The sequence below is a fragment of the Methylobacterium sp. Leaf91 genome, assembly GCF_001422815.1.
Taxonomy (GTDB): Bacteria; Pseudomonadota; Alphaproteobacteria; order Rhizobiales; family Beijerinckiaceae; genus Methylobacterium.
This window is the reverse complement of the sequence record NZ_LMMP01000050.1, coordinates 171,770-223,132: the sequence shown is the minus strand read 5'-3', so window position 1 is coordinate 223,132 and position 51,363 is coordinate 171,770. Positions and strand designations below refer to the sequence as shown.

Genomic DNA, 51,363 nt, shown 5'->3' with positions numbered 1-51,363 from the left:
CGCGATCCGCCCGTCCTGCCGAAAGCGCTCGTGCCAACGGATCGCGCTGGCTGCCCCGACCCCGAAGCGTTTGGCAGCCTGACGCCGCGATGCACCTGCKTCAATCGCGGCGACCACACGCTCGCGCAGATCGACCGACAGGGCTGACGGCATGGCAATCCTCCCTCATAAGCCCGTCCAGTGAATCACACGCCAGCCAGATCGCCTACCCCAAGCGATTCAACCCGCCAGGGCACGGCTCTAGCCAAGGACGGGATTGACGCGGTCCCCGAATGAGGTCTCCTCACCCCAAACCCCGCCGTTGCGATTGCAGACCGGAAGCCAGCCATGACAGACCTCAAGACCCTGCGCGACGTCTCCGGCCTGAGCCCGGTGCCGGCCCGGCTTCGATCCTCCGCCCTGGTGATGATCGATCTGCAGAACACCTATCGCGAAGGCATCATGCGCCTGGAAGAGGTGGAGCCCGCCATCCGCGCGGCACGCGAACTCCTCGATCGCGCACGGGAGGCCGGCATCCCGATCTTTCACATCCAGCACGATGCCGGGCCCGGCTCGCCTTACGATATCTCCGCCCCGATCGGCAGGATCAGTGACGAGGTCTCGCCACGAGACGGCGAGAGGGTCATCGTCAAGAACTATCCTAATTCCTTCGTCGGTACGGATCTGCAGAAGCACCTCGAAGCGACGGGTATGAAATCGGTTCTGCTCGCCGGTTTCATGACGCATATGTGCATCAACTCCACGGCGCGCGGCGCTTTCAACCTGGGATTCAGCCCGACGGTCGTGGCTTCCACCACCGCGACCCGCGCCTTGCCCGGCCCCGACGGTCAGGTGGTGCCCGCGAATTCGCTTCAGGCCGCGAGCCTCGCGACCCTCGGGGATCTCTTCGCCGTGATCGCGCCTCGGGTCAGCGATATCGCGGAATGACACGCGTGAGTGACACTCAATGGACCTCGGGAACGTGTGCGGCGCAGCATCGTTCGGGTTCTGAAGCAGGAGCGCGAACCATGAAAATCGATACCGTCGCGGATCTCATCGTCGAAACCCTCCAGCAGGTGGGGGTACGACGGATCTACGGTGTCGTCGGCGACAGCCTCAACGCCATGACCGAGTCGATCCGGGCGAGGGGCGTCATCGACTGGGTGCATATGCGCCACGAAGAGGTCGGCGCCTTCGCGGCCGGCGCGGAAAGTCAGATCACCGGTGAGTTGGCGGTCTGTGCGGGCTCCTGCGGGCCAGGCCATGTCCATCTCATCAACGGCCTGTTCGATTGCCATCGAACCCGGACTCCCGTCCTGGCCATCGCCGCACATATCCCCTCGGCAGAGATCGGATCCGGCTACTTCCAGGAGACAGACCCGAAGGCCTTGTTCGCCCAGTGCAGCCACTATTGCGAGCTCGTCTCCGATCCGTCCCAGCTCCCGTTCGTCCTGGAGAATGCCATCCGTGCCGCGGTGGGCCAGCGTGGTGTCGCCGTGGTGATCATTCCCGGCGACGTCGCGTTGAAGGATGCGCCGGCCCGCGCCATTGCCCCCAATGCCGGCCTCCTGCCGGCGAAGCCGACGATCCGTCCCGCCGAAGCAGAGCTCAACGCGCTGGCCGAACTCCTCGACGGTTCGTCGAAGATCACGCTGCTCTGCGGTCGCGGATGCGCCGGCGCCCATGCCGAATTGCTGCAGTTCGCCGAAGCCCTCAAGAGCCCGATCGTCCATGCCCTCGGTGGCAAGGAATTCGTGGAATACGACAATCCCTACGATGTCGGAATGACCGGCCTCATCGGGTTCTCTTCCGGCTATGCGGCGATGCGAGACTGCGACACGCTGCTGATGTTGGGCACCGACTTTCCCTACAAGCAATTCTATCCCGCGAATGCCAAGGTGGCGCAGGTCGATCTACGGTCGAACCAGCTCGGCCGGCGGACGAAGCTCGATCTCGGTCTCGTCGGCGACGTACGGGATACGATCACGGCGCTCCTGCCGAAGCTCGGCGTCAAGTCCGACCGCACCTGGCTCGATGCCAGCCTGAAACACTACGCCAAGGCGCGCGAGGACCTCGACGATCTCGCCACCGGCGCGCCGACCAAGGGCTGGTTCGGCCTGAAATCGGCCAAGGCCCCGATCCATCCGCAATATCTGACCAAGCTCGTAAGCGAAGCGGCGGCGGATGACACGATCTTCACGGCCGATGTCGGTACGCCGACGATCTGGGCGGCGCGCTACCTGAAGATGAACGGCAAGCGCCGGCTTCTCGGATCGTGGGTGCACGGCTCCATGGCGAACGCCATGGCGCAGGGCATCGGCGCACAGGCGGCCTCTCCCGGCCGGCAGGTCGTTTCCTTGTCGGGCGATGGCGGTTTCTCGATGCTGATGGGCGATCTCCTGACACTGCGGCAGGAGAAGCTGCCGTTGAAGATCGTGATTTACAACAACGGCTCCCTCGGCTTCGTCGAAATGGAGATGAAGGCCGCAGGCTATCTCGAAACCGGCGTCGCGCTCGAGAACCCCGATTTCGCCGCGATGGCCCGGGCGGTCGGGCTCCACGCGGTGCGGGTAGAAGACCCGGCCGAACTGGAGGGCGCGATCCGGAACGTGCTCGCCCATGACGGTCCGGCCGTACTCGACGTGGTGGTCAACCGCCAGGAACTCTCGATCCCACCGAAGATCGACGGACAGCAGGTGAAGGGCTTCAGCCTTTACGTGCTGCGTGCGGTGATGAGCGGCCGCGGGGATTCGGTTCTCGATCTCGCCAAGACGAACATCATCCGGTAGCTGAAGCACTGCTTCGAAGGTATCCAGACCGAGCCGTGATGCGGCCTCCAGGCTCAACGGTGGCCGCATCCTCGGACAAAAGATCGGTTTGGCAGCGGGCCGGGAAGCGCAAGCCGGCCTTAGCAACAGGATCCTTGCAGCTGCGGCGGGCGTAATCCTTGCACGGTCTTCCGAAACGGAGGAAGGAGCTTCCATGCGCTACATGCTCGGCTGCAGTCTGTCTTATAACATACTGTCGGACACGACGTTTATCTTCAATATCGAGGTCGCTCGACTGAAGAGCCTTGAGATTCTCAGCGAGACGCTGATTCTCAAGCCCGACCTGAAGCGGGAAATCTACATCTCGCCCGATCTGCAAAACCGCTATCTTGGGGTGAACGTCCCCGCCGGCCAGTTCTCGCTGGAATACAACGCCGAGGTCGAGCTCACCGTCCATCGGGCCGATCCGGCCACGATCAACGAAACGCCGATCTCGCAGCTTCCCCTCGACATCCTGCCGTTCCTGCTGCCCAGCCGCTTCGTCTCGTCCGACCGGCTGACGCCCTTCGCGCAGGCGGAGTTCGGGGCGATGCCCAAGGGGCACCAGCGCGTCAATGCGATCTGCAACTGGATTCACGATCATCTCACCTACCAGCCCGGCACCAGCGACGGCGAGACGACCGCCGATGAGAGCCTGCTCAAGCGCGCCGGCGTGTGCCGCGATTTCGCGCATATCGGGACGGCCTTCTGCCGAGCCCTGGGCATCCCCGCCCGTTTCGTGAGCTGCTACGCCCACGGGCTCGTGCCGAGCGATTTCCACGCTGTGTTCGAGGCCTATCTCGACGGCCGCTGGTGGCTGTTCGACGCCACCCGTCAGGCCGATCTCGACGGTCTCGTCCGCATCGGCGTCGGCCGGGATGCGGCCGAGATCGCCTTCTCGACGCCCTACGGCAACATGCAGCCGGTCAACCAGCAAATCCGTATCGCGCGCTCCGACGGCCTCGGCAGCCCGCCCCAGCGCACGGTCGACGCGATCTCGACGGAATTGCCCGCGCCGCATGCGGGAGCGGCCTGAAAGCGCATCCTCACAATTGTCCCCGGCACTTGAATAGAGCAGCGGATCACAGGGTGACGGCATCCTGTGATCCCGGTCCGGTTCATCTGGAAAGAGACACACGCGACATTCAGCTGGGATGTCATGTGGGGTCGACATTGAGCCGGCACATCCCGCCGGACGTTAAGCCTTGCCCCCTTCTATGCCTGATCCTGAATTGAGGGGGATCACCCTCGCTTTTTTTCAGTCGAACGCGGGTTCGGCCGGCTATAGATCGGTTTTTCCCATGCGCACGACGGTAGGGAACGAGGCACGATGGCAGCCCCTCTTCAGACGCGCGGATCCACATCCGCGGCCTACCGCGCTGCGTTTCGCGCGGTCACTTCCCTGTGGCGCGAGACGGGGCTCGTCGCCCTCGCCCTGATCGTTCAGTCGCTCCTCACCGCCCGTATGAGCGGTTCGAAAAACTCAAGCGGATCACTAACGGCCGCTCTCATCGAGATCGCCGTCACCATTCTCCTCGTCCCTTACACGATGGCGATCTATCGTCATGTCCTCGGTTTGCGGCCGGAGAGCGCCCAGACCCTGCTGAACGAGGCGATGCGGCGGAAGGATCTCATCGCCTATCACCTCGGATGGTTTCTCATCGGCATCCTGTGGGTGCGGGTGGCGATCCTTCCCATGGCTGCGCTCGGTCTCCTGATGATTCCCGCTTTCGTCCTCACCATTTGGCTGACGAGCCGCCTCTTCACCGTCGGGCCCACCCTCGCGATCGAGGGGTTGGAGGTCACGCCGCAGGCCGCGTTTCGGGCCACGGCCGGTCAGGTCTGGACCATCTTCTACATCGGCTTTCGCGTGGCCCTACCGCTCGTAGCGCTCGCGCTCCTTCTAGGCATTCTGGTCTTCGCCTCCAGCGATCAGCCAGCGGGTAGGGCAGGGACGCCGCCCTCGATCCTCACGGAAATTCTGATTCTCCCGTTCTCCCTGTTCGGCGTCGTCCTTCGCGCCGTCCTCGAGGCGCAGATCTTTCGGGAGCTCGGTCTTTTCAGCTCAAGGCGAGAGGTGGAATAACGATTCTGCCGGGTGGCTCGATTTTCGCGACGACGATGCAGGAGCGTTAAACAATGACCTATCGCCACATCGTCGGCCCCAAGACCCATGTCTTCGCCGATCTCGCGGCCCTGATGGCCAAGGCGACGCCGCTGAGATCCGGCGACCGGCTCGCCGGCATCGCTGCGGAATCGGCGGAGGAGGGGATGGCCGCCCGCTGGTGCCTGTCCGAGGTGCCGCTGTCGGAGATCCTGGCCAAACCCCTCATTCCCTACGAGGAGGACGACGTCACTCGCCTCATCCTCGATACGCACGATGCGGTGGCCTTCAGGGAGATCGCCCATCTCACCGTCGGCGATTTCCGCGAGTTCCTGATCAAGGCGTCCTCCGAGACGCTGACCCGGATCTCGCCCGGCATCACGCCGGAGATCGCTGCCGCCGTCTCGAAGATCATGCGTCATCAGGACCTGATCCTGGTGGCGCGCAAATGCCGGGTGGTGACGAAGTTCCGCAACACAATCGGATTGCCCGGCCGGCTCTCCGTCCGTCTCCAGCCCAATCACCCCACCGACGATGCCGCCGGCATCACCGCCGCCATCGTCGACGGGCTGTCCTATGGCTGCGGCGATGCGGTGATCGGCCTCAATCCGGCCTCCGATTCCGTCTCCACCCTGAGCGGCTTGCTCCACCTCTTCGACGACCTGATCCAGCGCCTCGCGATCCCCACGCAGGGCTGCATCCTCACCCATGTCACCACCACGCTGGAGGCGATGAACCGGGGCCTGCCGGTGGACCTCGTGTTCCAGTCGATCGCAGGCACGCAGAAGGCCAATGCCAGTTTCGGCGTCACCCTGCCGATCCTGAAAGAGGCGCACGAGGCGGCCCTTGCCCTGAAGCGCGGCACGGTGGGCGACAATTGCATGTATTTCGAGACCGGGCAGGGCTCGGCGCTCTCGGCCAATGCCCATCACGGCATCGACCAGCAGACCCTGGAGGCACGGGCCTACGCCGTCGCGCGTCCGTTCCGGCCGCTCCTCGTCAACACCGTGGTGGGCTTCATCGGGCCGGAATATCTCTATGACGGCCGGGAGATCATCCGGGCCGGATTGGAGGACCATTTCTGCGGCAAGCTCATGGGCCTGCCGCTCGGCTGCGACGTTTGCTACACCAACCATGCCGAAGCCGACCAGAACGACATGGACACGCTCCTGACCTTGCTGGGAGCGGCCGGCTGCACCTTCGTCATGGGCATTCCCGGTGCCGACGACGTGATGCTCAACTACCAATCCACCTCGTTCCACGATTCACTCTACGTGCGCGAGGTGCTCGGCCTGAAACGCGCGCCGGAATTCGAGGCGTGGCTCGAACAGATCGGCCTGACCGATGCGGAGGGCGCACTCCTGCCCGAGGGACCGAGCGCCCGCCTCATCGCGGCGGCTCCCGGCCTATCCGCCCAGAAGGGGATTGCCGCATGAGCGCCGAGGACACCTCCGAAGATCCCTGGGCCAGATTGAGCCGCCTGACGCCGGCGCGGATCGGCCTCGGGCGCGCCGGAACCGGCATGCCCACCATCGAGGTGCTGCGCTTCGGGCTCGCCCATGCCCAGGCGCGGGATGCCGTCCACACGCCGATGGATGCCGCTGAGGTCGCCTCCGGGATCGAGGCACTCGGCTATCCCACCCTGACCCTCGCCTCGGCGGCGCCGGATCGCGCCACCTATCTGCGTCGCCCCGACCTCGGCCGCACCCTGGGCGAGGAGAGCACGAAGACCCTCGCTGAGCGGCCCACCGAGCCAGCGGACCTCGCCATCGTCGTGGCGGACGGCCTGTCAGCCAGGGCAGTGCACGAGGGTGCGGCCGGTTTCCTCGCCGCCTTCAAGCCGCATATCGACAGGGCCGGGTGGACGCTGGCTCCCATCGTAGTGGCGACGCAGGGGCGCGTCGCCCTCGGCGACGGGATCGGCGCGGCGCTGAAGGCTCGCGCCGTCGCCGTCCTCATCGGCGAGCGGCCGGGCCTGTCCTCGCCCGACAGTCTCGGGATCTATCTGACTCTGGACCCGCGCGTCGGTCGTTCGGATGCCGAGCGCAACTGCATCTCGAACGTCCGCCCCGCCGGGCTCTCGCATGAGCTCGCGGCGTTCAAACTCGACTGGCTTCTGCGCGAGGCGTTCGTGCGCGGAATCACCGGCGTGAACCTCAAGGATGGCAGCGGGCCGGACCTGGAGTCGCCGCCGCGTCAGCAGGCGATCGGGGACGGAAGCGACACCGCATCCGTCGCCTGACGGAGCATTGTTCGAGGTCGACGGTAGTTGAGCCGAGAAGTGTGGAGCCCTGTGACTGGAATGGGCACACCTCCGTCAGACGCGCTTTCAGTCGACCGAATGGAAAAACCTTTCGCTAAAGCACCATTCTGAGCACATCTCGTGGGCGCGGCCGATGGCGATTGGCTTATACATGCCGGGGTGAGGCAAAGAGTAGTTGTCCTCCCTCTCTTACTTCGCGCATAGCCGCGCCTCGACGCTGCGCCGGCTGCGATAGCTATTCGCGAGGGTCGAACGGATCAGCGTGCTCTCACCGGACATTGCTGCTTGCACCCGGTCCCGGGAAGAAGCGTGGCTGTGGCGGGGTCGCAACACCGCGAAAGCATCCCGACTTCGCCTTGGGAGACGCCCTCATTCGCCGCGATCCCGCCATAAACCGGGACCACCTCAACATCCGCGGTAAACGACAGTTTCCCCAACGCTTTACCGCTGAATTCCGAGACTGCGCTTCACGGTGTCGAACGACGCTTCGCCGGCGTCGCCTGTCATCGCGTTGAGAAACGACAGCCGGGCTTCACCTGTAGCGGCTGAGACGGGGCCGAGAGAGACGATGGACGTGCGTACCACAGACAAGTCGAAGCTTCCGAGCCGTCACGTCACGGAAGGTCCCGAGCGGGCTCCGCACCGGTCGTATCTCTACGCGATGGGTCTCACCAAGGAACAGATTCACCAGCCGCTGGTCGGCGTAGCCTCGTGCTGGAACGAAGCGGCGCCTTGCAACATCTCGCTGATGCGCCAGGCGCAGGCCGTGAAGAAGGGCGTCTCCGCCGCCAACGGCACGCCGCGCGAATTCTGCACCATCACGGTCACCGACGGCATCGCCATGGGCCATGCCGGCATGCGCGCCTCGCTGCCTTCGCGTGAGGTCATCGCCGACTCGGTCGAGCTGACCATGCGCGGCCATGCCTACGACGCCCTCGTGGGCCTTGCCGGCTGCGACAAGTCCCTGCCGGGCATGATGATGGCCATGGTGCGCCTCAACGTGCCGTCGATCTTCATCTATGGCGGCTCGATCCTGCCGGGCTCGTTCCGCGGCAAGCCCGTCACGGTGCAGGACCTGTTCGAGGCGGTGGGCAAGCACGCCGTCGGCGACATGAGCCTCGACGATCTCGACGAGTTGGAGCAGGTCGCCTGTCCCTCGGCCGGGGCTTGCGGCGCGCAGTTCACCGCCAACACCATGGCCACGGTCTCCGAGGCCATCGGCCTCGCGCTGCCCTATTCGGCCGGTGCTCCGGCCCCTTACGAGATCCGCGACAGATTCTGCATGACCGCGGGCGAGAAGGTGATGGAGCTCATCGCCAAGAACATCCGCCCGCGCGACATCGTCACCCGCAAGAGCCTGGAGAACGCCGCCGCTGCCGTGGCGGCCTCCGGCGGCTCCACCAACGCGGCCCTGCACCTGCCGGCGATCGCGCATGAATGCGGCATCAAGTTCGACCTGTTCGACGTCGCCGAGATCTTCAAGCGCACACCTTACATCGCCGACCTGAAGCCGGGCGGACGCTACGTCGCCAAGGACATGTTCGAGGTCGGCGGCATCCCGCTGCTGATCAAGACGCTCCTCGACCACGGCTTCATCCACGGCGACTGCATGACCGTGACCGGCCGCACCATCGCCGAGAACATGGAAAAGGTCGCTTGGAACCCGGATCAGGACGTCGTCCGGCCCGCCAACGCGCCCATCACCGTCACCGGCGGCGTCGTCGGCCTGCGCGGCAACCTCGCGCCGCAGGGCGCCATCGTGAAGGTCGCCGGCATGTCGGAGGACAAGCAGGTCTTCACCGGCCCGGCCCGCGTGTTCGACGGCGAAGAGGCCTGTTTCGAGGCGGTCCAGAAGCGCACCTACAAGGAGGGCGAGGTTCTCGTCATCCGCTACGAAGGCCCGAAGGGCGGCCCCGGCATGCGCGAGATGCTCTCGACCACCGCCGCGCTCTACGGCCAGGGCATGGGCGACAAGGTCGCCCTCATCACCGACGGACGCTTCTCCGGCGCGACGCGCGGTTTCTGCGTCGGCCATGTCGGCCCGGAAGCCGCCGTGGGCGGGCCGATCGGCCTGATCCGCGATGGCGACATGATCACCCTCGACGCGATCAAGGGCACGCTCGACGTGGCCGTGACCGACGAGGAATTCGCCAAGCGGCGGGCGGAATGGACACCGCGGACCAACACCGCGACCTCCGGCTATCTCTGGAAATACATGCAGACCGTCGGTCCCGCAGTGGACGGCGCCGTCACCCATCCCGGGGGCGCCGAGGAGATTCAAACCTATGCGGATGTCTAGGACTGACCTTCGCCGGCCCGTGCGGCCGGCAGGGGCCGATCCCGGTCGCGCCGCACGTCGGGTGAGGCGGATGGGAGCGGCCCTCGCGCTGCTCCTCGCCGGCGCCACCTCGGCTCTGGCGCTTGATCCCGCCGCGCGTACGCCCGTGCCTGCCACGGGCGGTTACCGCACGGCGCGCGAAGCCCTGCGCTCGGGCGTTCGCGACTACAATGCCGGCGACAAGGAAGGGGCCGCCCGCGCCCTCGAATACGCCGCGGGCCAGGGCCACGCCCTTGCCCTGTGGAAGCTCGGACGGATGTATGCCGAGGGCGACGGCGTGCCCCATGACGACCTGAAGGCTTTCGAGTTCTTCTCGCGCATCGCCGACGACAACACCGATGACGGGCCGGACACCCAGAATTCAGGCGTGGTCGCCAGCGCCTTCACGGCGCTCGGCACGTATTTCCTCGACGGGATCAAGGGCACCTACGTGCGCCCGAACCCGGAGCGGGCCTACGACATGTTCAACTACGCGGCGTCGTATTTCGGCGACCCGAACGCCCAGTACAATCTCGCGCGCCTCTACCTCGAGGGGACCGGCGTGGATGCCGACCCGCGTCAGGCCGCGCGCTGGTTCAATCTCGCGGCTGAGAAGGGCCATGCTCCGGCCCAGGCCCTGCTGGGCAACCTTCTGATGAACGGGCAGGGCGTTCCGGCACAGCGGGCCCGTGGCTTGATGTGGCTGTCGCTGGCCCGGGAATCGGCCCAAGGGCGCAAGGACGACTGGATCGTCACCCTGTCCGACAAGGCATGGGCCACCGCCTCGGAAGAAGAGAAGGCCCAGGCTCAGGCCCAGGCCCTCCAGGCTCAGTCGCAGGTCACCGGATCGTCCCGGCGCCGTCGCTAGATCTGCGCCCGACCACGTTGGGTCGGGGCACATCACCAGGCCTTTGTTTTGCCGCGCTCTTTTTCGCCGAACCGGCACCTACTTCGGCGGAGAGCGCTCTAGGCGATCCGGGAAGGGCGCAATGGCCGGCTCCCGGCAGGCTCATTTCGTCCGCGCCGCGATCGCCGTGACGAAGGACGGACGCGACAGCGTCGCGTCGATATAGGCGGCGAGCTTCGGCCAGCGGCCGGCATCGACCGGCTCCTTGGCGAGACGCAGGTTGTGGAAGGTCGTCGCCACCGAGATGTCGGCGATGCTGAACGCGTCACCTACAAGGTACGGGCCGTCGATCTGGCTCTCCAGGTAATCGTAGAGTTTCGGGAACTCGTCCGTCACCGCCTTCACCGCCACGGCCTCGTCGCCGGGCTTACCCATCAGGACAGGCTTCACGACACGCTCGGCGAAGGGCTTGATCAGCACCGCGAACAACTCGGTATCGCCGAACTTGTCGAACCAGACAGCGCGCGCCCGCTCCTTCGGCGCCTGCGGCCACAGGACAGGACTCGGATACTTGGCCTCGATATAGGCCGAGATCGCCGAAGAATCGGCCAGCCGAAAGCCGTCATCCTCGAAAGCCGGAATCTTACCGAGAGGGCTGCAGGCCTGGAACGCCTCGTCCGGCGCGTGGAAGAACACCGGAACGTGCTCGAACGTAATGTTCTTCTCGGCGAGGGTGACGAGAATCTTGCGGACGAAAGGCGAATAGCTCGTGCCGTAGAGAATCATGCGAAGGGAAGGCCTGTTGGATCGGGGAGGGTGAGGCGGGCCGCGATGGCCCGTGCCTCGGGTGACCTCAGATAGGGCCCAGATCCCGTTCGATCACCCCATGCACGGCATAGCCGCCGAAACGCTGCGCCACGCGTGCCCGCCGTCGGGAAAGGCGCGCCACATCGGCGAGGGCATCGGCCAGTCCCTGTCGCGGGGTGACGTGGAACCCCGCGAGCCATCGGTTGAGCAGCCATCTCGCCGGCCACGGCAGACCGCCCTGATCCCCGAAATCGACGATGTGCAGGGAGCCGTCCGGAGCGAGGTGACCGGCCGCCTCGGCGAGGACGGCGCGCCAGGGCGGGATCATCGACAGGGCGTAGGAGATCACGATCCGGTCGAAGACCGCCTCCCCGAACAGGGCGGCCGGATCGAAGGCCGTGGCATCGCCACGGGCGAGGCGAATGCGGTGGGCGAGGCCCGCGCGGGCGGTGGCGCGCCCCGCTGTCGCGAGCATCTCGGCCGAGACATCGAGGCCGAAGCATCGGGCGTCCGGATAGGTTCGCGCGATGCGCACGAGGTTGCGCCCGGTGCCGCACCCGATCTCCAGCACGCTGCCTCCGGCGGGAAGCCGGAGATCCGCGACCATGCCGTCTCGGCCGAGGAGGTAGAACTTCCGGCTCGCATCGTAGATGTGCCGCTGGTAGCGGTACATCCGGTCCATCAGCCGCGCCGCCTCGCTCATGAAGAGGCCAGACGGTAGAGGTGGAACGCCCCATAGATCGACGACCGGTCCTGCTCGCCGAGTCGACGGCTCTCCTCCTCGGCATAGTCCCAGGCGCCGAGGATGGAATCCGGGACCCGGCCGGGCAGCCGTCGCTCGTCCGCCGCCGTCCGGAAGATCACGCGGGCGCCAGGCCGAGCCGCGCGGGTGATCTGGGTCCACAGGTCGGTGAGGTCGGCATCCGTCATCCAATCCTGCGCGTCGAGAAGGATGACGGCATCGACGCTGGCGGCCGGGCTCTCCCGCAGGAATTCGGTCATCGATTGCTGGCGGAAGTCGAGGCGGCCGGCGCGCTCGCGTAGAGCCGCGTGGTTCCCGGCCTGGAGATAGGGCGGCAGCGATGCGTCGGGCGCGGTGTCGTAGGCCCGGCCGAAGGCCTGCCAGGCGAAATAGTTGGATCGGATCGGGAAGCCGCAGGCGAGCCGCTCCAGGCGATGGCGCAAGACGGCCGCCATCCCGCCGGGGCCATCGCCCGCCAGAGCCACGTATTGCGCGGGCGGGATGCCGAGGCCATAGAGCGAGGCCGGCTGGCGGATGAGCCAGCGGATGAAGGCCTTCTCGAAGAGCGGGGCCAGTTCCTTCTCGAAGATCGTCCGCTGTTCGGCGAGGTCCCGCGCCTTCAGAACGGCACTGAGATCGCAGCCGTAGCGGCGGGCCAGCCAATGGCCCGCGCCGATGAAACGCCCGAGCAGGCCGTAGCGGTAGAAGCCTCGCTCGAAGGCCGAGATGCGACGCCCGCCATCGAGGCGCCGCGTCTCCCAATAGGCCCGGGACGTGGCATCGAGATGCGGCCGGATGATCTCGTCATAGGCGGCCACGTTCTCGGGCCGGGCGGGGCGGCCGAAGAGGCCGAAGAACGCGGCATGGTCGGGCAGGTGCCGGAGGGCGGCGAGTTTCAGCCTCCCCAGGGCCACATGCGCGCCGTTGAGGTCGACGGCGCTGATCCGTGCCGGGTTGGCCGTGAGGTAGGAGAGCGCGTTGCAGCCCCCCGAGGCGATGGTGACGACGTGGTCCTCCGGCCGCAGCCGGAGCGCCGCCATGTCCACCACCGGGTCTTCCCAGATCTGCGGATAGACCAGCCCGCTGAAGGCCGCCGTGAACAGGCGTTCCGATACTCCCGCTTTCGAGAAGGCCCTGTTGCGATGGACGGCCTGAGTGAGACCCAGATTCGTCTCGCGGCGGATGGCCCGTGCTGCGCGCGTCATGAACGGTCTCACGTCGCTGGTTGGCGTGATCGATTCCAGGGCCGTTACGGCATGTGCATGACCGCCCGGTGACGGAGGATCGTCTCCGAACGGGTCCGATGAGAGATCATTCCTTCGTCCAAGCGGTTGCGCCCGGAACGTCACTAGCTCGGGCCTCGGATCAGCGCGGTCGAAGCTCGATCGTCACGGGCACGTGGTCGGAGGGCTTTTCCAGGCCACGCAGATGCTTCTGCACGGAAGCCGAGACCAGACGGTCGGCGGCCTGGGGCGAGAGCAGCAGGTGGTCGATGCGGATTCCCTGGTTCCGCTGCCAGCAGCCGGCCTGGTAATCCCAGAACGTGTAGAGGCCCGGCCGAGGGTCGCAGGCGCGCAGGGCCTCGCTGAATCCTTCGGCGAGGAGGGCGCGGAAGGCGGAACGAGTCTCGGGCAGGAACAGCGCGTCGTTCACCCAGGCGCTCGCATCCGCCGCGTCCTCGGGCTCGGGAATCACGTTGTAATCGCCCGCCAGCACCAGGGCCCGCTCGTCGGCGAGGTGCGCACGCGCATGGAGCCTCAACCGCTCCATGAAGCCGAGCTTGTAGGTGTATTTCGGTCCCGGCGTCGGATTGCCGTTGGGCAGGTAGATCGAGGCCACCCGGACGGGGGCCACGTCCTCTCCCGAGATCAGCGCCTCGATATAGCGGGATTGCTCGTCGGTCTCGTCGCCGGGCAGGCCACGGCGGATCTCGCTCATGGTGAGCGGCGCCCGCACCAGCAGGGCCACGCCGTTATATGCCTTCTGCCCCAGCGTCTCGACGGCGTAGCCCGCAGCCTCGATCTCGGCGCGGGGAAAGCCCTCGTCCTGGCATTTCAGCTCCTGCAGGCAGACCACGTCGGGCTTGGCCTCGTCGAGGAAGCCGACGAGATGGCCGACCCGCTGCTTGATCGAATTGACGTTCCAGGTGGCGATCCGCATGGGCTCTGAAATCCGGTCGGAGAGGGCCGCCCGTCATCGGGCCTTCGCGTCGGGCTGGCAAGGTATGCGCACACGAGGAAGATCGGATGTCCGACGGCTGGTTCGCACCGATCCGGGCCTATTGCGAGCGCGGGGATGCGGGCTTCTGGGCCGAGCCGCTGAACGCCGCCTCCAACGCGGCCTTCCTCGTCGCCGCGTTCCTGGCCTTTCGCCTCGCCGGCTCCGGCCCCAGACGCGACCGGGCGGCGACGGCGCTGGCCGGGCTCGTCGCCCTCGTCGGCATCGGGTCGTTCCTGTTCCACACCGTCGCCGTCCGCTGGGCGATGCTCGCCGACGTCATCCCCATCGCCCTCTTCATCTACGCCTATTTCTTCCTCGCCCTTCGACGGCTCCTCGGGCTCACCCTCGTTCCGGCGATCCTGGCGACCCTGGGCTTTGCCGGCTTCGCTGCCGGGCTGGAACCGGCCCTCGACGCGCTCACGGGCCAATCCGTCGACAGGCTGAGCAATGGCTCCATCGCCTACGCGCCCGCCATCTTGGCCCTGATTGGTGTCGCGACCGGCCTGCTGATGACCCAGACATGTTCGCTCGGCCCGGCCCGGCGTGGCGCCGGCCTGTCGCTCCTCGCCATCGCCGCTGTGTTCGCCCTCTCGCTCACTTTCCGGACCCTGGACGTCGCCCTCTGCCCGAGCCTGCCCACGGGCACCCACTTCCTCTGGCATTGTCTCAACGCCGCCGTCCTGTACGGCCTCATCGCCACGGCGTGGCGCTTCGAGTCGAAAGTGAACGATCGGCGTTCCACACCCTGAGGAGGACGGCTCCGTCGTTCTCCGATTTTCCCGCTCGACGCCGCGTCGCGAGGAGCCACAGGTTTTCTTGCACGCCACAGGGATTCGTTGCAGAAGAGCCGGCCGTTCGAAGGAGCGGCGTCACGCACAGGCTCGAACGACGGGTTGCCCGCGCTCGGCCGAGCGAAGTCAGATACGGATCGCGTCCATGTCACAGAGCCTCCGCCTCGGCGTCGCCGGTCTCGGCACCGTCGGCGCTTCCGTCGTCCGGATGGTGGCTCGCCGCGCCGAAGCCATCACCGCCGCCACGGGCCGCGCGGTGCGTGTCACCGCCGTCTCCTCCCGCGACAAGACCCGCGACCGCGGCCTCGATCTCTCCGGCGTGACCTGGTTCGACGATCCCGTCGCCTTGGCCTCCTCGGGCGAGGTCGATTGCGTGGTGGAGCTCATCGGCGGCTCAGAAGGCCCGGCCAAGGCGACGGTTGAGGCCGCCATCGCGGCCGGGAAGCACGTGGTCACAGCCAACAAGGCGCTGCTGGCCCATCATGGCGCGGCCCTGTCGAAAGCCGCCGAGGCGAAGGGCGTGACCCTGGCCTACGAGGCCTCCGTCGCCGGCGGCATCCCCGTCATCAAGGCCCTGCGCGAGGGGCTCACCGGCAATGCCGTGTCGCGCGTCTACGGAATCATGAACGGCACCTGCAACTACATCCTCACCCGGATGGAGCGGGAAGGCCTGACCTTCGAGGCCTGCCTCAAGGACGCGCAGGCTTTGGGCTATGCCGAGGCCGATCCGACCTTCGACGTCGAGGGGTTCGACACCGCCCATAAGCTCGCCATTCTCGTCAGCCTCGCTTTCTGTGTGGAGATCGACGCCGAGGGCGTCTCGGTGGAGGGCATCTCGGCGATCCAGCCCCTCGACCTGACCATGGCCGAGGAACTCGGCTACCGGATCAAGCTGCTCGGCGTCGCACAGGTGGCCGAGGGCGGTATCGAGCAGCGCGTCCACCCGACCATGGTGCCGAAATCCTCCGCCATCGCCCAGGTGATGGGTGTCACCAACGCCGTGACCATCGATGCGGATGCGGTGGGCGAGCTGACGCTGATCGGCCCCGGAGCGGGCGGCGAGGCGACCGCTTCCGCAGTGGTGGCGGACATCGCCGACATCGCGGCCGGCGTCGCGCGCCCAACCTTCGGACGCCCCGCCGCGAGCCTCGCGCCGTCTGAGCGGGTGGCGATGCAGCGGCACGAGGGCGGCTATTACATCCGTCTCACCGTGCATGACCGGCCCGGCGTCGCGGCGGGTGTCGCCACGCGGATGGCCGAGCGCGACATCTCTATCGAAAGCATCCTGCAGCGGCGCTCGGAGAGCGCCGCCACCAAGGACCCGCATGGCCGCTCCGGCCAGCCGGTGCCCCTGGTACTGATCACCTACGCGGCCACGGAAGGCACCATCCGCGCGGCGCTCGACGCCATCGCGGCGGATGGACTCCTTGCCGAAGCGCCGCAATTGATCAGGATCGAACGCGAATAAGAAGGCCGCCCATCGCGGCCCAGACACGACAAGGGACGGGACCAGGATGGCGGACGAAACGATTGGGCAGACGGGACATCCGGTCACCCGCACCCTGAGCCTCGAACTGGCGCGCGTGACCGAGCGCGCCGCCATCGCCGCTGCCCGGCTTCGCGGCCAGGGACGCGAGAAGGAGGCCGACCAGGCCGCCGTCGACGCCATGCGGCGCGAGCTCAACCTCCTGCCGATCAACGGCACGGTGGTCATCGGCGAAGGCGAGCGCGACGAGGCGCCGATGCTCTATATCGGCGAGCAACTCGGCACCGGGGCCGGGCCGAAGGTGGACATCGCCGTCGATCCGCTGGAGGGGACGACCCTCTGCGCCAAGGACATGCCCGGCGCCATCGCGGTGATGGCTCTGGCAGAACACGGGTCGCTGCTCGCCGCGCCCGACGTCTACATGCAGAAGATCGCCATCGGCCCCGGCTATCCCCAGGGCCTCGTCGATCTCGATGCCAGCCCGGCCGACAACATCGCGGCGCTCGCCCGGCACAAAGGCTGCGCCCCCTCCGAAATCACCGCCATCATCCTCGACAGGCCGCGCCATATGGGCCTGGTCGCCGCCGTGCGCGAGACCGGTGCCGGCATCCGCCTGATCTCGGACGGCGACATCGCGGGCATCATCCACACGACGAGCCCGGACGAGACTGGCGCCGACATCTATCTCGGCATCGGCGCGGCACCCGAGGGCGTCATCGCGGCTGGCGTCCTGCGCTGCATCGGCGGGCATATGCAGGGGCGTCTGATCCTCGACAGCCACGACAAGCGCGAGCGCGCGGCCCGGATGGGCATCAGCGATCCGAACCGCAAATACGAGCTCGCCGACATGGCGCGCGGCGACGTGATCGTGGCCGCGACCGGCGTCACCGACGGGGCGCTCCTGCAGGGCGTGCGGTTCAAGACCGGCATGATCGTGACGGAGACGGTGGTCTACCGGTCGTCCACCGGCACCGTCCGCCGCATCGTCGGCGAGCATCGCCGCCCCGAGCGGTTCGAAGCGTGACCGCCGTGCCGGGCCTCGCGATCCGCGCCGTCCGGCCCGACGAGCGCGAGGCCTGGGAGGGGTTGTGGTCGGGCTATCTCGACTTCTACCGCGCCTCGATCCCGCCGGAGACCCGCGACCTGACCTGGTCGCGGATCCACGATCCCCTCGTGCCCATCCATGCGTTGGTGGCCGAGGATGAGGGCGTCCTGGTGGGGCTCGTCCATTACATCTTCCACGCCTCGGCCTGGACGCGTGGACCGTACTGCTACCTGCAGGACCTGTTCACGGCGCCGTCCTCCCGGGGCAGGGGAGTCGCCCGTGCCCTGATCGAGCGGGTGATGGTCGAGGCCCGTCACGCCAGGGTCGACCGCGTCCACTGGCTGACGATGGAAGACAACGCACCGGCTCGCGCCTTGTACGATACGCTCGCCGACCGGTCGGGCTTCATCCAGTACCGGCGGATCTTGCCGCCGGGCTGAACGGAGGATGGGATGGTCGAAAGCCGGCATCAGGTCCCTCCCCGAACCATCAAATTAGGTAGGATGTGGGAGTTCCACCGGAAGGTGCTTAGCGCAATAATGAGTTGTGAGCGTTAGTCACGGTAGGAGCGGGGGAAAATGCCAAAGACGTCGGAGATCGCGAACGATTTGCATGGTGAAAAGCTTTACCAAGAACGCGCACGCAGAATTTTGCCGATTTTGGTGAGGCAAGCGGCCTCTAAGCGGCCTTTGTCCTACGAATTTCTTGCTGATGAATTGAATATGACAAACCCCAGGGTGCTGAATTACCCACTGGGGTGCGTGGGTAGAGCTCTGATCGAGTTGACCGAAGATTGGGGCACCAAGATACCGCATATTCAATCACTTGTAGTCAACAAGCAAACAGGTCTGCCAGGCCCTGGATTCGACGGCTTTTTAACCGATGAAGACTACAAATGGATAGACAAGACGGAACGAAAATCTGTTATTGAACAGTATAGAGTAAAGATATACGAATACCCGTACTGGGATGAAGTCCTATCGAGTTTGCGTCTCAAACCAGTAGCAAGCGGAATTACTGACCTGATTAATGAAGCGGCATACGGTAGAGGTCAAGGCGAGGGACAGGCACACAAGGCACTGAAGGAATTCGTACGCAACAATCCGGTCGTTATCGGACTTTCGCCCGATCATCCGAAGGGTCGGACAGAACATTCTATTCCATCCGGTGATAGGCTCGACATTCTGTTTGCCCACAAGGGGCGGGTATGCGTTGCGGAGGTAAAGCCAAGAAATGCGCCTCTCCTCGATATTACAAGGGGCTTGTTCCAGTGCGTCAAATACCGTGCAGTTTTAGAAGCAAATGCTGCCTTTGCAAATGTAAGGGCTGATGTGACGGTTTGTTTGGCCCTTGGGGGAAATTTTCCGGATAAGTTGATCCCTCTTCGAAACAGTCTCCAAGTCCATGTGTTTGAGAATCTTGCAGACCAAATACCATTGGGTGCTGATGATTATTGAGGCAATCGAGGCCTCATAACCGAAGGCCTTAGCAATTAGCAAGGGAGTCATTGCCTGTTTGGCCTTCAGAGGATAGTTGGCTCGCAAGCTAACCTATGACATGGGTCGCCGTCACATAACTCTGGACCACAACCCTACATCTATCGCTCGGTGAGCGCTGCCTTGATGCGGTCGAGGTCGAGGGCGCGCCGACCGGTCTGGATCTGCAGGCATTTGCCGCTGAGAGGGCCGATGATGGAACCGCCCGGATAGACGAGGGACGGCCATTCGCAAGCCTTGTCGCGGAACGCGATCCAGGCCCGCTGGGCGTCACGCAGGGAGAGGTTGGCGCCCTCGCTCATCGCCGCGCCCAAATCCTTGTAGGTGCGGTTGAGGAGCGTATCCCAGGCCGCGATCTCGCGGGCGTAGCACCCGTTCATGCCCATGGTGGACGAGCCCGAACCGTCCGGCGCATCCATGCAGGGCTGGGAGACACGCCCGATACAGGACAGGCGCGCGCCGTCGTCCTTGGCGGATCCGACGCAACGCTCGATCGTCGCCAAGTCGGACGAGGCCTGACGGCCCGTATCCGTCTGGGCGAGGGCGACTCCGCCCGACGACAGGGTGAGCATCGCCAAGGCGGCGATGCCGTTCGAGCATCCTCCGCGCATCGTGCGGGCTTCAGTTGAAGAGGGTGCCTACGCCGCCCTGCACACGTCCGAGACCCTGCTTGGCCACGGGATTGCCGGGCTCGAGCTGGGCGGCCCGCTGGTAGCTCTCCATGGCCTCCTTCTTGCGGTTCGACTTCTCGTAGGCGAGACCGCGATAGGCCCAGGAGGTGGCGTCCTTGTTGTTGACGTTGAGGGCCGCGTTGTAATCCTCGATCGCCTTGTCGAACTGGTTCGTGGCGATGAGGCTCTGGCCGCGCGCGGCGTAGGGCGCGGCGACGAAGGGATTGCGGTCGATGGCGGCGTCGAAATCGCCGATGGCCTGGGTGTTCTGGCCCTGGCGCTGACGGACGAGGCCGCGCGCATGGTAGGCCTCGGCCGATTCCGGCGTCAGGCGGATCGCCTGGTTGAGGTCGGAGGTGGCGCCGTCGAGATCGCCCTGGGCGCGCAGCACGTTGGCGCGGCCGATATAGGCCGGCCCGTAGCTCGGATCGGCGGAGATCGCCTTCGAGAAATCGGCCAATGCCGCGTCGTTGCGGCCGGTCTGGCGGTAGGCGAGGGCACGGTTGTTGTAGGCCGAGGCCGAATTCGGATCGATCTGGACGGCTTTCGAGAAGTCACCGATGGCGTCGTTGAACTGGCCCGAACGGGCATAGGCCGCGCCGCGTGTGACGTAGGCGCCGGCATCGTTGGGATTGCGCTGGATAACCTCGGTGAGGGAGGCGATGTTGACGTTGGTGGCACCGGTGGAATCGGTTTCGACCACGGCGAACTGGCGCGTCGCCGCTGCCCCGCCACCGCCATAGGTCTCGCACCCGGCCAAAGCCGCCGCCATCGCCACGGCCCCGATCAGACCCGCCTTCGCGCGCGGCACTACAAACGTCATTGCCCCTCTCCCCTCGGGATCGCCATGCCCCCAAGGCACGCTCCCGTCCGCTGCTGTCGCCCATCCCGCCGCCGGCGCGCTCCGTGAGGGGCTGCGCAACGCGGGGGCCGGCGAATTCCGGCACGATCCCGCATCGCGGTGAACACGCGCTTAAAAGAGCGCCGGTGCACCCGCTCAAGCGTCGCGATGTGGCGAAGGTATGGCTCGCGCCGGGGCAGGGCCTAGAACGCGATGAGCGGGATCGAGGCAGAGGGCCAGTGTTGCAGAAAAGGCGCAATTTTGCGCCTCACCCGCGGCGTCTACACAACCGGGATCACCCGCGTGACATGGCCCATCTTGCGGCCCGGCCGGGCGTCGCCCTTGCCGTAGAGGTGCAGATGCGCGCCGGGTTCGGCGAGGAGCGCCTGCCAGGCGTCGATATCGTCGCCGATCAGGTTCTGCATCTCGACGGAGGCCCCGGCGACGCGCGAGGCATCCCCCAGGGGCCAGCCGCAGACGGCGCGCACATGCTGGGCGAATTGCGACGTCACCGCGCCCTCGATGGTCCAATGTCCGGAATTGTGCACCCGCGGCGCGATCTCGTTGACGATCAGGTGCTCGCCCGCCTCGTCTCGCACCAGGAACATCTCGACGGCGAGGATCCCGACATAGTCCAAAGCCTCGGCGATCCTGCGGGCGATCTCCACCGCTTTCCGGGCGGTCTCCTCCGACAGGTTCGGTGCGGGCACGCGCGTGAGTGCCAGGATGTGGTCGCGGTGCTCGTTCTCGCACAGGTCGAAGGCGGCGAAGCTTCCATCGGGGGAACGGGCCGCCACCACCGAGACCTCGCGCTCGAAGGGCACGAACCCTTCGAGGATGAGCGGCGCGCCGCCGAACTCGGCGAAGATCGCGTTCCGGTCGCCCTCTTCGGCGGTACGGATGATGCGCTGGCCTTTGCCGTCATAGCCGAAGCGGCGGGTCTTCAGCACCGCCGGCAAGCCGATCGCCTCCAGGGCGCGGGCGAGGTCGTCCGGCGTGTCGATCTGCCGGAACGGCGCGGTGGCGATGCCGAGATCGTTGATGAAGCTCTTCTCGGACAACCTGTCCTGAGTCGTGGAGAGGGCGTCGGCGCTGGGGCGGAGGGGCGCGTGGCGCGCCAGCAGGTCGGCGGTCTCCCGCGGGATGTTTTCGAACTCGTAGGTCACGACGTCGACGCTCGCCGCGAAGCGGGCGAGGGCGTCGGAATCGTCATAGGCCGCGCAGGTCGTCTCGGCAGCGACATCGAAGGCCGGGCTCGTCGCATCGGGGGCGTAGACATGGACCTTCAGGCCGTAATTGGCGGCGGCCAGCGCGATCATGCGGCCGAGCTGGCCGCCGCCGACGATGCCGAGGGTGGAACCGGGCGTGAGGGACATGTCGGTCACGGAATCTGTGTCTCCGGCCTCTCGGCCACGGATGCGGTCTGCGCGGCTCGCCACGCATCGAGGCGCTCGGCGAGAGCGGTGTCGGTCAGGGCCAGGACGGCGGCGGCGAGGAGGGCCGCGTTGACGGCACCGGCCCGGCCGATGGCGAGGGTGCCCACGGGAATGCCGGCCGGCATCTGAACGATGGAGAGCAGACTGTCCTGACCGGACAGGGCCTTCGATTCCACCGGCACGCCGAAGACCGGCAGCGAGGTCATGGCGGCGGTCATGCCGGGGAGATGCGCGGCCCCGCCGGCGCCGGCGATCACGACCTTGTAGCCCGCCTGCTTCGCCCCCTTGGCGAAGGTGACGAGGCGGTCCGGCGTGCGATGGGCGGAGACGATGAACGCCTCGTGCGGCACGCGAAGGGCATCGAGGGTATCGGCGGCGTGCTGCATGGTCGCCCAGTCGGACTGGCTTCCCATGATGATCGCGACCGGGGGCGCTCCCGCCATCGTCGTCACTTCCTTCCCGAGACGATCGCGGCCGCCTGGTCATGCTTGGCCGGGTTCAGGCCATGTCTTCGTGGCGGCGCGATCCCGGGAAGCGATCCTGCACCCGGACCGTGCCGCATACGCGGGCGGGCGACCGCCCGCAAGACGGTGCCCGAGCCAATCCTGTGCTCAAGGCAAACCGGTTCCAGAGCGCTCTCCGCCGACGTGGATGCAGGCTCGGCGAAAAAGAGCGCGGCAGAACAGAAGGCCTGAAGATGTGCCCGACCCGACGTGGTCGGGCGCAGCTCTAGGCGATGATGTCGGGCGTGATCTGGTCTTCCAGATAGGAGATCCGGTCCCGCAGGCCGAGTTTACGCCGCTTCAGGCGTTGGATCTGCAACTGGTCGCCGGCGACGCTCAGTTCCAAGGCGTCGATGGCCCCGTCGAGGTCGCGGTGCTCCTGGCGGAGCCGCGCCAGCTCTTCGACGAACTCCGCCGTCCCGTCATCCTCGAACTCACCCGCCATCGCACCTGCAGCCCCGACACGCCCCTTGTTGAAACCATGCGGCACACACGCCCCTGCGGCAAGGCGGTGGCCGCAATTCGCTCTGGAAGATGCTTCTTCCATCGCAGCGGGCTTCGCCGGGCACGATTAACTAATGTTGGCCAACACCCGAATCCGGTTTCGACAGCCGGCTCATACTATGCCAATCTACCTGAGTCGGAACGAGACAGGAGAAACGACTCATGTCGCTGCAGACGCATTTGAGCCAACTCGCCCTCAAGCACGAAGCCCTCGAGCGGGAACTTCATTCCGCGATTCAAAGCCCGTCTGAGAACGATCTACGGATCGCAGAATTGAAGCGACGCAAACTTCACCTCAAGGACGAGATCAATCGGCTTCGTGCCGCGACCGACTCGGTGCATTAGAGCCCGTTCCAAGTCATTTCGTAATTTCCAGAACGACGCCGCCGCGCTCCACAGCGCGGCGGCTTTCGTTTGTGGTGATATCGGCCGTGTCGCCTTGGGCGCGGCTTGAGCTACAATCTCCGATCAAGCCGGCATCCTTCGACCGGCCATCCGGGGACGAACCGCCATGGACGCTGCCGCGACACCTCCCGAATCGGCTGAAGCACCGGACGCGTACGGCCCGGTCCATGCCGCCTCCCTCGCCGATCCCGAAGGTTTCTGGCTGAAGGCCGCCGATGCGCTCGACTGGGAGACCGCCCCCTCCCGCGCCTTCGACCCGGAGGCCGGTGCCTATGGACGCTGGTTTCCCGACGCGACGCTGAACGCCTGCCACAACGCCGTCGACCGCCATGTGGCGAAGGGACGGGGCGAGCAGGCGGCGATCCTGTACGATTCCCCCGTCACCGGAACGAAGCGGACGATCAGCTACGCGGCCCTGCGCGACGAAGTGGCGACCCTCGCCGGCATCCTCTCGCTGCTCGGCGTGGAGAAGGGCGACCGGGTCGTCATCTACATGCCGATGATTCCCGAAGCCGTGTTCGGGATGCTGGCCTGCGCACGTCTCGGCGCGGTCCATTCCGTGGTGTTCGGCGGTTTCGCCGCCAACGAACTCGCGATCCGCATCGCCGACGCCGCCCCGAAGGTGGTGCTGGCCGCCTCCTGCGGGATCGAACCGAGCCGGGTCGTGCCCTACAAGCCGCTGCTGGACGCGGCCATCGCGGCCTCGCCGCACAAGCCCGCGGCCTGTCTCATCCTGCAGCGTCCTCAGGCGGAGGCGGGATTGGTGGAGGGACGCGACCGCGACTGGGCCGAGACGGTCTCCCGCGCGAAGGCGGCCGGGATCAGCGCCGATTGCGTCCCCGTCGCGGCGACCGACCCGCTCTACATCCTCTATACCTCGGGCACGACGGGCAAACCCAAAGGCGTGGTGCGGGATACCGGCGGGTATTGCGTGGCGCTCTCCTGGTCGATGCCCAACCTCTACGATGTGAAGCCCGGCGAGGTGTATTTCTGCGCCTCCGATATCGGCTGGGTGGTGGGCCATTCCTACATCGTCTACGCGCCGCTGCTGCATGGCTGCACCACCGTCCTCTACGAAGGCAAGCCGGTGGGGACACCCGATGCGGGGGCGCTCTGGCGGGTCGCGGCGGAATACGGCGTCGCCTGCCTGTTCACGGCACCGACGGCCCTACGAGCGATCAAGAAGGACGACCCGCGCGCCGAACTCGTCGCCTCCTACGACCTGTCCGGCTTCCGCTCCCTGTTCCTCGCCGGCGAGCGGGCCGACCCGGATTCGGTCGCCTGGGCCGAGCGGGCCCTCGACCGGCCGGTGATCGACCATTGGTGGCAGACCGAGACCGGCTGGGCCATCGCCGGCAATCCGGTGGGGATCGGCATGCTGCCGGTGAAGCATGGCAGCGCCTGCGTGCCGATGCCGGGCTACGATCTCGCAGTCCTCGACGAGGCCGGCAAGCCGCTGCCGCCCGACACGATGGGCACGATCGCCCTGCGGCTCCCCCTGCCGCCCGGCTGCCTGCCGACCCTGTGGGGCTCGGACGATCGCTTCCGCCAGAGCTACCTCACCACCTATCCCGGCTGGTACGACACCTCGGATGCCGGGATCGTCGACGCGGACGGCTACGTCACCGTGCTCGGGCGCACCGACGACATCATCAACGTCGCCGGGCACCGGCTCTCCACCGGCGGGATGGAGGCGGTTCTGGCCGCCCATCCCGATGTCGCCGAATGTGCCGTCATCGGCATCCGCGACGCGCTGAAGGGCGAACAGCCCTGCGGCTTCGTGGTGCTGAAATCCGGCGTCTCCCGCGACGCCGCCGAGATCGAGCGCGAACTCGTCGCCTCCATCCGCGAGCGCATCGGCCCCGTGGCGGCGTTCAAGCTCGCGGTCACCGTGGCACGGCTACCCAAGACCCGCTCGGGCAAGATCCTGCGTGGCACCATGAAGAAAATCGCCGACGGCGAAGCCTGGACCACCCCACCCACCATCGACGACGCGGTCGTACTGGACGAGATCGGCGAGAGCTTGAAGGGGAGGGGGATCGGGAGCTGAGCGTTCCCTTGGCTGGACTGATGAAGCTTCAGCGGAACCCGTTCCGGCGCCAGTCGAAGAAGAAGCGCAGCGTCAGGCTCCCAGCGACGAGGGGAGCCGCTGAAGCTGCACGCCCTGCGCTGACAGCTTTTGGATTCACCCATCTGCTCGATGGCTGTTCCTCTCTCAAAGAGATGGTGACGTGAGGCGCGACGGGCTCCCTCTCCTGGAAGGCAGGGCGATCGCATATGCCAATTTGCTTGTCAGAAACCCGCTGCCCCCCCCCCGTCATCCCGGGTCCGCGTAGCGGAGCCCGGGATCCAGAAACACAAGTGGTGCAGGACTTTACACTGTCAGCGGCTCTAGATTCCGGGCTCGCCTGTGGCGACCCGGAATGACGGTGTGGTGTCATATGCGATCACCCTGCCTGGAAGGAGAGGGGACCCGAGCGGCCCGCGAGATGTGGGAGTATCGCAAACGGAGACGCTTTGGGCGTTCGGGAAACGCAGATGTGGCCCGTCCATCCCTGGCGCGGGGGAGACAGGTGCTCCATCTAGGCTGTCAGCCAAAACCGGAGCCCGCACATGACCGCACGCCTGTTCGAGCCTCTGTCTCTCGATGGCCTGACGCTGCCCAACCGCATCATCGTCGCCCCCATGTGCCAGTATTCGGCCCATGCGGGCCAAGCGGGCGATTGGCACCTGATGCATCTGGGGCAGCTCGCCATGTCGGGCGCGGGCCTGCTGACGCTGGAGGCCACCGCGATCTCGCCGGAGGCGCGGATCTCGCCCACCGATCTCGGCCTCTATTCGGACGAGACCGAACTGGCGCTGGGCCGGGTACTCGATGCGGTGCGGCTCCGTGCGCCGATCCCCATCGCGATCCAGATCAACCATGCCGGTCGCAAGGCCTCGAGCCGCGCCCCCTGGGACGGCGGCTCGCAGATCGAGCCGGAGATGCCGGACGGCTGGCGCACGGAGGCGCCGTCAGCCATCGCCCATGGTGAGGGCGAGGTGCCGCCCCACGCCCTCGACGCGGAGGGCCTGAAGCGCATCCGCGACGGGTTCGTGGAGACGGCGAAGCGCGCCCTGCGCATCGGGATCGACGGGTTCGAACTCCACGGCGCCCATGGCTACCTACTGCACCAGTTCCTCTCGCCGCTCTCCAACAGCCGTACGGATGCCTATGGCGGCAGCCTCGCGAACCGGATGCGCTTTCCGCTGGAATGTTTCGAGGCGGTGCGCGAGGTCGTGCCGGCGGGCAAGCCGGTCTGGATGCGGGTCTCGGCCACCGATTGGGTCGAGGGCGGCTGGACGCTCGACGAGACCGTGGAACTGGCCCATGCGCTGAAGCGGCGCGGTTCGGCGGCGATCCACGTCTCCACCGGCGGCCTCTCCACGCGCCAGGAGATCCCGCTCTCGCCCGGCTATCAGGTTCCCTTCGCCGAGCGGGTAAAGGCCGAGACCGGGCTCACCACCATCGCGGTCGGCCTCATCACCGAGGCGGCCCATGCGGAATCGATCCTGGCCGAGGGCAAGGCCGATGCGGTCTCGCTCGCCCGCGCCATGCTGTACGATCCGCGCTGGCCGTGGCATGCGGCGGCCGAGCTCGGCGCCCAGGTGAGTGCGCCCAAGCAGTACTGGCGCTGCCAGCCGCGCCAGTTCAAGACCCTGTTCCGCGATACCCAGTTCGGGCAACGCTGACCCGATTTCAGGCAAAGACCATGGACGACGACATCACGACGATCACGGTGCAGCGCGTCCGCTACGACGAGGAGAACGGCATCAGCCTGATCTCCGGCGCGGACGACGAAGAGGAGCCGGCCGGCTACTTCATCATCCAGATCGAGAAGGGCGACCCGGACGGGCCGCTCATCGAGATTTTCGGAGAGGATCTCACCCAGTCCGACGGGGTGACGGCCTTGGAGATCGGCGTACGCCACCTGCTCTTCAGCTTCGAGCCAACGAGCCTCATCGGCGCGGAGATGCCGATGGTGCGGATCGAATCGATGACGGAGATCGCCGAACTCGCCAAGGCGCGGCTCAGGGTCGCCTTCGGCAAGCGGACGCGGCTGGCCTGATCCGGCCGCCCTATTTCGCCACCGCCCCCACCAGCGGCCCCAGCGGCCGGCTGATGTCGGAGCGGTTGATGCCCGGCGCGTAGAGGCTGGACACGCTGCCGTCGAGGAACAGCGCGTTGGCGCAGCCGAGCGTGTCCTTGAACAGGCGGGCGAAGGAACCGAAGGTCACGGGGCGCTCCGAGATGGCGAAGATCGCCGTGCGGCCGTCGTCGCGGACGCCGACGCCGTTGCGGATCTTCTGGCTCGGCCCGTCGTTGGAGATCTTCGGGTGGATCTTGCCGTCGATCACCAGCATCGGTCCCGATTGGGTGGCGAAATCCGGCTTGATCTTCTGGCGCAGGTAGCGGGCCGTCTCGGCGACGCCAGCGCGCTCGCCCTTCACGTAGAAGATACCATTGGGCTTGAGGTGAAAGTTGCCCGGCCCGTTGGCGGTGGAGACGCCCTTCATCTCGCGGCCCTCCTCCACATAGAGGCCGACCGGCGCCTGGCCCTTGTCGTACATGCCGCCATTCATGGCGAAGCTGAGCTTCGGCCCGATCTTTTCGCCCAGCGTCGACAGCGACGAATAGGGCAGGCCGTCGGCGCCGAGCCAGAACACCCGGACCCGCTCGCGGCGCAGATCCACCGTACAGATCGTGAAGGTCTCGCCCTCGGACTGCACCGCCTTGCACGGAGAGGCTGTGGCGGGCGCGGCCCGCGCAGGTAGGGGAGCGAGTCCGGCCACGCCCCCAAGAAGCATGGCCCCGGCAAAGGCTCGGGCAACAGCACGGGCAAGGTTGGGTCGCGTTGACGTCATCGGTGAATCCCGGGGCGAACGAACCGTCCGTCGTCCCATGCGGACGGCGTGGCGCGGGGTGTCCTCGCCCGAAACCGGAGGCGTTTTCAAGGCGTGACGGTCGCCCGTCTCACCGAGCTGTGATCGGCACGGCCGGTGCGGGACAAAATGCGCCATGAACCCTTTGCGGAGCCGGGGCGTTCTGCAACCACTGGGGACAAGAACCTGTCTTTGGAGACAAGACGATGAAACGCATTGTTCTGGCAGCGACCGCGATGGTCGGCGCTCTGGCGATGATCCCGGCGACGGCGGAAGCCCGTGGCTGGGGCGGCCATGGTGGCGGATTCGGCCATGGTGGCGGGTTTGGCCATGGTGGCTTCGGACGCGGTGGATTCGCCCATGGCGGCTTCGGCCGCGGGGGCTTCGGTCACGGTGGCTTCGGCGGCTATCGCGGCGGCTTCCGGAGCGCAGGCTTCGGCTATCGCGGCGGCTGGGGTGGGCATCGCGGCTACGGCTGGCGCGGCGGTTACGGCCGTGGCTACGGCTACGGCCTCGGCGGTCTCGGCCTCGGTGTCGGCCTCGGCCTCGCCGCTGGCGGACTCTATGGCGGCTACGGTGGCTATGGCGGATACCCGGCCTACGGGTATGGTTACGCCCCGGCCGCTTATGGCGGATACGGCGGTTACGGTGGCGAATGCTACACCGTCCCGCGTACCCGCTGGACTCCCTACGGACCTCGCCGGGTCCTGGTCGAGCGCTGCTACTGAGCCGGTCTCGTTCGAGAAGACTTCAATGGGAAAGGGACCGCCTCGGCGGTCCCTTTTTCGTTGCCCCCTCGGCCAACCCATGCGCTATCGCCGGCCTCGCTCGTCCTTGCGCATCGGCATGGCATCAATAGTGGAAAACAGGCGGGGGGCCGGGATCGGGGCGGCTTCGACGAGCTTCGCATCGCCGTCCTTGCCCACCAGCACGACACGGAAGTCCCGCTCCCCAATCCCGAAGCGGTTGCGGATGCTTTTGGCCTCGGCGCCTGTCCCGATCGCCTCCACCACGACGAGGTCGCGCTCCGCGTAATCCGCCCGTCGCGCCCGCGCCTCGCGTCTCTGCGCCTCGATTCGCGGATCTTCACCGTCTGGAGCGACGATGACCAGAACGCGTGAAGTCCAGCGATGGGCGGCGAGGGGATCTTCGGCGAGTGCCTGCGACGCAAGGCCGGACATGGCAGCGATACTGGCGAGGAGAAGCGGGCGGGCCATCCGGGTATACCGATCGAGGTGACGGGCATGTGCCCATGGGCGTCAACGCCGCTCGGCGCGGGCGGTGCCCCGGCCCTGCGACGGGAACACCCCGAGCCAGATCGGCCTTGTCGGGTTGTCCCTCGATTCCCGCACGCCCGTTCAGCGGATTCGTCATCACAACCGGAGCGTCAGATCATGGTCGCCGTGAACCGCAGCATCGTCCTCGCCTCCCGTCCGCACGGAGAGCCGACCGCCGCGCATTTCCGGCTCGAGGAGAGCCGCACACCGACGCCGGGGGAGGGGGAAGTGCTGCTCCGCAACCGCCTCCTCTCCCTCGATCCCTACATGCGCGGACGGATGAGCGCGGCGAAATCCTATGCCGAGCCTGTCGCCATCGGCGCGCCCATGGTCGGGGCCACCGTATCGGAGGTGGTGGTTTCGCGGCATCCGGATTTCCACGAGGGCGACGTGGTGACCGCCTTCGGGGGCTGGCAGGATTTCGCGGTAACCAAGGGACAGGGGCTGCGCAAGCTCGATCCAGAAGCGGCGCCGGTCAGCACGGCGCTCGGCGTCCTCGGGATGCCGGGCATGACCGCCTATACCGGCCTCCTCACCATCGGGCAGCCGAAGGCGGGCGAGACCGTCGTGGTCGCCGCCGCTGCCGGGCCGGTAGGCTCCCTCGTCGGCCAGATCGCCAAGCTGAAGGGCGCGCGCGCCGTCGGCATCGCGGGCGGTCCTGAGAAATGCGCCTACCTCACCGACGTGCTCGGCTTCGACGCGGCGGTCGATCACCGCACCGACGACCTGCCCGGCGCGCTTGCCGCCGCTTGTCCCGACGGGATCGACGTGTATTTCGAGAATGTCGGCGGCGCGGTGTTCGACGCCGTGCTGCCGCTCCTCAACGACTTCGCCCGCATCCCGGTCTGCGGCCTCGTCTCGGGCTACAACCTCACCGAATTGCCTTCGGGGCCGGACCGCAGCCCCGTCATCATGCGCGCCATCCTGACCAAGCGCCTGACCCTGCGCGGCTTCATCGTGTGGGATTTCGCCGACCAGGAGGAGGAGTTCCTGAGTGAGGTCGGAACCTGGCTGAGAGAAGGGCGCATCCAGCATCGGGAAGACATCGTCGAAGGACTGGAGGCGGCGCCGGAGGCCTTCATCGGACTGCTGAAAGGCCGGAATTTTGGCAAGATGCTGGTGCGGATCGCGTGACCAGCAGGTGCGCGATCCTTGCGCGCCAAAACGAACAAAGATAGAACATCGACCTGTGATCGGTGGGGACAAATTCGCCCTCCCGATTGCGGGCCGCCTGTCCGACGTTCATGAAGGGCGAACGGGACGGACGGCGCGTGAGGCCCTTCCGTCAGTGAGATCGATCGAGAGGAGAGCGGCATGGCCGGCAGCGTCAACAAGGTGATTTTGGTGGGCAATCTCGGGCGCGACCCCGAGACCCGGCGCCTCGCCTCCGGCGATCCCGTGGTCAACCTGCGCATCGCCACGTCCGAATCCTGGAAGGACAAGGCCTCGGGCGAGCGCAAGGAGAAGACCGAGTGGCACTCGGTGGTGATCTACAACGAGAACCTCGCCCGCGTGGCCGAGCAGTACCTGCGCAAGGGCTCGAAGGTCTATATCGAGGGCCAGCTCCAGACCCGGAAATGGGCGGACCAGTCCGGCGTCGAGAAATACACCACCGAGGTGGTGCTCCAGCGCTTCCGCGGTGAACTCACGCTCCTCGACGGTCGTAGCGGCGGCGGAGAAATGGGCGCCGACGACGAGGGCGGCGGCCAGATCAGCCGTGGCGGCGATTACGGCGGCGGCCGTGGCGGGGATCGCGGGGGAGACCGGGGTGGCGATCGCGGCGGGGAATACGGCGGCGGCCGTTCCTCGGGCGGCGAGCGTCGGCCGGCGGCGAGCACCTCGAAGCCCAATTACGACCTCGACGACGATATCCCGTTCTAGGGATCTGCCGTTCCCGTCAACGGCATCCGACGGACGGGAAGCTAGGCGTATCGGCCTCCACCCGGCCCGCTCACGGCGAAGATAGTCACATATCTCGCGGGCAGCGCGGGTCCCCTCTCTTGGAAGGAGAGGGACAGGGTGAGGTGTGTGACCTTTCCGGAGATGGACCACACCTCACCCCAGCCCTCTCCTTCCAGGAGAGGGAGTGCTGTCGCGCCTCATATCGACCGCTCGTGAACCGGGGAACAGACGTCGAGCAGCTCGATAAATTCAAAAGACGCTCACTGGAGCGGACGGACGGGCGCCCCGATAGCGAACAGGCATCAGGCGTCGGGTTGCGACGGCCCGAGCCGCACCATCGCCGATGCGACCTCCAGCAGGGTTTCCCCGGTCAGATCCGGTGCCTCGAGGTCCGGTGAGTACGGCACGCCACGAGCGACATAGCCAGTCATGAGGCCGGCGATCCTGGCGCCGTGGAGGTCCCAAGGGTGGGTCGCGATCATCGCCATCTCGCTCGGGGCGAGGGCGGCGGCCCGCGCGGCATGGCGGTAGAACTCGGGGCGCGGCTTCGAGAGCTTCACCTCTTCGATGGAGAAAACCCGCTCGACGAGCCCCTCCATGCCGGCCGCAGCGAGCAATCCCCTCGTGGTCGCGGCTGCGCCGTTGCTCAGTGCGAAGACCCGGATGCCGGCATCGGCCAGAACCTCGAATGCCGCCTTGGCGTCCTCGTGCGGCGGAAGGGCCTTCATCATGCCGAGCAAAGCCGTCTTGTCCTCCGGCGAGGCGGAGAGGCCATGCATGGCGAGCACCTCGTCCAGGCACCCCGACAGCACGGACTGGAACGGCGCAAAGGTGCCTGTCGCCGCCAGGGCGAACATGTCCCGCAGGCCGGCGGTGTAGAGGAAGTCCAGGGCGAGGGGCGGCAAGCCCATCGCCACCAGGGCGGGCCGCATCGGCTCCATGCTGAACACGGTGCCGATGATATCGAAAGCGACGGCTTTCGGGCGAACGAGCATGACTTTGCCCCTGTCGATGGATGCGGCGGGATCGATGGCGTCGGGTAACCGGCCCAGCGGTCTGTGAGTTCACACGAACCGTGCCTTCGTGCTTCCATGGGCACGATCGAGCAGGGGAGGCGAATCGATGCGCGTCATGGTTCTGGTCAAGGCGACCACAGACAGCGAGGCGGGGATCATGCCCTCCCTCGACCTGCTCACCGCCATGGGCGAGTTCAACATGGAACTCGCCAAGGCGGGCATCCTCCTCGCCGGCGAGGGCCTGCACCCCTCCGCCAAGGGCAAGCGGGTCGCCTTCGATGGTGCCTCCCGCACCGTCAGCGACGGCCCCTTCGCCGCGACCGGGGAACTGGTCGCCGGCTTCTGGCTCTGGCAGGTGAAGGACATGGAGGAAGCGCTCGACTGGGTGAAGCGCTGTCCCAACCCGATGCCCGGCCCGAGCGAGATCGAGATCCGGCCGCTCTACGAGATGTCCGATTTCGCGGGCGCTGCGGCGGGGTGAGGAGCACGAGGCTCCGACCCCACCATTGCAGGCCGTCTCGCGACACTCCGACCTGGGCCCCGGATCGGGTTCGGCCGCGCCTCAACCCATTCGGGGAAGAGGCCGGGAAACAACCGGCGCTCATGCGCTGAAATCGGCGTCGCAAGCGCTTGCGACGCATGGGGTTTGTCGATGTCGTCGCGACATGTCCGGCGGTGGCGCAGCGGCACCGGATGGCGTATGAAGGACGTCCGAGCCAGGACGTGACGCGGCCGGCCTTTTCGAGGCCACGCGGAACGCCCCGCCCCCCACTTTCCGTAGCGCCCGTCGCTCCACGCGGACCCGGCCCGCCGGGACCGTCACAGGCAGAGATCGAAGACCTTGGCAGAGAAAGACGATACCGGCGCCGGCGCGACGCCGCCCGCCTCGGACATCAAGCCCGTTTCCATCACCGACGAGATGCGCCGCTCCTATCTCGATTACGCCATGAGCGTGATCGTGAGCCGGGCGCTGCCCGATGCGCGGGACGGCCTGAAGCCGGTGCACCGGCGCATCCTCTACTCGGCCTATGAGAGCGGGCACCTGCCCGAGCGGAAATACGTCAAGTCGGCCCGCATCGTCGGCGACGTGATCGGTCTCTACCATCCGCATGGCGACCAATCGATCTACGACGCCTTGGTCCGCATGGCCCAGGACTTCTCGATGCGGCTCATGCTCATCGACGGGCAGGGCAATTTCGGCTCCGTGGACGGCGATCCGCCGGCGGCCATGCGCTACACCGAGTCGCGTCTGGCCAAGCCCGCCAACGCGTTGCTCGCCGATATCGACAAGAACACCGTCGACTTCCAGCCGAACTACGACGAGTCGCGCGAGGAGCCGAAGGTTCTGCCCGCGCGCTTCCCCAACCTCCTCGTCAACGGAGCGGGCGGCATCGCGGTGGGCATGGCCACCAACATCCCGCCGCACAATCTCGGCGAGCTCATCGACGCCTGCATCGCCCTCATCGACGAGCCGGGCCTGACGATCGAGCAGCTGACCGAATACGTCCCCGGCCCCGACTTCCCCACCGGCGGCTCGATCCTCGGCCGCGCCGGCGTGCGGCAGGCCTACGCCACGGGCCGCGGCTCGGTCATCATGCGGGCGAAGTCCCATGTGGAAGAGCTTCGCAAGGAGCGCGAGGCGCTGATCTTCACCGAGATCCCGTATCAGGTGAACAAGGCGACTCTCATGGAGAAGATCGCCGAGCTGGTGAAGGAGAAGCGGGTCGAGGGCATCTCCGACCTGCGCGACGAATCCGACCGCGACGGTATGCGCATCGTCATCGAGATCAAGCGCGATTCGATGGCCGACGTGGTGCTGAACCAGCTCTACCGCTTCACGCCGCTGCAATCCTCGTTCGGCTGCAACATGGTGGCGCTGAATGGCGGCCGCCCCGAATTGATGAACCTGAAGGACCTGCTCACGGCCTTCGTCGATTTTCGCGAAGAAGTCGTGTCCCGTAGGACCAAGTTCCTGCTCGGCAAGGCCCGCGAGCGCGCCCACGTGTTGTGCGGCCTCGCCATCGCGGTGGCCAATATCGACGAGGTCATCCGCCTCATCCGCACCTCGCCCGATCCGAACACCGCCCGCGAGGCGCTGATGGGCCGTCATTGGCCGGCCCTCGACATCGCGCCGCTCATCGCCCTGGTGGACGACCCGCGCCACCGCGTGGACGAGAACGGCAATTACCGCCTCTCGGAGATCCAGGCCCGCGCCATCCTCGACCTGCGCCTGCAGCGCCTCACGGCCCTCGGCCGCGACGAGATCGGCGACGAACTCCAGAAGCTCGCCGACGAGATCGCCGACTACCTCGACATCCTGCGCTCGCGCCTGCGCATCATGACGATCGTCAAGGACGAGCTGCGCGAAGTCCGCGAAGCCTACGCGACACCGCGCAAGACCATGATCCTCGACTGGGATTCGAACGTCGAGGACGAGGACCTGATCCAGCGCGAGGACATGGTCGTCACCGTGTCCCATGCCGGCTACGTCAAGCGCGTGCCGCTCTCGACCTACCGGGCCCAGCGCAGGGGCGGCAAGGGCCGCTCGGGCATGTCCACCCGCGACGAGGATTTCGTCACCCGCCTGTTCGTGGCCAGCACCCATACGCCGGTCCTGTTCTTCTCGAACCAGGGGCAGGTCTACAAGGAGAAGGTCTGGCGCCTGCCGATGGCCGCCCCCAACGCGCGCGGCAAGGCGCTGGTCAACATCCTCGCCATGGATGCGGGCACGGAGCGCATCACCACGATCATGCCGCTGCCCGAGGACGAAGCCTCCTGGGAGACGCTCGACGTCATGTTCGCCACCGCCAGCGGCGGCGTGAGGCGCAACAAGCTTTCGGACTTCGTGCAGGTGAACCGCGCCGGCAAGATCGCCATGAAGCTCGATGAGGGCGACCACATCGTTCACGTGGAGATCTGCCGCGCCGACCAGAACGTCCTGCTCACCACGCAAGCCGGCCAGTGCATCCGCTTCCCGGTGGAGGATGTCCGCGTCTTCAAGGGCCGCGATTCCACCGGCGTGCGCGGCATCAGCCTGGCGCAGGACGACCGCGTCATCTCGATGACGATCCTCAACAGCTTCGATGCGACGCCCGAGGAGCGGGGCGCCTTCCTGAAGATGCAGCGGGCCGTGATCGGCGACACCGAGGGCGGCGATGCCGATTCCGAGGACATCGCCACCGATGCGCCGCTTCTCTCCCAGGAGCGCTACGCCGAAATGGGCGCGGCCCAGCAATTCGTGCTCACCCTCTCCGAGCGCGGCTTTGGCAAGCGCAGCTCGTCCTTCGAGTATCGAATCTCGGGTCGCGGCGGCAAAGGCATCACCGCCATGCGGGTCAACCCGCGCAACGGCAACCTCGTCGCCTCCTTCCCGGTCCAGCCCTCCGACCAGATCATGCTGGTGACCAATGCCGGACAACTCATCCGTGTGCCGGTGGACGATATCCGTATCGTCGGCCGCGCCTCGCAGGGTGTCACGGTGTTCAACACCGAGAAGACCGAGCGCGTGGTCTCCGTCGAGCATATCGAAGGTGAAGGCGAAGGTGAGGACGATGCCGGAGAGGTGACGGCAATCGATCCCGCAGGCGACGCCACCTGAAGACGGCCCTGTTCAGGCCGGTCTGGAATCGTTCGAGACCAGTCTGAACATTGTCGCGGGGAATGCCGGTCGAGTCGCAAGACTTGGCCGGCATTCTCGTTTCGGTCACTGATCTTCGGTGTTGCAGCCAAGTCATATCCGGCGCCGCGATGCATCGATAAGTTCAGCTTCAGAGAGATATCGCTCCACGATCCGCGCCGGACCGAACGAGACGTTCGGCGCAGCGTGGAGTTGCGAAAAGGCTCTGACGTTCCGGCACTTCGCTTGGCGAATCCATAAGCCGGACGTCGTCGACCAGACTTCGAAGACCGAAACTTCGGGCGGGCGCTCCATCGGGGCATCCGCCCTTTTTCGTGCGCCGGTCCATTACGGGGAGGATTCGCCATCGGGCCGGGCTGGTCGCGGGCGGTTCCGTTTCGAGGCGAAATGCTCTACGCCCACCGGTGATGATCCGCACCGCGCTCTACGCTGGCTCTTTCGATCCGGTCACGAACGGACACCTCGACGTCATCCGTCAGGCATGCCGGCTCGTGCAGCACCTGGTGATCGCCATCGGCGTGCATCCGGGCAAGGCCCCCATGTTCTCGCCCGAGGAACGCGCGGATCTGCTGCGGGCGACCTGCGCCCCCCTGGCGGAGGCCGAAGGCGCCAGCCTCGACATCGTCACCTTCGACGATCTGGCGGTGTCGGCCGCACGGCGCTCGGGCGCCAGCATCTTCATCCGCGGCCTGCGCGACGGCACGGATCTCGACTACGAGATGCAACTCGCCGGCATGAACGGCGCCATGGCGCCGGAGGTGCAGACCGTGTTCCTGCCCGCCTCCACCGGCGTTCGGCCGATCACCGCCACCCTGGTGCGCCAGATCGCGGCCATGGGCGGCGATGTCTCGCCCTTCGTTCCTCCCCTCGTGGCGGAACGGCTCGCCGCGCGCTTCACGCAAGCCTGATCCCTTCCATCCCCCTCTTTCAACGGACCGGAGACCGCCCCCTCATGACTCATCGGACCCTCCATCGGCGGACCGCCTTCCTGTCCCTGGCCCTCGCCGCCATGATCGGGTTCGCGCCCGTGGCACGGGCCGCCGACGACAACACGGTCTATCTCGACACCAAGGATGGCCGCGTCACCATCGAGCTGCGCCCCGATCTCGCGCCGCAGCACGTGGCCCAGCTCAAGACCCTCATCAAGAAGGGCTTCTATGACGGGCTGAAGTTCCATCGCGTCATGGACGGGTTCATGGCCCAGACCGGCGACCCGAAGGGCAACGGCACCGGCGGTTCGTCCCTGCCGAACATCCCCGCCGAATTCTCGCAATCGCCGTTCCGGCGCGGCACGCTCGGCATGGCCCGCTCGTCGGATCCGAACTCGGCGAACTCGCAGTTCTTCATCTGCCTCGGCGATGCACCGTTCCTGAACGGGCAGTACACCGTTATCGGGCTCGTCTCCTCGGGCATGGAGGTCGTCGACAAGATCAAGAAGGCCGCCGCGGGCGCTCCGGGCGGCGCAGTCCAAAACCCCGACAAGATCGTGAAGATGCAGATGGCCCAAGGCGCGAAATGAGCGGAGGCGCGACAGTGAGGCGCCCGACGCGCCTCGCCGTCGTCGCGTCGGCGGTCGCCATCCCGTTCGCGGCGGCTTTTGCAGGAGCCGCCCTGGCAGCGTCCGGCCTGCCCCTGGCGCTGCCCGAGTCTCTGCGCTCCACCGTGCAGGTGCCGGAGGGTGGCATCGCCGTGAATCCGGCCGACACGCTGAAGGATCTGTATCCGAGGCTGGCTGCCTGCTGGGAGATACCGCAGGGCCTCGCCGGCTTCCCGCGTACCGAGATCACCGCCCGTTTCGCGCTCCGCCGCGACGGGTCCGTCATCGGCGAGCCTCGCATCACCTTCTCGATGCAGAATGCCGATCAGCGCGGCAGGGATATCCTGACCCGCTCGACCCTCGACGCGATCCGGCGCTGCACGCCGGTCGCGATCACGCCGGCGCTCGGCGCCGCCATCGCGGGGCGCCCGATCGCCCTGCGATTCATCTACCAAGGTCCCCAGGGACAAGGAGTCTGACCCCATGGCCGATACCGAAACCCTCATCCTCGAAACCACCAAGGGCCGCGTCGTCATCGGGCTGCGCCCGGATCTCGCCCCCAACCATGTCGAGCGTCTCAAGACGCTGGCGGGACAGGGATTCTACGACGGCGTGCCGTTCCACCGCGTCATCGACGGGTTCATGGCCCAGACCGGCGACCCGACGGGCACCGGCTCGGGCGGTTCCGACCTGCCGGACCTGAAGGCCGAGTTCAACGACGAGCCGCATGTGCGCGGCACTTGCTCCATGGCCCGCACCAACTTCCCGCATTCGGCCAATTCGCAGTTCTTCCTCTGCTTCGGCGATGCCCGCTTCCTCGACAAGCAGTACACGGTCTGGGGCAAGGTGACCGAAGGCATGGACGTGGTGGACAGCCTCAACAAGGGCGAGCCGCCCCGCTCGCCGGACAAGATCGTCAAGGCCACGGTCGGCACCGCCTGAACCGGTCGATCCGTCGATGAAAAGGGCGTCCGCACGTGACCCGCGCGGACGCCCTTTCTCGTTTGTGAGGCCCAGCTCCGCGCGTTACATGAAAACGGCGATTTTCCTGTAACGCGGGTACGAGCCATGCCGTCCATCGATGCCGCCGCGCAGACGGTCTTCGCCGATCTCAATCAGCGCTGCGCCGATGCGGAGTTCGACCGCGACTTTCCCGAGAACGGCAAGTTCATCAGGCGCACCATCAAGGCACGCGAATACTGGTACTATCAGGGCTACGATGCCGCCACCGGCACGAAGTCCAACCGCTATGTCGGCACCGTAGCGGATTCCGAGACCACGCGGCGGGTCGAGGCCCATGACCGCCAGCGGGTCGATTACCGCACCCGTATCGACGCGGTTCGCATGTTGCGGAGCGCCGGGTTTCCGACCGCGGACGCCCTGACGGGCCGGGTCGTCGAACGTCTGGCACAGGCAGGCTTCTTTCGGCTGCGTGGGGTCCTGGTGGGCACGGTGGCGTTCCAGACCTATCCGGGCCTCGTCGGGGAGCGCCCGATGAGAGCGCTCAGGACCGGCGACATCGATCTCGCACAGGATTACGGCATCTCGGTCGCGATCGGAGAGAGCATGCCTCCCGTTCACGAGGAACTTCAGGCCGTAGATGCGAGCTTCCGTCCGGTGCCGAACCTGTCGCGGCCGGACTACACGAGCGCTTTCGCGAACGCCGATGGGTTTCGGGTGGAGTTTCTCGTGTCGAACCGTGGCTCGGACGATCTGACCGGCGCGCTCGTCCCGATGCCGGCCCTCGGCGGTGTCAGCGCCCAGCCGCTTCGCTATCTCGATTTCCTCATCAGAGACCCGGTCCGCTCGACGCTGCTCCATGCCGGCGGGATCTCCGTCACGGTGCCTGCTCCAGAGCGCTACGCCGTTCACAAACTCATCGTGGCGAACGAGCGGACCGAGCGTGAGAAACAAGCGAAGGACCTAACTCAGGCAGGCTTCCTGATCGCGGCCCTGGCCAGGAACCAGCCCGTTGCCCTGGCAGCCTCCTGGGTCGAGGCGTGGAACCGAGGTCCCTCCTGGCGCCGTCACCTAGAAACAGGCGTCGCACGCCTCGACGAGACCGGGCGCATCGCCATCACGCAAGCCGTCTGCGCGCATGGCGGAATGCTGGGCTACGAGCCGACGCAGGTCGGGTTTCCCGCATCTTCTCTGTAGCGGTCACCGATCGGCCTGACGAACCAGCGTTTCCGCCAGCGCCAGATCCTCCGGCGTGTTGATGTTCAGGAATGGGTCGAGCGGTTCCGCCGGCCAGTCGACGGCCAGGGCATTGTGGCGGCGGAGGAACGCGCGGACGCGCCGCTCGCCGCGTTCCACCAGGGCCGTCCGAAGATCCTCGCGCAGGGACACGGCCCAGAGCGCCACGGTGAAATGCTCCCGCCCGGCCGATGAGGCCATGGCGATGGAGGAGCCGGACAGCCCGGTCCGGAGGCGGTCCACCAAGTCGAGGGGCAGGAACGGCGCATCGCCCGTGACGCTGGCGACATGGGTAGCGGAGGGGTGGCGCGCGGCCGCGTGGTCGAGGGCGGCGAGGATTCCCGCGAGCGGCCCTGGATGGTCGGGCACCCCGTCCGGCACGACCGGGCCGGGGAATTCCGCGAACCGGGCCGGGTCACCATTGGCGTTGAGGACGATGCCGAGACCGCATTGCGGCGCGAACCGCTCAACCACCCGGTCGAGCAGGCTGCGGCCCGCCAGAATTCTCAGCGGCTTGTCGCCGCCGCCCATCCGGCGGGACAGACCGCCGGCCAGGATCACGCCGAGCACGGGCTCCATCGGGGTTATTCGATGACGATGCGCGGCGCAGCGCGGGGCGCGGGCCCGCCGGTGAGGTTGGCCCAGAGCTGCGCGGCGATGCCGCGATAGACCTTCGCGTGCGGCCCGTCCGGGTCCACCGCCACCACGGGACGGCCGGAATCGGAGGTCTCGCGGATGGTCATGTCGAGCGGGACCTCGCCGAGGAACGGCACGTCGAGCCGCGCCGCCTCTTCGCGGGCGCCGCCATGGCCGAAGATGTGCGAGGCATGGCCGCAATTCGGGCAGATGAAGGTCGCCATGTTCTCGATGACGCCGAGGATCGGCACCGAGACCTTGCGGAACATCGTCACCCCGCGCCGCGCGTCGATCAGCGCGAGATCCTGCGGCGTCGACACGATGACGGCCCCGGAAAGCGGCGTCGCCTGGGCCATGGTGAGCTGGGCGTCGCCGGTACCGGGCGGCATGTCGACCACGAGGATGTCGAGCTCGCCCCAGGCGACCTCGCGCAGCATCTGGGTGATGGCCGACTGCACCATCGGGCCGCGCCAGATCATCGCCGTCTCGGGCTCGATCAGGAAGCCGATGGACATGACCTTGATGCCGTAGCCGTCCATCGGCGCGAGCAGGCGCTCCTCGATCACCTTCGGCTTGCCGGACAGGCCGAACAGCTTGGGCACCGAGGGGCCGTAGATATCGGCATCGAGCAGCCCGACCTTCAGCCCCTGCGCTGAAAGAGCGAGGGCGAGGTTGCAGGCGGTGGTGGACTTACCGACGCCGCCCTTGCCGGAGGCGACCGCCACGATGTGGCGCACGCCCGGCAGCGCAGGGCCGGTGCGGGGAGGGGCGGGTCGTCCCGGCTGAGGCGGTTGCGGTGCCGCGGCCTGGGTCGGAGGGGCGGGCTGGTTCGGGCCGCGCTCCGAGGTCAGGCTCGCGAATACGCCGGAGACGCCCGCCATGGCCAGGACGGTGCCCTCGGCCTTGCGCCGGACCGGCTCGAAACGCTCAGCCTCGCTCGGGTCGATCAGGATCGAGAACATGACCCGGTTGGTGGGGTCGACCACCACCTGGGACAGGCGGCCCGATGCGGGCAGCGTGGTCCCGCCGGCATCGACGGTGACGGCGGATAGCGCCTTGAGCACGTCGTCGCGAGTGATGGCCAAGATGTTTCTCCAGGCAAGACTAATGGGCGGGCGGCCCGAACGTTACCCTGCATGTAACCGACGGCAATCAGAACGCCAGACCCGTTGCGGTCTCACCCCGCCGATATGCACGGAGCGGGCGGCTTCAGCGGCGGCGCTCGGGCGGGATGGCGATGAGGTTGCACCGCTCCATCGGGCCCCTGACCACCGACCCGTCGCCGCGCCGATACATCCCGTTGCGGAGATGGCGGCATCCGGGCGGGCCGGGGAGACGCTTCACCCGCTGGATATGGACGCTGCCGTAGCGCCGGTTCGAGAAATCGTGGCCGCCGATCCGCACACCGGGACCGAAGCGTACTTGCGCCGCGACGGGCGCGGTGAGGAGGGGAAGGGAGCAGGCCGCACCCAGGAGCAGGTTGAGGATTCCCCGGATCGGGACGGGCAAAGACATTCTTCCTCTTCTCCGAACGGTGCTGAACCAAGCGAGCCCTGGCCCGTTGTGAGTGCAGCCTTCAGGGCCGGCCCGCGACCGGGAAAGCCGTGCCCTGAGACGGACGACAGATCTTCAGGAGACCCGTTTCATGCATCAAGGCAACCACCGCGACCACGAGGGCGCGAAGAAGCTGTTCGAACTCGTCAAGGACATCAAGGTCGCGATGATGACCACGGCGGATCAGGACGGGAAGCTCTACAGCCGCCCGATGTGGAGCCAGGATACCGACGAGAACGGCGACATCTGGTTCTTCACCAAGCTGCACTCGCCCAAGACCGCTGAGATCAGCAAGGACAACCAGGTCAACCTCGCCTATTCCGACCCGTCGAGCCAGACCTACGTCTCCATCGCCGGCAAGGCCGAGATCGTCACCGATCAGGCCCTCGTCGACGAGAAATGGAGCGAGAGCATGAAGACCTGGTTCCCCAACGGCAAGGACGACCCGGAAGTCGCACTCATCCGCATCCACCCGGAGAAGGGCGAGTATTGGGACAGCCCCAACGCCACGGCCCTGCACATCTACGGCTACGTGAAGGCCGCCCTCACCGGCGAATCGCCCAAGACCGAGACCAAGAAGGTCGATCTCGCCTGATTTTTTGATGGGACGGACAGTGGGGCGGTCATCCGAAGCCGGGTGGCCGCCCTTCTGCGTTTTCCACCGTACGCCTCCCTCTGCCGCGAGACTGCGCGCGGGACCCTCCTCCCCAGCGAATCTCGGGCCTGCCCGAGATCCGTCGAGCCTGTGGGGAGGAGTTGGAGGTGGGGGTGGTTGGGCGACCCTCAGCCGGTGGAGGCTGGCGGAGCCACCCCCACCCCTGACCTCTCCCCACAAGGGGGAGAGAGACCCGCGATTCACCTCACCCGTCTGCGAATAAACGCGACGGGCCGAACCGTCCAGTCGCCATCAGGTCCCCGCCAATCACCGGGTGAACGATTGACTCGCGCCCGAGGCCCGTGCGCTCTTCGCCGGCGAGCGGGCGCCCGGGTCCCGCGCCGGATCCCTCCCGACCATGCTCGATCTCGCGACGCGGGTTTACAACCACAATTTCAAGATCGACCCGATCATCCGGTCGCTGCTCGATACCGATTTCTACAAGCTCCTGATGGCGCAGACGATCTTTCGCCGCCATCGCGACGCCGACGTGACCTTCGGCATCCAGAACCGCAGCCGCTCCGTCCGCATCGCCGATTTCGTCGATGTGGGGGAATTGCGCGAGCAGCTCGATCACGCCCGCACCGTTCGCCTGAGCCGGGGGGAATCGACCTGGCTGCGCGGCAACACCTTCTACGGCAACCGCCAGATGTTCTCGGCCGATTACATGGATTGGCTCGAAGGCTTCCGCCTGCCGGAATACGAACTCGAGGCGCGCGACGGACAATACGTTCTCACCTTCCACGGTCCCTGGATCGAGACCACGATGTGGGAGGTGCCGGCGCTGGCCATCCTCAACGAGCTGCGCTCGCGTGGGGTTCTGCGCGGGCTCGGCAAGTTCGAGCTGCAGATCCTCTACGCGCGGGCGATGACGAGGGTCTGGGAGAAGATCGAGCGGCTGAAATGCCTGCCGGGCCTCTCCATCGCCGATTTCGGCACTCGACGCCGCCACGGTTTCCTGTGGCAGGATTGGTGCGTCGAGGCGATGCGCGAGGGCCTCGGCGAGGCCTTCCTCGGCACGTCGAACTGTCTCATCGCCATGCGCCGCGAGGTCGAGGCGGTGGGCACCAACGCCCATGAACTGCCGATGGTCTACTCGGCCCTCGCCGAGGACGACGAGGCCCTGGCCCAGGCGCCCTACGACGTGCTGCGCGACTGGCAGCAGGATTACGCCGGCAACCTGCTGGTGATGTTGCCGGACACCTACGGCACCACCGGTTTCCTGGCCCATGCGCCCGAATGGATGACGGCCTGGACCGGGATCCGCATCGATTCGAAGGACCCGATCGAGGGCGGCGAGGAAGCCATCGCCTGGTGGGCATCGCGCGGCTGCGATCCGGCCTCCAAGCTCGCGATCTTCTCGGATGGGCTGGATATCGAGACGATCGAGGCGATCCACGCGCATTTCCACGGGCGGATGCGCATCGGCTACGGCTGGGGCACCCTGCTCACCAACGATTTCCGCGGGCTGGTGCCCGATCACGGGCTCGATCCGATCTCCATCGTCTGCAAGGTCATCGCCGCCAACGGCCGGCCGACCGTGAAGATCTCCGACAACCCGTCCAAGGCCATCGGCCCCGCCGACGAGGTCGCCCGCTACAAGCGCGTCTTCGGCATCGGCGAGATGGCGGAGATGCCGGTCATCGTGTGAGGTTTGCCGAGAGCGGCCCTCATCCGGGCATGCGGGAGACGGGCGGCGTGCCGTCCGTCTCCCCTGTCAGGCGCGGAGGAAATCCGCGATCAGCGCCGGCGCCGCGGCGTCGAAGCCGACCACGTCGAGCATGCCGGCATCCGCCGGGTCGGCGATGCTGAAGCCGTTGGAGACGAGCCCCACGACCACGAGCTTGGCGTCGATCCCGGTCTTCCGCCGGTACGCGCGCAGGGCCTCCACCGGGTGGACCGGCCCCGCCCACGTCTCCGAGTCGGTGTAGACCACGAAGGCGTCGGCCTTGACGTTCCGCTCGAGGGCCCAGCGCATGGGCAACGAGCAATCCGTCCCGCCGAAGGGCAGGTCGGCCGTGGCCGCCACCGCCGCGTCGAGCCGCATCGACGGCCCGATCGGCAGCGCGGTCAGCGCCGTGCCCTCGTTCCGGCGTCGGCCGGCACCGGCCGTGAAGCCGACGACCTGGCAGTGCTCCTCGGTCGCCGCGGTGACGAGCGCCATCGCGGCGGCCGCCTCACGCGGGGTGAGCGAAGACCCGGCCACGCCTCCCGTCGCCATGGACCCCGACACATCGAGGGCCAGGACGAGACGCTTGCCGGTGGGCGTCACCGACGCGAACGCCGTGTAGAACGCGGCGTTCAGCGCCTCGACGATGGCGGCCACCGGCTCCCAGGAGAGCCGGCCGCGCTCACCGCGCCCCGACGCGTAGGTCTTGAGCGCCATGAGCAGCGCCATCGGATGGAGGCGCGCATCGAGGATGCGCGTCCGGTCCGACAGTACCGCCCGGACATGCTCGGTCCCCTCCGAGAAGGGGGCGAGCACGCCCGAAGCCGTGAGCCGCCCGAGGTGACGCACGAGGGCTCCCACCGGCATGCGCTCGATCAGCGCCTCGTTCACCGCCCGGCTCGTCATCAGCTCGGTCGGCAGCGCCTCCCACGGCAGGCCGTGCGTGCGGATCATCGCCGCGGCCGAAGCCCCGTTGACGCCCGGCGCCTGCACCGAGGCGAAGGCGTGGACGAGCGCCGGCGCCGCCTCGGCCAGGGTGCCGCGGCAGATCCAGTCGAACAGGGCGGCGCGATCCGGCTCGCCCGTCTCCGGATGAGCCAGCCGCAGCAGATCGCGGTGCGACCAGCCGTTGCGCGAACGATACTTCACCGCCTGGTAGGCAAGGGCCTCCACGGGGCGGGCGACATACCAGTCGGCCACCGCGCGGCGCAGGCCACGGCCCCAGCCGCGCATCGCCTCGACGGCGGACGCGAACTGGAACAGGTGCGTACCCGTGCGGCAGACGCGCGGAAGGGCGGCCAGAGCGGCCCGGCGGGTGGCGAGGGCATGCTCGCCCTCCGCCGAGGCGGCGAGCGCCAGGGCGAAGATCGCCGGATCCTGCTTCGGAGCCCGTCCGGCCTCGCTCACCGCCACGATGGCGGCGACCACGCGCGGGCCGTCTTCCGCGAGGCACCGCAGCACGGCCCGGGCATTGTCGCGCGTCAAAGCGACGGGGCCGGCATAGTACGAGCCGCCCTCGGAGCCGAGCACCAGGAAACGGTCGAGCCGCGTCCAGTCGCTCACCGGGAAGGCGTGTCCGCCGGCCGAGTTCGGCACGGTACGGGGAATGGGCTCCGACTGCGGATTGCGCCGGAGCGAGAACAGCTTGGCATAGGACATCATCGCTCGCTCCTTCCTCCACGGGGCCTCTTGCCCGGTGGTTCGTTGGGGCCGCGCGGGCATGGGTCGGTGGCAGGAGGGGTCTTTGCTCTACCGTCTGAGCTACGGGCATCGCTGCCCGGCGGGAGTCGAACCCGCGACACAAGACGTCGATAATCCTGCCGCGTCGGCCCGCGCGGCCGATGGGGTGATCCGCTCGCCGATCCGGGTCGGCCATGCGGGCATGTGTTCGAGGGACGGTGTCATGAGCTTCGGGACCGCGACGGCCCCGGCGGAATTCGAATCCGCAACCTCCGCGAGGCGAGCCCCGCGGCGCTCTACCGATAACCGTCCCCTGTCGGCCCGCACGGACCGCTCGGGTTCCAGCGCGGACGCTCGGACGCGAGCCAGGAGGCTCGCACCGCGCGAAGGCGACGGAAACGTCGACGATGAGGGATTGTCGGTGAATCCGGCCTATGGCCGCGCGGACATGGTCGAGGCGAACGGATCGGCCGCGAGGCCGTCGGGGGGTCGAACCCCAGGGCTCGAAAGCCCTTCATCCCAAAGATAACCGTTCGTCAGCGGCCCGCGCGGAGCGCCGGATCACAGACGGGTCGGTCGCCGGCTTTCGCCCCCGAGACAGGCGAACGCGGCGACGCTTAGGTCGACTTTCTTCATGCGTTGCTCCGTCCGTGGCATGGACCGAATGGCGAGGGACGCGGACATGTCGAATGGGGCTCGGGCGGTTTCACATGAGAGGTGATAACCGAGCCCCCGCCGGCCCGCGCCGGTGAGGCAATCTGGTCTGCCGGTCATGAACGATCGAGGACGACTGGGCCTCGAGGCCACCACGGCTCGCGACCGCGGACGTCGGAAATGGTGCGATAACCCTCGATCACCGGCCCGGCAGGCCGATGGCGGGGTGATTAGAGTTGCGCTCCGGTCCAGTCAAGCCGAAACTTGAAAAATCTTACAGTTCGGTCCATCTCCTTCGCATGATCACATCCGCTCAGATCCGCGCCGGGCGCGGGCTGCTGAAATGGACGCAAGGGACGCTCGCGGCGCGGGCCTCCCTCTCCATCGTCACTCTCAACATGATCGAAAGCGACCAGGTCGCCCCGCGCAACCGGACGCTCGACGCCATCCGCAACGCCCTCGAAGGGGAGGGCGTCCGTTTCATCGGCAACGAGGACGAAGGGTTCGGGGTGATGCTGCGGGCGCGGCCGGCACGGGCCGCATGAGCCGCCGCATCGATCTCAACGCCGATCTCGGCGAGGGCTACGGGCCCTACACGCTCGGCGACGACACGGCGCTCCTCGATCTCGTCACCTCGGCCAACGTCGCCTGCGGCTTCCATGGCGGCGATCCTTCGATCATGGTCGCCACCGCCTCGGCGGCGCGGGCGCGCGGCGTGTTTATCGGCGCCCATCCGGGATTTCAGGATCTTCGCGGTTTTGGACGTCGCGTCATCGCCGAGAGCGCGGGGGAGATCGAGGCCGGGGTGGCCTACCAGATCGGCGCGCTCCAGGCCTGTGCGGCCCTCGGCCATCATCGCGTCACCCATGTGAAGGCGCACGGAGCCCTCGCCAACCTGTCGAACGCCGATGCGGATGTGGCGAAGGCTCTCGCGCGGGCGGTCCTCGCCGTCGACCGGACCCTGCCCCTGGTGGTGATGCCGGAACTCGCGGCCGAGCGCGCGGCGCTAGATGCCGGTCTCGCCGTGGTGCGGGAAATCTATGCCGACCGGGCCTATGAAGAGGACGGGCAACTCTGCGCACGCTCGCGGCCCGGAGCCGTCATCCACGATGCGGCCGAGGCGGCGGCGCGGGTCCGCCGCATGGTGGAGGAGGGGGCGGTGATCACCCTGTCCGGCCAGCGGATCGCGGTGTCCATCGACACGATCTGCGTCCATGGGGATACGCCACGAGCGGTGGAGACGGCGCGCGCGGTCAGGCTCGCCCTCGAAGAAGCGGGCTTCGCACTGGCCGCGTTCAACGCCGCCTGATTCCAGAATGAATGCAAAGCTTGCAGGAAGCAGGGATCGTTTCCCGTCGATACTCCGTTCCTCATGGCGATTACGCTGGCGAGATTGCCGCGACATCGTGTGCGTAGCGTTGAGACGGAACCGACATGGCGACACCCACCCCGGCTGAAGCCGCATCGCCGCAGGCGCCGAAGGCGGGGTCCGCGGGTGCCAAGAGTTCCACGAGTGGCAAAACCGGCATCTCCCGTGCGACGCCACTGCGGGATCCGATGCTGCCGCCCCGGGCAACGCGCATCGCGGCGGCCGAATCGCTCCCGCCCTCGCTGGTTTCGCCCCTCATCGTCACCGCGCTGATCGTCTCCGGCCTCTATATCGGCCGCGACGTCCTCATTCCCATCGCCATCGCGGTCCTGCTCTCCTTCGTGCTGGGCCCCATCGTCTACCTGCTGCGGCGCCTGCGCTTCGGACGATTCCTGTCGGTGGCGACCTCCGTCGTCATGGCGCTCGGGGTCGCGGCGGCTTTGGCCACCCTCATCGGCGTCCAGCTGGCGGATCTGGCCAAGGATGTGCCCCGCTACCGCGCGACCATCGAGCAGAAGGCCGAGGGCCTGCGCGACAGCCCGGCCGGGCGGATGGCCGAGTACGTCGCCAATATCGGCCGGACCATGCATCAGGGCGGGGAGGAGAGCACGAAGCCCGAGACTCCGAAGCCCGAGGCCGGGAAGCCCAACGCTCCGCCGCCCGAGAAACCGGTCCTCGTCGAGATGAAGGAGCGGGCGCCGGACCCGCTGGCGCTGGCCAACACCATCCTGTCGCCGATCCTGCATCCGCTGGCCACCATCGGCATCGTCTTCATCGTGCTGCTGTTCCTGCTGATGCAGAGGGAGGATCTGCGCGACCGCATGATCCGCCTCGTCGGGTCGAGCGATCTCCACCGGACCACCGTGGCGATGGACGATGCCGCGCGGCGTCTCAGCCGCTACTTCCTGGTGCAGCTCGCGCTCAACGCCGCCTTCGGCGTGGTGATCGGGATCTGTCTCTACATCATCGGCGTGCCCAACCCGGCCCTATGGGGCATCTTCTCGGCGCTGATGCGGTTCGTGCCCTATATCGGCGCGGCCCTGGCGGCCCTGTTCCCCCTGGCGCTGGCGGCGGCGGTCGATCCCGGCTGGTCGATGGTCATCGCCACGCTGGCGGTGTTCCTCATCCTCGAACCACTGACGGGGCATGTCATCGAGCCGATGCTTTATGGCCAGTCCACCGGCATGTCGCCCTTCGCCGTGCTGGTCTCGGCGCTGTTCTGGACATGGCTGTGGGGACCCGTCGGCCTGCTGCTGTCGACGCCGCTCACCGTCTGCCTCGTCGTTCTCGGCCGCCATGTGGACAAGCTCGAATTCCTCGACGTGCTGTTCGGCGACCGGCCTGCCCTGACCCCGGTGGAGAACTTCTACCAACGCATCCTCGCCGACGACCCGGAAGAGGCCGAGGAGCATGCCGAGCTGATCCTCAAGGAGTGCTCACTCTCCTCCTATTACGACGACGTGGTGCTGAAGGGCCTGGAACTCGCTGCCCGTGACGCGGCCCGCGGCGTGCTCACCCCGGAGCAGAAGAACGATATCCGGGACACGGTCGCGGTTCTCATCGCCGGGCTCGACCGCCGGGAGACCGAGGTGCCCGACGACGACTTCGCCATTCCCGAGGACATCCCCGAGGCCTGGAAGCAGGACGGTGCGGTCCTGTGCGTGACGGGGCGCAGCTTCGTCGACGAATCGGCCTGCTCGATCCTGGCCCAACTCCTGAGCAAGCGCGGCATCGGCACGCGAATCGTGCCCTTCTCCGATGTGGCGCGAGCCCAGATCGACAGTTTCGATCCCGGCCCGGCCCGGATGATCTGCATCGTGTCGCTCGCCATCAGCGGGGAGCCGACGCATCTGCGCCGCCTCGTCGGGCGGCTGAAGCGGCGCATGCCGGACCTGCCCATCGTCGTCGGCCTGTGGCAGGCGGATCACGAGATCCTCAACGACGAAGGTCAGCGCGCGGCGATCGGCGGCGACGTGCACGTCTCGTCCCTCGATTCCACATTGCAGGCCGTCCTCGCCCAGGCCGGCACGATTGTGGGGGCCGACAAGGCGGGCTCGTCCGCGCCCGAGCCACCGCCATCGGCCCCCGTCACGGCCGCCCTGGCGACCTGACGGAAGAGGCGCTCCGTTGCGGTCGAAAGGCCGGGCGATGGCGGTCGAACCACCGGGGTCATGGCGGTCGTTCGGGGCCTATCGGGCTTGACGCGGCCGGCCCATCGTCGCTTCCGTGGCGGACACGGTTCGGACAGGAGGCCCGTCGATGAGCGTCGTCGATCTCGCACGGTTCATGGAAGATCTCGCCACCGAGTCGGGTCAGGCCATCCTGCCCTTCTTCCGCGCTTCGTTCGGCATGGACGACAAGGGCAGGGGCACCGGCGCCTTCGATCCGGTCACCGAAGCCGATCGGGCGGCGGAGACCATCCTGCGCGGCCGGATCAGGAGCACCTTCCCCACCCACGGCATCGTCGGCGAGGAGTTCGGCTCCGACCATGCGGATGCCGAATGCGTCTGGGTCCTCGACCCGATCGACGGCACTCGCGCCTTCATCACGGGGCTCCCCACCTGGGGAACGCTAATCGGCCTGCTCCATGACGGCGTGCCGGTGCGCGGGCTGATGAACCAGCCCTATCTCGGCGAGCGCTTCGTGGGCGATGGAGCCAGTGCCACGTTCCACGGCATTCGCGGCCCGCGCAAGCTCATGACCCGCCGCTGCGAGCGCCTCGCCGATGCGCTGCTCGCCACCACGGACCCGCGCCTGTTCGCGCCGGGCGACGAGCAGGATCGCTTCCAAAGCATCGAGGGCGCGGTGCGGATGTCGCGCTACGGCACCGATTGCTACGCCTATTGCATGCTCGCGGCGGGGCAGATCGACCTCGTGGTGGAGGCCGGCTTGAAGCCGCACGACATCGTCGCGCTGATCCCGATCATCGAGGGTGCCGGCGGCGTCATCACCGCCTGGGATGGAAGTTCGGCCGCGAAGGGCGGCCGCATCGTCGCCGCCGGGGACGTCCGGCTACACGCCGCGGCCCTGCGCCACCTCAACCCGTGAAGTCCTGAACCGCGCGGGTTCTAGGGCAGCATCGCGGCAGCGGCTGACCGCCCCGTATCGGCGTGCTCCACTCGCGACGGCGTGACCACCGTCCCCGGTACGAAGGCATCGAAAGCCGCCCAGAAATCATCCCGGATCGCGTCACGCTCCGAGAGGATCTCATGCCGGGCATCGGGCAGGACGAGGAGAAACCCGGAGGAAAGGCGGCCAACGAACCGTTCCGTGATGGCGGTATCGCAAACAGGGTCGGCGCCAGCGCCGATCACGAGGATCGGGATGCGGATCGAGGCGGCCTTTCGCGGATCGGCGAGTTTCTCCATCGCCCTGAACGCACCGACGATCCAGG

Annotated in this window: 51 protein-coding genes (1 of these 51 running past the window's edge); 33 read left to right on the top strand and 18 right to left on the bottom strand. The window is 67.1% G+C overall.

Translation table 11 applies throughout. From position 1 onward, the window contains the following. A partial coding sequence (locus ASF32_RS24885) for a helix-turn-helix domain-containing protein (RefSeq protein ID WP_200919223.1) occupies positions 1–153 on the bottom strand: 153 nt, incomplete at its 3' end. Between the two features lie 174 nt (positions 154–327). Between ASF32_RS24885 and ASF32_RS22090 the strand changes: the two genes are divergently transcribed. The 8 genes from ASF32_RS22090 to ASF32_RS22055 all read left to right on the top strand — a co-directional run bounded on the left by ASF32_RS22090 (position 328) and on the right by ASF32_RS22055 (position 10,338). Beyond that, the gene (locus ASF32_RS22090) at positions 328–927 is read left to right on the top strand and encodes a cysteine hydrolase family protein (protein WP_056433699.1); all 600 of its coding nucleotides are present in this window, start codon (positions 328–330) and stop codon (positions 925–927) included. Between the two features lie 80 nt (positions 928–1,007). After that, entirely contained in the window at positions 1,008–2,768 is a 1,761-nt protein-coding gene (gene poxB / locus ASF32_RS22085; protein ID WP_056433697.1) for a ubiquinone-dependent pyruvate dehydrogenase, read from the top strand. 193 nt (positions 2,769–2,961) lie between these two features. Further along, entirely contained in the window at positions 2,962–3,822 is an 861-nt protein-coding gene (locus ASF32_RS22080; protein ID WP_056433694.1) for a transglutaminase family protein, read from the top strand. A 294-nt stretch (positions 3,823–4,116) separates the two neighbouring features. After that, on the top strand, positions 4,117–4,872 hold the full coding sequence (locus ASF32_RS22075) for a hypothetical protein (RefSeq protein WP_056433689.1): 756 nt from the start codon (positions 4,117–4,119) through the stop codon (positions 4,870–4,872). 53 nt (positions 4,873–4,925) lie between these two features. Then, complete coding sequence (locus tag ASF32_RS22070) at positions 4,926–6,326, top strand: ethanolamine ammonia-lyase subunit EutB (protein ID WP_056433686.1); 1,401 nt, start codon at positions 4,926–4,928, stop codon at positions 6,324–6,326. Next, positions 6,323–7,132 (top strand): ethanolamine ammonia-lyase subunit EutC, encoded by an 810-nt coding sequence (gene eutC / locus ASF32_RS22065; RefSeq protein WP_056433683.1) that lies wholly within the window; start codon positions 6,323–6,325, stop codon positions 7,130–7,132. Before ASF32_RS22070 ends, eutC begins: the two co-directional genes overlap by 4 nt. 589 nt (positions 7,133–7,721) lie before the next feature. Continuing rightward, positions 7,722–9,452 carry a dihydroxy-acid dehydratase gene (ilvD, locus tag ASF32_RS22060; RefSeq protein ID WP_056433680.1) on the top strand — a complete coding sequence of 577 codons (1,731 nt, stop codon included), beginning with the start codon at positions 7,722–7,724 and terminating at the stop codon, positions 9,450–9,452. Further along, complete coding sequence (locus ASF32_RS22055) at positions 9,439–10,338, top strand: tetratricopeptide repeat protein (protein ID WP_056433677.1); 900 nt, start codon at positions 9,439–9,441, stop codon at positions 10,336–10,338. The genes ilvD and ASF32_RS22055 overlap by 14 nt, the downstream gene beginning before the upstream one ends. A 141-nt stretch (positions 10,339–10,479) precedes the next feature. On the opposite strand, the gene ASF32_RS22050 is transcribed toward ASF32_RS22055, so the two are convergent. The 4 genes from ASF32_RS22050 to xth all read right to left on the bottom strand — a co-directional run bounded on the left by ASF32_RS22050 (position 10,480) and on the right by xth (position 14,026). After that, complete coding sequence (locus ASF32_RS22050; protein ID WP_056433674.1) at positions 10,480–11,103, bottom strand: glutathione S-transferase family protein; 624 nt, start codon at positions 11,101–11,103, stop codon at positions 10,480–10,482. A gap of 67 nt (positions 11,104–11,170) precedes the next feature. Continuing rightward, positions 11,171–11,827 (bottom strand): class I SAM-dependent methyltransferase, encoded by a 657-nt coding sequence (locus ASF32_RS22045; protein WP_244477960.1) that lies wholly within the window; start codon positions 11,825–11,827, stop codon positions 11,171–11,173. Continuing rightward, positions 11,824–13,071 (bottom strand): DUF3419 family protein, encoded by a 1,248-nt coding sequence (locus ASF32_RS22040; protein ID WP_056433662.1) that lies wholly within the window; start codon positions 13,069–13,071, stop codon positions 11,824–11,826. The genes ASF32_RS22045 and ASF32_RS22040 overlap by 4 nt, the downstream gene beginning before the upstream one ends. 160 nt (positions 13,072–13,231) lie before the next feature. Continuing rightward, positions 13,232–14,026, bottom strand: a complete 795-nt coding sequence (xth, locus tag ASF32_RS22035) for an exodeoxyribonuclease III (protein WP_056433659.1) — start codon at positions 14,024–14,026, stop codon at positions 13,232–13,234. Positions 14,027–14,112: 86 nt separating this feature from the next. Between xth and ASF32_RS22030 the strand changes: the two genes are divergently transcribed. The 5 genes from ASF32_RS22030 to ASF32_RS25655 all read left to right on the top strand — a co-directional run bounded on the left by ASF32_RS22030 (position 14,113) and on the right by ASF32_RS25655 (position 18,865). After that, entirely contained in the window at positions 14,113–14,835 is a 723-nt protein-coding gene (locus ASF32_RS22030) for a ceramidase domain-containing protein (protein ID WP_056433656.1), read from the top strand. 187 nt (positions 14,836–15,022) lie between these two features. Continuing rightward, a complete protein-coding gene (locus ASF32_RS22025) occupies positions 15,023–16,345 on the top strand; it encodes a homoserine dehydrogenase (RefSeq protein ID WP_056433652.1) in 1,323 nt (440 codons plus the stop codon). A 46-nt stretch (positions 16,346–16,391) separates the two neighbouring features. Beyond that, positions 16,392–17,387 (top strand): class II fructose-bisphosphatase, encoded by a 996-nt coding sequence (gene glpX / locus ASF32_RS22020; protein ID WP_056433649.1) that lies wholly within the window; start codon positions 16,392–16,394, stop codon positions 17,385–17,387. A 5-nt stretch (positions 17,388–17,392) separates the two neighbouring features. Next, positions 17,393–17,848 carry a GNAT family N-acetyltransferase gene (locus ASF32_RS22015; protein WP_056433797.1) on the top strand — a complete coding sequence of 152 codons (456 nt, stop codon included), beginning with the start codon at positions 17,393–17,395 and terminating at the stop codon, positions 17,846–17,848. Between the two features lie 138 nt (positions 17,849–17,986). After that, complete coding sequence (locus tag ASF32_RS25655; protein WP_156467930.1) at positions 17,987–18,865, top strand: hypothetical protein; 879 nt, start codon at positions 17,987–17,989, stop codon at positions 18,863–18,865. Between the two features lie 140 nt (positions 18,866–19,005). Here ASF32_RS25655 and ASF32_RS22005 read toward each other — a convergent pair whose 3' ends face one another. The 5 genes from ASF32_RS22005 to ASF32_RS21985 form a co-directional block, all read right to left on the bottom strand. Then, on the bottom strand, positions 19,006–19,515 hold the full coding sequence (locus tag ASF32_RS22005) for a lysozyme inhibitor LprI family protein (RefSeq protein WP_056433642.1): 510 nt from the start codon (positions 19,513–19,515) through the stop codon (positions 19,006–19,008). Between the two features lie 10 nt (positions 19,516–19,525). Then, a complete protein-coding gene (locus tag ASF32_RS22000) occupies positions 19,526–20,398 on the bottom strand; it encodes a tetratricopeptide repeat protein (RefSeq protein ID WP_056433639.1) in 873 nt (290 codons plus the stop codon). Between the two features lie 299 nt (positions 20,399–20,697). Continuing rightward, positions 20,698–21,792 carry a 5-(carboxyamino)imidazole ribonucleotide synthase gene (locus tag ASF32_RS21995; protein WP_056433794.1) on the bottom strand — a complete coding sequence of 365 codons (1,095 nt, stop codon included), beginning with the start codon at positions 21,790–21,792 and terminating at the stop codon, positions 20,698–20,700. Between the two features lie 5 nt (positions 21,793–21,797). Continuing rightward, the gene (gene purE / locus ASF32_RS21990; protein ID WP_056433636.1) at positions 21,798–22,295 is read right to left on the bottom strand and encodes a 5-(carboxyamino)imidazole ribonucleotide mutase; all 498 of its coding nucleotides are present in this window, start codon (positions 22,293–22,295) and stop codon (positions 21,798–21,800) included. A gap of 286 nt (positions 22,296–22,581) precedes the next feature. Further along, a complete protein-coding gene (locus ASF32_RS21985; RefSeq protein ID WP_056433634.1) occupies positions 22,582–22,800 on the bottom strand; it encodes a DUF465 domain-containing protein in 219 nt (72 codons plus the stop codon). Positions 22,801–23,021: 221 nt separating this feature from the next. Here ASF32_RS21985 and ASF32_RS21980 point away from each other — a divergent pair, with 221 nt between their 5' ends. The 4 genes from ASF32_RS21980 to ASF32_RS21965 all read left to right on the top strand — a co-directional run bounded on the left by ASF32_RS21980 (position 23,022) and on the right by ASF32_RS21965 (position 27,373). Next, a complete protein-coding gene (locus tag ASF32_RS21980) occupies positions 23,022–23,204 on the top strand; it encodes a DUF465 domain-containing protein (RefSeq protein WP_056433631.1) in 183 nt (60 codons plus the stop codon). A gap of 166 nt (positions 23,205–23,370) precedes the next feature. After that, positions 23,371–25,314 (top strand): propionyl-CoA synthetase, encoded by a 1,944-nt coding sequence (locus ASF32_RS21975; protein ID WP_056433627.1) that lies wholly within the window; start codon positions 23,371–23,373, stop codon positions 25,312–25,314. 563 nt (positions 25,315–25,877) lie between these two features. After that, on the top strand, positions 25,878–26,996 hold the full coding sequence (locus ASF32_RS21970) for an NADH:flavin oxidoreductase/NADH oxidase (RefSeq protein ID WP_056433624.1): 1,119 nt from the start codon (positions 25,878–25,880) through the stop codon (positions 26,994–26,996). Positions 26,997–27,016: 20 nt separating this feature from the next. Further along, positions 27,017–27,373, top strand: coding sequence for a hypothetical protein (locus ASF32_RS21965; protein ID WP_056433621.1), 357 nt, complete (start codon positions 27,017–27,019; stop codon positions 27,371–27,373). A gap of 10 nt (positions 27,374–27,383) precedes the next feature. Here the strand turns inward: ASF32_RS21965 and ASF32_RS21960 are convergent, their stop codons facing one another. After that, entirely contained in the window at positions 27,384–28,112 is a 729-nt protein-coding gene (locus ASF32_RS21960) for a phosphodiester glycosidase family protein (protein WP_200919225.1), read from the bottom strand. Between the two features lie 281 nt (positions 28,113–28,393). Between ASF32_RS21960 and ASF32_RS21955 the strand changes: the two genes are divergently transcribed. Next, complete coding sequence (locus ASF32_RS21955) at positions 28,394–28,915, top strand: hypothetical protein (RefSeq protein WP_056433616.1); 522 nt, start codon at positions 28,394–28,396, stop codon at positions 28,913–28,915. Positions 28,916–28,999: 84 nt separating this feature from the next. Here ASF32_RS21955 and ASF32_RS21950 read toward each other — a convergent pair whose 3' ends face one another. Beyond that, entirely contained in the window at positions 29,000–29,404 is a 405-nt protein-coding gene (locus ASF32_RS21950; RefSeq protein ID WP_056433613.1) for a DUF4174 domain-containing protein, read from the bottom strand. Between the two features lie 177 nt (positions 29,405–29,581). Here ASF32_RS21950 and ASF32_RS21945 point away from each other — a divergent pair, with 177 nt between their 5' ends. Continuing rightward, positions 29,582–30,598 (top strand): NADP-dependent oxidoreductase, encoded by a 1,017-nt coding sequence (locus tag ASF32_RS21945; protein WP_056433610.1) that lies wholly within the window; start codon positions 29,582–29,584, stop codon positions 30,596–30,598. A gap of 180 nt (positions 30,599–30,778) precedes the next feature. Further along, positions 30,779–31,345, top strand: a complete 567-nt coding sequence (ssb, locus tag ASF32_RS21940; RefSeq protein WP_056433608.1) for a single-stranded DNA-binding protein — start codon at positions 30,779–30,781, stop codon at positions 31,343–31,345. Between the two features lie 323 nt (positions 31,346–31,668). Here ssb and ASF32_RS21935 read toward each other — a convergent pair whose 3' ends face one another. Then, entirely contained in the window at positions 31,669–32,361 is a 693-nt protein-coding gene (locus ASF32_RS21935) for an HAD-IA family hydrolase (protein ID WP_056433605.1), read from the bottom strand. 127 nt (positions 32,362–32,488) lie between these two features. Here ASF32_RS21935 and ASF32_RS21930 point away from each other — a divergent pair, with 127 nt between their 5' ends. From ASF32_RS21930 to ASF32_RS21900, 7 genes are all read left to right on the top strand, one after another. After that, positions 32,489–32,863, top strand: coding sequence for a YciI family protein (locus tag ASF32_RS21930; protein ID WP_056433603.1), 375 nt, complete (start codon positions 32,489–32,491; stop codon positions 32,861–32,863). Positions 32,864–33,223: 360 nt separating this feature from the next. Then, positions 33,224–35,980 carry a DNA gyrase subunit A gene (gene gyrA, locus ASF32_RS21925; RefSeq protein WP_056433600.1) on the top strand — a complete coding sequence of 919 codons (2,757 nt, stop codon included), beginning with the start codon at positions 33,224–33,226 and terminating at the stop codon, positions 35,978–35,980. A gap of 446 nt (positions 35,981–36,426) precedes the next feature. Beyond that, a complete protein-coding gene (gene coaD, locus ASF32_RS21920) occupies positions 36,427–36,927 on the top strand; it encodes a pantetheine-phosphate adenylyltransferase (protein ID WP_056433597.1) in 501 nt (166 codons plus the stop codon). A gap of 44 nt (positions 36,928–36,971) precedes the next feature. Further along, positions 36,972–37,538 (top strand): peptidylprolyl isomerase, encoded by a 567-nt coding sequence (locus ASF32_RS21915; protein WP_018043011.1) that lies wholly within the window; start codon positions 36,972–36,974, stop codon positions 37,536–37,538. Beyond that, positions 37,535–38,035 carry a hypothetical protein gene (locus ASF32_RS21910; protein WP_200919222.1) on the top strand — a complete coding sequence of 167 codons (501 nt, stop codon included), beginning with the start codon at positions 37,535–37,537 and terminating at the stop codon, positions 38,033–38,035. The genes ASF32_RS21915 and ASF32_RS21910 overlap by 4 nt, the downstream gene beginning before the upstream one ends. A 4-nt stretch (positions 38,036–38,039) precedes the next feature. Further along, positions 38,040–38,498 (top strand): peptidylprolyl isomerase, encoded by a 459-nt coding sequence (locus tag ASF32_RS21905; protein ID WP_018043013.1) that lies wholly within the window; start codon positions 38,040–38,042, stop codon positions 38,496–38,498. Between the two features lie 126 nt (positions 38,499–38,624). After that, the gene (locus ASF32_RS21900) at positions 38,625–39,713 is read left to right on the top strand and encodes a GSU2403 family nucleotidyltransferase fold protein (protein WP_056433594.1); all 1,089 of its coding nucleotides are present in this window, start codon (positions 38,625–38,627) and stop codon (positions 39,711–39,713) included. Between the two features lie 3 nt (positions 39,714–39,716). On the opposite strand, the gene mobA is transcribed toward ASF32_RS21900, so the two are convergent. From mobA to ASF32_RS21885, 3 genes are all read right to left on the bottom strand, one after another. After that, complete coding sequence (gene mobA, locus ASF32_RS21895) at positions 39,717–40,331, bottom strand: molybdenum cofactor guanylyltransferase MobA (protein WP_056433591.1); 615 nt, start codon at positions 40,329–40,331, stop codon at positions 39,717–39,719. Positions 40,332–40,336: 5 nt separating this feature from the next. Beyond that, the gene (locus ASF32_RS21890) at positions 40,337–41,473 is read right to left on the bottom strand and encodes an Mrp/NBP35 family ATP-binding protein (RefSeq protein WP_056433588.1); all 1,137 of its coding nucleotides are present in this window, start codon (positions 41,471–41,473) and stop codon (positions 40,337–40,339) included. Positions 41,474–41,597: 124 nt separating this feature from the next. Beyond that, on the bottom strand, positions 41,598–41,903 hold the full coding sequence (locus ASF32_RS21885) for a hypothetical protein (protein ID WP_200919221.1): 306 nt from the start codon (positions 41,901–41,903) through the stop codon (positions 41,598–41,600). A gap of 130 nt (positions 41,904–42,033) precedes the next feature. On the opposite strand from ASF32_RS21885, the gene ASF32_RS21880 reads away from it, so the two are divergent. Beyond that, positions 42,034–42,537: a pyridoxamine 5'-phosphate oxidase family protein gene (locus ASF32_RS21880; RefSeq protein ID WP_056433585.1), complete on the top strand. Its 504-nt coding sequence runs from the start codon at positions 42,034–42,036 to the stop codon at positions 42,535–42,537. A 418-nt stretch (positions 42,538–42,955) separates the two neighbouring features. Next, a complete protein-coding gene (gene pncB, locus ASF32_RS21875) occupies positions 42,956–44,248 on the top strand; it encodes a nicotinate phosphoribosyltransferase (RefSeq protein WP_056433582.1) in 1,293 nt (430 codons plus the stop codon). Positions 44,249–44,314: 66 nt separating this feature from the next. On the opposite strand, the gene ASF32_RS21870 is transcribed toward pncB, so the two are convergent. Next, on the bottom strand, positions 44,315–45,928 hold the full coding sequence (locus ASF32_RS21870) for a TROVE domain-containing protein (RefSeq protein WP_056433579.1): 1,614 nt from the start codon (positions 45,926–45,928) through the stop codon (positions 44,315–44,317). 971 nt (positions 45,929–46,899) lie between these two features. On the opposite strand from ASF32_RS21870, the gene ASF32_RS21865 reads away from it, so the two are divergent. The 4 genes from ASF32_RS21865 (at position 46,900) to hisN (ending at position 51,017) form a co-directional block, all read left to right on the top strand. Further along, positions 46,900–47,145, top strand: a complete 246-nt coding sequence (locus ASF32_RS21865) for a helix-turn-helix domain-containing protein (RefSeq protein ID WP_056433576.1) — start codon at positions 46,900–46,902, stop codon at positions 47,143–47,145. Next, positions 47,142–47,909, top strand: a complete 768-nt coding sequence (locus ASF32_RS21860) for a 5-oxoprolinase subunit PxpA (protein ID WP_056433573.1) — start codon at positions 47,142–47,144, stop codon at positions 47,907–47,909. The genes ASF32_RS21865 and ASF32_RS21860 overlap by 4 nt, the downstream gene beginning before the upstream one ends. 248 nt (positions 47,910–48,157) lie before the next feature. Beyond that, complete coding sequence (locus ASF32_RS21855) at positions 48,158–50,080, top strand: AI-2E family transporter (RefSeq protein WP_056433785.1); 1,923 nt, start codon at positions 48,158–48,160, stop codon at positions 50,078–50,080. A 148-nt stretch (positions 50,081–50,228) separates the two neighbouring features. Continuing rightward, positions 50,229–51,017 carry a histidinol-phosphatase gene (gene hisN / locus ASF32_RS21850; RefSeq protein WP_056433570.1) on the top strand — a complete coding sequence of 263 codons (789 nt, stop codon included), beginning with the start codon at positions 50,229–50,231 and terminating at the stop codon, positions 51,015–51,017. Between the two features lie 20 nt (positions 51,018–51,037). On the opposite strand, the gene ASF32_RS21845 is transcribed toward hisN, so the two are convergent. Beyond that, positions 51,038–51,363, bottom strand: partial view of an alpha/beta hydrolase gene (locus ASF32_RS21845; protein WP_056433567.1) — the 3' end only. The gene runs 682 nt beyond the window's last position; only the last 326 of its 1,008 coding nucleotides appear in the window; the start codon falls outside the window, past its right edge — the gene reads right to left on this strand; it ends in the stop codon at positions 51,038–51,040.

Coding starts and splice junctions, on each gene's coding strand:
- hisN (WP_056433570.1), top strand. CDS start 50,229: ATGAGCGTCGTCGATCTCGCACGGTTCATGGAAGATCTCGCCACCGAG.
- coaD (WP_056433597.1), top strand. CDS start 36,427: ATGATCCGCACCGCGCTCTACGCTGGCTCTTTCGATCCGGTCACGAAC.
- ASF32_RS22080 (WP_056433694.1), top strand. CDS start 2,962: ATGCGCTACATGCTCGGCTGCAGTCTGTCTTATAACATACTGTCGGAC.
- xth (WP_056433659.1), bottom strand. CDS start 14,026: ATGCGGATCGCCACCTGGAACGTCAATTCGATCAAGCAGCGGGTCGGC.
- ASF32_RS21955 (WP_056433616.1), top strand. CDS start 28,394: ATGAAACGCATTGTTCTGGCAGCGACCGCGATGGTCGGCGCTCTGGCG.
- ASF32_RS21880 (WP_056433585.1), top strand. CDS start 42,034: ATGCATCAAGGCAACCACCGCGACCACGAGGGCGCGAAGAAGCTGTTC.
- ilvD (WP_056433680.1), top strand. CDS start 7,722: ATGGACGTGCGTACCACAGACAAGTCGAAGCTTCCGAGCCGTCACGTC.
- ASF32_RS21885 (WP_200919221.1), bottom strand. CDS start 41,903: ATGTCTTTGCCCGTCCCGATCCGGGGAATCCTCAACCTGCTCCTGGGT.
- ASF32_RS21900 (WP_056433594.1), top strand. CDS start 38,625: ATGCCGTCCATCGATGCCGCCGCGCAGACGGTCTTCGCCGATCTCAAT.
- ASF32_RS21860 (WP_056433573.1), top strand. CDS start 47,142: ATGAGCCGCCGCATCGATCTCAACGCCGATCTCGGCGAGGGCTACGGG.
- ASF32_RS22090 (WP_056433699.1), top strand. CDS start 328: ATGACAGACCTCAAGACCCTGCGCGACGTCTCCGGCCTGAGCCCGGTG.
- ASF32_RS21930 (WP_056433603.1), top strand. CDS start 32,489: ATGCGCGTCATGGTTCTGGTCAAGGCGACCACAGACAGCGAGGCGGGG.
- ASF32_RS22070 (WP_056433686.1), top strand. CDS start 4,926: ATGACCTATCGCCACATCGTCGGCCCCAAGACCCATGTCTTCGCCGAT.
- ASF32_RS21960 (WP_200919225.1), bottom strand. CDS start 28,112: ATGCTTCTTGGGGGCGTGGCCGGACTCGCTCCCCTACCTGCGCGGGCC.
- ASF32_RS22030 (WP_056433656.1), top strand. CDS start 14,113: ATGTCCGACGGCTGGTTCGCACCGATCCGGGCCTATTGCGAGCGCGGG.
- ASF32_RS21995 (WP_056433794.1), bottom strand. CDS start 21,792: ATGTCCCTCACGCCCGGTTCCACCCTCGGCATCGTCGGCGGCGGCCAG.
- ASF32_RS21965 (WP_056433621.1), top strand. CDS start 27,017: ATGGACGACGACATCACGACGATCACGGTGCAGCGCGTCCGCTACGAC.
- ASF32_RS21935 (WP_056433605.1), bottom strand. CDS start 32,361: ATGCTCGTTCGCCCGAAAGCCGTCGCTTTCGATATCATCGGCACCGTG.
- ASF32_RS22045 (WP_244477960.1), bottom strand. CDS start 11,827: ATGAGCGAGGCGGCGCGGCTGATGGACCGGATGTACCGCTACCAGCGG.
- ASF32_RS22055 (WP_056433677.1), top strand. CDS start 9,439: ATGCGGATGTCTAGGACTGACCTTCGCCGGCCCGTGCGGCCGGCAGGG.
- ASF32_RS22025 (WP_056433652.1), top strand. CDS start 15,023: ATGTCACAGAGCCTCCGCCTCGGCGTCGCCGGTCTCGGCACCGTCGGC.
- ASF32_RS21950 (WP_056433613.1), bottom strand. CDS start 29,404: ATGGCCCGCCCGCTTCTCCTCGCCAGTATCGCTGCCATGTCCGGCCTT.
- ASF32_RS21975 (WP_056433627.1), top strand. CDS start 23,371: ATGGACGCTGCCGCGACACCTCCCGAATCGGCTGAAGCACCGGACGCG.
- ASF32_RS21970 (WP_056433624.1), top strand. CDS start 25,878: ATGACCGCACGCCTGTTCGAGCCTCTGTCTCTCGATGGCCTGACGCTG.
- ASF32_RS21910 (WP_200919222.1), top strand. CDS start 37,535: ATGAGCGGAGGCGCGACAGTGAGGCGCCCGACGCGCCTCGCCGTCGTC.
- ASF32_RS21980 (WP_056433631.1), top strand. CDS start 23,022: ATGTCGCTGCAGACGCATTTGAGCCAACTCGCCCTCAAGCACGAAGCC.
- glpX (WP_056433649.1), top strand. CDS start 16,392: ATGGCGGACGAAACGATTGGGCAGACGGGACATCCGGTCACCCGCACC.
- ASF32_RS25655 (WP_156467930.1), top strand. CDS start 17,987: ATGCCAAAGACGTCGGAGATCGCGAACGATTTGCATGGTGAAAAGCTT.
- ASF32_RS21945 (WP_056433610.1), top strand. CDS start 29,582: ATGGTCGCCGTGAACCGCAGCATCGTCCTCGCCTCCCGTCCGCACGGA.
- ASF32_RS22050 (WP_056433674.1), bottom strand. CDS start 11,103: ATGATTCTCTACGGCACGAGCTATTCGCCTTTCGTCCGCAAGATTCTC.
- eutC (WP_056433683.1), top strand. CDS start 6,323: ATGAGCGCCGAGGACACCTCCGAAGATCCCTGGGCCAGATTGAGCCGC.
- ASF32_RS22005 (WP_056433642.1), bottom strand. CDS start 19,515: ATGCGCGGAGGATGCTCGAACGGCATCGCCGCCTTGGCGATGCTCACC.
- ASF32_RS21870 (WP_056433579.1), bottom strand. CDS start 45,928: ATGATGTCCTATGCCAAGCTGTTCTCGCTCCGGCGCAATCCGCAGTCG.
- ASF32_RS21985 (WP_056433634.1), bottom strand. CDS start 22,800: ATGGCGGGTGAGTTCGAGGATGACGGGACGGCGGAGTTCGTCGAAGAG.
- purE (WP_056433636.1), bottom strand. CDS start 22,295: ATGGCGGGAGCGCCCCCGGTCGCGATCATCATGGGAAGCCAGTCCGAC.
- ASF32_RS22075 (WP_056433689.1), top strand. CDS start 4,117: ATGGCAGCCCCTCTTCAGACGCGCGGATCCACATCCGCGGCCTACCGC.
- ASF32_RS22000 (WP_056433639.1), bottom strand. CDS start 20,398: ATGACGTTTGTAGTGCCGCGCGCGAAGGCGGGTCTGATCGGGGCCGTG.
- ASF32_RS22040 (WP_056433662.1), bottom strand. CDS start 13,071: ATGACGCGCGCAGCACGGGCCATCCGCCGCGAGACGAATCTGGGTCTC.
- ASF32_RS21905 (WP_018043013.1), top strand. CDS start 38,040: ATGGCCGATACCGAAACCCTCATCCTCGAAACCACCAAGGGCCGCGTC.
- ASF32_RS21855 (WP_056433785.1), top strand. CDS start 48,158: ATGCTGCCGCCCCGGGCAACGCGCATCGCGGCGGCCGAATCGCTCCCG.
- pncB (WP_056433582.1), top strand. CDS start 42,956: ATGCTCGATCTCGCGACGCGGGTTTACAACCACAATTTCAAGATCGAC.
- ssb (WP_056433608.1), top strand. CDS start 30,779: ATGGCCGGCAGCGTCAACAAGGTGATTTTGGTGGGCAATCTCGGGCGC.
- ASF32_RS21915 (WP_018043011.1), top strand. CDS start 36,972: ATGACTCATCGGACCCTCCATCGGCGGACCGCCTTCCTGTCCCTGGCC.
- poxB (WP_056433697.1), top strand. CDS start 1,008: ATGAAAATCGATACCGTCGCGGATCTCATCGTCGAAACCCTCCAGCAG.
- ASF32_RS21865 (WP_056433576.1), top strand. CDS start 46,900: ATGATCACATCCGCTCAGATCCGCGCCGGGCGCGGGCTGCTGAAATGG.
- mobA (WP_056433591.1), bottom strand. CDS start 40,331: ATGGAGCCCGTGCTCGGCGTGATCCTGGCCGGCGGTCTGTCCCGCCGG.